At 55.6% G+C, this 57,671-nt stretch carries 43 protein-coding genes and 1 tRNA gene (1 of these 44 running past the window's edge); 8 read left to right on the top strand and 36 right to left on the bottom strand.

Features of this window, described 5'->3' with window-relative positions; translation table 11 throughout:
• Positions 1-712 carry the start of an FAD-dependent oxidoreductase gene (locus EDC14_RS21075; protein ID WP_207930769.1) on the bottom strand. 1,070 nt of this gene lie to the left of the window's left edge, so only the first 712 of its 1,782 coding nucleotides appear in the window; the start codon lies at positions 710-712; its stop codon lies off the left edge, out of view.
• 174 nt (positions 713-886) lie between these two features.
• Here EDC14_RS21075 and EDC14_RS21070 point away from each other — a divergent pair, with 174 nt between their 5' ends.
• Positions 887-1,780, top strand: coding sequence for an AraC family transcriptional regulator (locus EDC14_RS21070; RefSeq protein ID WP_165908196.1), 894 nt, complete (start codon positions 887-889; stop codon positions 1,778-1,780).
• Positions 1,781-1,868: 88 nt separating this feature from the next.
• On the opposite strand, the gene EDC14_RS21065 is transcribed toward EDC14_RS21070, so the two are convergent.
• The 8 genes from EDC14_RS21065 to uxuA all read right to left on the bottom strand — a co-directional run bounded on the left by EDC14_RS21065 (position 1,869) and on the right by uxuA (position 12,028).
• Positions 1,869-2,870 (bottom strand): ABC transporter substrate-binding protein, encoded by a 1,002-nt coding sequence (locus EDC14_RS21065; RefSeq protein ID WP_243663057.1) that lies wholly within the window; start codon positions 2,868-2,870, stop codon positions 1,869-1,871.
• 756 nt (positions 2,871-3,626) lie between these two features.
• Positions 3,627-5,444: a glycoside hydrolase family 36 protein gene (locus EDC14_RS21060; RefSeq protein ID WP_132016292.1), complete on the bottom strand. Its 1,818-nt coding sequence runs from the start codon at positions 5,442-5,444 to the stop codon at positions 3,627-3,629.
• Positions 5,445-5,450: 6 nt separating this feature from the next.
• Positions 5,451-6,278, bottom strand: coding sequence for a carbohydrate ABC transporter permease (locus EDC14_RS21055; protein WP_132016291.1), 828 nt, complete (start codon positions 6,276-6,278; stop codon positions 5,451-5,453).
• A complete protein-coding gene (locus tag EDC14_RS21050; protein ID WP_132016290.1) occupies positions 6,275-7,156 on the bottom strand; it encodes a carbohydrate ABC transporter permease in 882 nt (293 codons plus the stop codon). The genes EDC14_RS21055 and EDC14_RS21050 overlap by 4 nt, the downstream gene beginning before the upstream one ends.
• A 123-nt stretch (positions 7,157-7,279) precedes the next feature.
• The gene (locus EDC14_RS21045) at positions 7,280-8,560 is read right to left on the bottom strand and encodes an ABC transporter substrate-binding protein (protein ID WP_165908195.1); all 1,281 of its coding nucleotides are present in this window, start codon (positions 8,558-8,560) and stop codon (positions 7,280-7,282) included.
• Between the two features lie 91 nt (positions 8,561-8,651).
• Positions 8,652-9,659, bottom strand: a complete 1,008-nt coding sequence (locus EDC14_RS21040; protein WP_165908194.1) for a LacI family DNA-binding transcriptional regulator — start codon at positions 9,657-9,659, stop codon at positions 8,652-8,654.
• 311 nt (positions 9,660-9,970) lie between these two features.
• Positions 9,971-10,849 carry a helix-turn-helix transcriptional regulator gene (locus EDC14_RS21035; protein ID WP_132016287.1) on the bottom strand — a complete coding sequence of 293 codons (879 nt, stop codon included), beginning with the start codon at positions 10,847-10,849 and terminating at the stop codon, positions 9,971-9,973.
• Between the two features lie 105 nt (positions 10,850-10,954).
• Positions 10,955-12,028, bottom strand: coding sequence for a mannonate dehydratase (uxuA, locus tag EDC14_RS21030; RefSeq protein ID WP_132016286.1), 1,074 nt, complete (start codon positions 12,026-12,028; stop codon positions 10,955-10,957).
• Between the two features lie 390 nt (positions 12,029-12,418).
• Between uxuA and EDC14_RS21025 the strand changes: the two genes are divergently transcribed.
• On the top strand, positions 12,419-12,610 hold the full coding sequence (locus tag EDC14_RS21025) for a hypothetical protein (RefSeq protein ID WP_132016285.1): 192 nt from the start codon (positions 12,419-12,421) through the stop codon (positions 12,608-12,610).
• 338 nt (positions 12,611-12,948) lie between these two features.
• On the opposite strand, the gene hcp is transcribed toward EDC14_RS21025, so the two are convergent.
• The 11 genes from hcp to EDC14_RS20970 all read right to left on the bottom strand — a co-directional run bounded on the left by hcp (position 12,949) and on the right by EDC14_RS20970 (position 32,800).
• Entirely contained in the window at positions 12,949-14,610 is a 1,662-nt protein-coding gene (hcp, locus tag EDC14_RS21020) for a hydroxylamine reductase (protein WP_132016284.1), read from the bottom strand.
• A 263-nt stretch (positions 14,611-14,873) separates the two neighbouring features.
• On the bottom strand, positions 14,874-15,647 hold the full coding sequence (locus tag EDC14_RS21015; RefSeq protein ID WP_132016283.1) for an energy-coupling factor ABC transporter ATP-binding protein: 774 nt from the start codon (positions 15,645-15,647) through the stop codon (positions 14,874-14,876).
• Positions 15,644-16,456: a cobalt ECF transporter T component CbiQ gene (gene cbiQ / locus EDC14_RS21010; protein ID WP_132016282.1), complete on the bottom strand. Its 813-nt coding sequence runs from the start codon at positions 16,454-16,456 to the stop codon at positions 15,644-15,646. The genes EDC14_RS21015 and cbiQ overlap by 4 nt, the downstream gene beginning before the upstream one ends.
• A 163-nt stretch (positions 16,457-16,619) precedes the next feature.
• Positions 16,620-17,654 carry an energy-coupling factor ABC transporter permease gene (locus EDC14_RS21005; RefSeq protein ID WP_132016281.1) on the bottom strand — a complete coding sequence of 345 codons (1,035 nt, stop codon included), beginning with the start codon at positions 17,652-17,654 and terminating at the stop codon, positions 16,620-16,622.
• A gap of 138 nt (positions 17,655-17,792) precedes the next feature.
• Positions 17,793-22,175 carry a DEAD/DEAH box helicase gene (locus EDC14_RS21000; protein ID WP_165908193.1) on the bottom strand — a complete coding sequence of 1,461 codons (4,383 nt, stop codon included), beginning with the start codon at positions 22,173-22,175 and terminating at the stop codon, positions 17,793-17,795.
• Positions 22,176-22,211: 36 nt separating this feature from the next.
• Positions 22,212-22,940: an AAA family ATPase gene (locus EDC14_RS20995; RefSeq protein ID WP_132016279.1), complete on the bottom strand. Its 729-nt coding sequence runs from the start codon at positions 22,938-22,940 to the stop codon at positions 22,212-22,214.
• Positions 22,941-22,987: 47 nt separating this feature from the next.
• The gene (locus tag EDC14_RS20990; RefSeq protein ID WP_132016278.1) at positions 22,988-24,367 is read right to left on the bottom strand and encodes a TIGR02679 family protein; all 1,380 of its coding nucleotides are present in this window, start codon (positions 24,365-24,367) and stop codon (positions 22,988-22,990) included.
• Positions 24,364-28,590, bottom strand: a complete 4,227-nt coding sequence (locus tag EDC14_RS20985; RefSeq protein WP_132016277.1) for a TIGR02680 family protein — start codon at positions 28,588-28,590, stop codon at positions 24,364-24,366. The genes EDC14_RS20990 and EDC14_RS20985 overlap by 4 nt, the downstream gene beginning before the upstream one ends.
• A gap of 122 nt (positions 28,591-28,712) precedes the next feature.
• Positions 28,713-29,888, bottom strand: coding sequence for a TIGR02678 family protein (locus tag EDC14_RS20980; protein WP_165908192.1), 1,176 nt, complete (start codon positions 29,886-29,888; stop codon positions 28,713-28,715).
• Positions 29,881-31,401: a TIGR02677 family protein gene (locus EDC14_RS20975; RefSeq protein WP_132016275.1), complete on the bottom strand. Its 1,521-nt coding sequence runs from the start codon at positions 31,399-31,401 to the stop codon at positions 29,881-29,883. Before EDC14_RS20975 ends, EDC14_RS20980 begins: the two co-directional genes overlap by 8 nt.
• Positions 31,402-31,570: 169 nt before the next feature.
• Positions 31,571-32,800: an alpha/beta hydrolase family protein gene (locus EDC14_RS20970; RefSeq protein WP_132016274.1), complete on the bottom strand. Its 1,230-nt coding sequence runs from the start codon at positions 32,798-32,800 to the stop codon at positions 31,571-31,573.
• A gap of 394 nt (positions 32,801-33,194) precedes the next feature.
• Here EDC14_RS20970 and EDC14_RS20965 point away from each other — a divergent pair, with 394 nt between their 5' ends.
• Positions 33,195-33,998 carry an alpha/beta hydrolase gene (locus tag EDC14_RS20965; RefSeq protein WP_132016273.1) on the top strand — a complete coding sequence of 268 codons (804 nt, stop codon included), beginning with the start codon at positions 33,195-33,197 and terminating at the stop codon, positions 33,996-33,998.
• 30 nt (positions 33,999-34,028) lie between these two features.
• Here the strand turns inward: EDC14_RS20965 and EDC14_RS20960 are convergent, their stop codons facing one another.
• Entirely contained in the window at positions 34,029-34,640 is a 612-nt protein-coding gene (locus EDC14_RS20960) for a GNAT family N-acetyltransferase (RefSeq protein ID WP_132016272.1), read from the bottom strand.
• Positions 34,641-35,058: 418 nt separating this feature from the next.
• On the opposite strand from EDC14_RS20960, the gene EDC14_RS20955 reads away from it, so the two are divergent.
• Positions 35,059-35,334: an HU family DNA-binding protein gene (locus tag EDC14_RS20955; RefSeq protein WP_132016271.1), complete on the top strand. Its 276-nt coding sequence runs from the start codon at positions 35,059-35,061 to the stop codon at positions 35,332-35,334.
• Between the two features lie 416 nt (positions 35,335-35,750).
• Here EDC14_RS20955 and EDC14_RS20950 read toward each other — a convergent pair whose 3' ends face one another.
• The 5 genes from EDC14_RS20950 to EDC14_RS20930 form a co-directional block, all read right to left on the bottom strand.
• On the bottom strand, positions 35,751-36,209 hold the full coding sequence (locus tag EDC14_RS20950) for a hypothetical protein (RefSeq protein ID WP_132016270.1): 459 nt from the start codon (positions 36,207-36,209) through the stop codon (positions 35,751-35,753).
• A gap of 116 nt (positions 36,210-36,325) precedes the next feature.
• Entirely contained in the window at positions 36,326-36,826 is a 501-nt protein-coding gene (locus tag EDC14_RS20945; protein ID WP_132016269.1) for a GNAT family N-acetyltransferase, read from the bottom strand.
• Positions 36,827-37,074: 248 nt separating this feature from the next.
• Positions 37,075-38,895: a biotin/lipoyl-containing protein gene (locus EDC14_RS20940; RefSeq protein ID WP_132016268.1), complete on the bottom strand. Its 1,821-nt coding sequence runs from the start codon at positions 38,893-38,895 to the stop codon at positions 37,075-37,077.
• A 118-nt stretch (positions 38,896-39,013) separates the two neighbouring features.
• Positions 39,014-39,238: a hypothetical protein gene (locus EDC14_RS20935; RefSeq protein ID WP_132016267.1), complete on the bottom strand. Its 225-nt coding sequence runs from the start codon at positions 39,236-39,238 to the stop codon at positions 39,014-39,016.
• A gap of 14 nt (positions 39,239-39,252) precedes the next feature.
• Complete coding sequence (locus EDC14_RS20930) at positions 39,253-40,491, bottom strand: sodium ion-translocating decarboxylase subunit beta (RefSeq protein WP_132016266.1); 1,239 nt, start codon at positions 40,489-40,491, stop codon at positions 39,253-39,255.
• A gap of 1,652 nt (positions 40,492-42,143) precedes the next feature.
• Here EDC14_RS20930 and EDC14_RS20925 point away from each other — a divergent pair.
• Both EDC14_RS20925 and EDC14_RS20920 read left to right on the top strand, forming a co-directional pair.
• The gene (locus EDC14_RS20925; RefSeq protein ID WP_132016265.1) at positions 42,144-43,064 is read left to right on the top strand and encodes a PadR family transcriptional regulator; all 921 of its coding nucleotides are present in this window, start codon (positions 42,144-42,146) and stop codon (positions 43,062-43,064) included.
• A gap of 16 nt (positions 43,065-43,080) precedes the next feature.
• Positions 43,081-43,935 (top strand): alpha/beta fold hydrolase, encoded by an 855-nt coding sequence (locus EDC14_RS20920; protein ID WP_132016264.1) that lies wholly within the window; start codon positions 43,081-43,083, stop codon positions 43,933-43,935.
• A 380-nt stretch (positions 43,936-44,315) separates the two neighbouring features.
• Here EDC14_RS20920 and EDC14_RS20915 read toward each other — a convergent pair.
• The 10 genes from EDC14_RS20915 to EDC14_RS20870 all read right to left on the bottom strand — a co-directional run bounded on the left by EDC14_RS20915 (position 44,316) and on the right by EDC14_RS20870 (position 55,341).
• Positions 44,316-44,391: transfer RNA gene (locus EDC14_RS20915), tRNA-Ala, on the bottom strand.
• Between the two features lie 109 nt (positions 44,392-44,500).
• Positions 44,501-45,508 (bottom strand): galactose/methyl galactoside ABC transporter permease MglC, encoded by a 1,008-nt coding sequence (gene mglC / locus EDC14_RS20910; protein WP_132016263.1) that lies wholly within the window; start codon positions 45,506-45,508, stop codon positions 44,501-44,503.
• 35 nt (positions 45,509-45,543) lie between these two features.
• Positions 45,544-47,055: a sugar ABC transporter ATP-binding protein gene (locus tag EDC14_RS20905; protein WP_132016262.1), complete on the bottom strand. Its 1,512-nt coding sequence runs from the start codon at positions 47,053-47,055 to the stop codon at positions 45,544-45,546.
• 94 nt (positions 47,056-47,149) lie between these two features.
• Positions 47,150-48,121: a galactose ABC transporter substrate-binding protein gene (locus tag EDC14_RS20900; protein ID WP_132016301.1), complete on the bottom strand. Its 972-nt coding sequence runs from the start codon at positions 48,119-48,121 to the stop codon at positions 47,150-47,152.
• 709 nt (positions 48,122-48,830) lie between these two features.
• Complete coding sequence (pfkA, locus tag EDC14_RS20895) at positions 48,831-49,811, bottom strand: 6-phosphofructokinase (protein ID WP_132016261.1); 981 nt, start codon at positions 49,809-49,811, stop codon at positions 48,831-48,833.
• Positions 49,812-50,036: 225 nt separating this feature from the next.
• Positions 50,037-51,209, bottom strand: a complete 1,173-nt coding sequence (locus tag EDC14_RS20890) for a galactokinase (protein WP_132016260.1) — start codon at positions 51,207-51,209, stop codon at positions 50,037-50,039.
• 111 nt (positions 51,210-51,320) lie between these two features.
• On the bottom strand, positions 51,321-52,322 hold the full coding sequence (gene galT / locus EDC14_RS20885; RefSeq protein ID WP_132016259.1) for a galactose-1-phosphate uridylyltransferase: 1,002 nt from the start codon (positions 52,320-52,322) through the stop codon (positions 51,321-51,323).
• A 186-nt stretch (positions 52,323-52,508) separates the two neighbouring features.
• Entirely contained in the window at positions 52,509-53,270 is a 762-nt protein-coding gene (locus tag EDC14_RS20880) for a DeoR/GlpR family DNA-binding transcription regulator (RefSeq protein WP_243663056.1), read from the bottom strand.
• Between the two features lie 601 nt (positions 53,271-53,871).
• Complete coding sequence (locus EDC14_RS20875; RefSeq protein ID WP_132016257.1) at positions 53,872-54,957, bottom strand: ParM/StbA family protein; 1,086 nt, start codon at positions 54,955-54,957, stop codon at positions 53,872-53,874.
• Between the two features lie 171 nt (positions 54,958-55,128).
• Positions 55,129-55,341, bottom strand: coding sequence for an alpha/beta-type small acid-soluble spore protein (locus tag EDC14_RS20870; RefSeq protein WP_132016256.1), 213 nt, complete (start codon positions 55,339-55,341; stop codon positions 55,129-55,131).
• A 143-nt stretch (positions 55,342-55,484) separates the two neighbouring features.
• Between EDC14_RS20870 and EDC14_RS20865 the strand changes: the two genes are divergently transcribed.
• The gene (locus EDC14_RS20865; protein ID WP_132016255.1) at positions 55,485-56,216 is read left to right on the top strand and encodes an LOG family protein; all 732 of its coding nucleotides are present in this window, start codon (positions 55,485-55,487) and stop codon (positions 56,214-56,216) included.
• Positions 56,217-56,299: 83 nt separating this feature from the next.
• Positions 56,300-57,511: an ATP-binding protein gene (locus EDC14_RS20860; protein WP_132016254.1), complete on the top strand. Its 1,212-nt coding sequence runs from the start codon at positions 56,300-56,302 to the stop codon at positions 57,509-57,511.
• Positions 57,512-57,671 lie beyond the last annotated feature (160 nt).

The following is a 57,671-nucleotide window of genomic DNA, read 5'->3' as shown; positions in this document are numbered from 1 at the left end:
TCCACCAGTAACCGGAGTCCACCTCGTAATGCTCCATGGCCGAGGCGTAAGCGCTATGGCCGCGGAAGGCCAGATCGGCCTCGCCGAAAGAATGGGCCCAAAACGGCTTCTCGAAGGGGACCGGCGCTCCGGTGTCGACCGCCTGGAACAACAGGGTATTCCCCATGGTTTTCCGGTCCGCCCGCTCCGGCGCGTACTGCTCGCCGAACTCGTCCCGGCTCTCCCGGCCGACCCGGCATGCGGCGCCGGCCTGATAAGCCAGGGTCCCGTCGCCGGTACAGTCCACGAAGATCGCCGCCGTGAAGCGGAATTGTTTCTCCGTGGTCAACTGCAGCGCCTCCACCGCCCGGATCCGCCCCGCCGCCACTTCGACCCCGGTCATCTGGGTGTTGAGGTAAAGGTCGAGCCCTTCCTGGAAGCGGACCTTCTCCCAGAGCACCGTGTCGAAGATGGAGAAGGAATGGCCCGGGTTGCGCCGCCGGTTCTCCAGCAAAATCTCCTCCAAAATGCCGGTCTCCCGGGCGTCGGGCCGGGTGCCGTGACAGTTGGCGCCGACGATGTGCATCCGGATCTCGGAACTGGCGTTGCCGCCCAGCACCGGCCGGTTATGGATCAACGCCGTCCGCGCGCCGTGCCGGGCGCTGGCAATGGCCGCGCAGACTCCGGCCATGCCGCCGCCGACCACCACCACTTGATACTCTCGATCGATCATCGCACTCACCTTCCGGTTTTAAATTCCTTACTCCTAATTGTAGGCCAGACGGGCGGCGGCCGCCTTAAAACTTCTGCCCATTCCTTGGAATCTTCTGCACAGTTGCCAGAAGGTCGGTTTCATTTTATAATGGAGGGGTCAAGCCAAATCCGCTGCGAGGAGCATCCGCTGCCCATGGCAAACCACGCCGCGCTCGCCAATTTCCTGGCCCATATCACGCAGACCTACGGCTGGCAGATCTGCGTCAATGACTTCGTCGGCTTCATTCCGGTGGATCCGGCGCTGGACCAGGCCCTGCGGCCCTATATGGCCCATATCAATCCTTATTGTCTGTATATCAAGTCGGAACGCTGCCTGTTCGGCCGCTGCCTCACGCTCAAAAAGAAGCTTGCTGAAAAATCCATCCGGATGCCCGGCGGCTTCTTTGGCTTCTGCCACGCCGGAGTGGGCGAGTACATCTACCCGATCACCGCCGACGGCGATCTGATCGGCGTCATCGACGCCGGCGCCTTTCCGGCCGAACCCCGGACCGCCGAGTATCTAGTGGCGCGGGCTTGTCGCCATTCCGACCTGGACCCGGTCCGGGCCCGCCAGCTCTATGGCGCTTCCCTGCTCGCCGAACGCCCGGACGAACGGCTCGTCGCCACGCTGCTGGAATTCGTCGCCGCCTATCTGGGCAATACCTACCGTTCGCTGCGGCTGACCCACCCCGGCCTCAAGTTCGGCAAGAAGCGCTACAACTCCAGCGCCGACTCCATCCTGGCCCTGCTGCTCGACTACCTCCACCGCAACTTCCAGGAGCCGCTCGCCGTGCCGGAGATCGCCCGGATCTGCCATTGCAGCGAATCCTATATCAATCATCTCTTCAAGAAACGGCTCGGCGTCAACATCCGGATGTATCTCAACAAGCTCCGCATCGAACGCGGCAAGGACGATCTGGTGGGCAGCGCCGATTCCATCGCCGAGATCGCGCTGCGCGTCGGCTACAACGATCCCAGCTACTTCTCGAAGCTCTTCACCCAACTGGTGGGGATCAGCCCGCTCGAGTACAGGAAGAGATTCTCCTGAAGCCCCTGCACCGCAACCTTGATCGACAAAACGGCCGCGTCTAATCACGCGGCCGTTTTGCCAATCCGGGTATTCGGAAATTCCTCGCCTATTTCTGATACACTTCATTCAACCATTTTTCCACCAGCCGGTCCTTGTTCTTGCCGCCCCATTCGTCATCCTGATCGACCACTTTGATCTTGGTCAAGGGGATCGCTCCTTGGCGCAGCGGCACTTTGGCGAAGACCAGCAGGAAATTCTGGGCCATGATCTTGCCGGCTTCCTCGCCGAGCAGCCAATCATAGAGCTTTTTGGCGGTCTCGAACTGCGGGCCGTTCTTGATCATCGAGATCGAGGCGACTTCAAACCCTGTGCCTTCCTTGGGGAAACCGATCTTGATCGGATAGCCGCTGGCGATCAGACGCAGCTGATCGTCGCAATACCCCAGGGCGATCGCCGTCTCGCCCAAGGCCGCGTTTTTGCCGGGCGCGGCTCCGGAGCGGGTGTATTGGGAGACGTTTTGATTCAATTTTTTCAGATATGCGAAGGCCTTGGCCTCGTCGCCCTGATGGAGGGCGATCAATGTGGTGATCACGTTGTAGGCCGTCCCCGAAGTCTGCGGATTGGCCATCTGAATCTGGCCCTTGTAGGCCGGCTTCAACAAGCTGGCCCAGGAGTTGGGGGCGCGCAGTTTCTTTTCGGCCAGCTTTTGGGTGTTATAGACGAAACAGAGCGGATTGTTGTAGATGCCGCACCAGTAGCCGTCCTTGTCCTTATATTGCCGGGCGATCTTGGCGGCCTTGGGCGAAAAATAGGGAGCGGTCAGCCCGTCCTTCTTGGCCGCGATATGGTCCAGGCCGACCCCGCCGACCCAGATGCTGGCTTGGGGATTATTACGCTCGGCCGCGATCCGGGCCTGGGCTTCGCCGGTGGAAAGCCGCACCCAGTCCACTTGGATCCCGGTCGACTTGGTAAAGGCGGCCATCAACTGCCGGCCCAGCTCCTCGTCGGTGGAAACGTAGGCGGTAATCTTTTCGGCCGCCATGGCGCTAAACGAACCGATCAGGACCAAGAGGAGCAAGGGGATGAAGAGCAACCTGCATTTTTTCAAAATCTTTACACCTCCGTCATTTTGGGCGCAACCGTTTTCGCGCCGCCCGGAACTCCGAAAAGGTTGCGCTTTTTCCGTCAACCGGGCGGTAATTTGATCGTAGCCCGCCCATCCTCCCGGTTCAATCGGACAATCCTGCACTTTTGTGGAAAATTATGAACTGTTCCGCTCCCCAAAACCTCTCCCGAGCCAGCCGAGGAGCTTCCGCCGTCGCCCCGGCCCGCCCTTCATCCCTTCCCGATCCGACTCGATTCATGGCAACGCCTTCACCCATCGCTGACGATCGATACCATCAAAGAGAAGCCTTTCCCAAAACCGTTCCGCCGTCTCTTTCCCCTGCCGCAACTTCTCCGGCGGTCGTCGCCGCTTTTGCTTCGGTTACGGATGCTTTTCATTCACTTGCCGAACATTGACGTTCGGTTACCGATGCTTTTCATTCAGTAACCGAATGCTTTCGTTTCGTAACTGTTGCTTTTATTTCGGTAACTGTTGCTTTTGTTTCGGTAACTGAATGTTTTCATTCAATTACGGATGCTTTTCATTCACTAACTAAAGAAGCTCATTCAGTTACCGAAACACTTCTTTCAGTAACCGAATAAGCGAAGTGGCCCATTGAAAACGCTTATTCCGCCGCCGCGCGAGCAGAATAAGACCGTGAGCAACAACCCACGGTCTTTGAAGTACGATTCCCGATTCCATTCCGGCCGTGCCAGGTCGGCGCGACGCGATAGCGCGGAAAGGTCGCAAACCTCGCGGTCAGGCTGGCCCCTCGGGGGTTAATACCAGGAGTTTGCTGGCGTGCCGCTCCAGCGGAACGTCGAAACGGTCCGCGGTCCGGCCCAGATCGCGTTCCTCCCAATAATCGGCGATCCGGTATTCTCGGACCGGGATGCCCAGAACACTGAGGGCCACTTCCTTGACCACGGGAAGATCGCTGAAATTGAAGACGCCGAGGTAGATCCGGTCCGGCAACTGAGCGAGGTACAGCTCGGACAGGTCCTGCCGCAGGAAGTCCACGGGAAAAGCGGGCCGCGGCAAAGGTTTCCCCATCTTGGCGATGATCCGCTCCCGTTCCGGGGCGAGGGCCGCCAGATCGTCGCCGTAAAAGAGCATTCCGCCCGAGAGCTTGATCGCCGTGGCCAGGCTGAGCACCTCGTCGCCAGTCAGTTCGGTGCGGCTATCCCGGACCAGTAGGCAGTCGGGATCGTTGATCCACCACTTACCATGATAAAAGCTGCGGTTCAAGATGTTGCGCAGCGCGTTGGCGACCGCCGGCGACGCCTGATCCGGATCGGACCAGCGCGGCGCGACATCCGGGCCGATTCGCATCCCGTCGAACAGGCCGATGCTGGGGCCGGTGGGCGCGCCGCACCCCAGGAGATACTTGCCCGGTCCGACCGCCCGGCGGATCAGGGTCAAGGCGTTGCGATAACCTTCCACCGCGGTCATCCGGTCCGAGGCCCGCTTTCCCTTGACCATGCCGGCGAAGACGAAATCCAGCTTGAAATAGTCCATGCCCCAATCCCGGGCCATGGTCGCGAACACCCGGACCAAATAATCCAGGACCTCGGGCCGGGAGAGGTCCAGGCCGTAAATCCGCTGATTCCAGCCATATAATACCACTTCATTCCGGCCCTGCTCATCCCGGACGACCCAATCCGGGTGCTCCCGGCAGAGCGCCGAGCGCTCGCTCACAATGAAAGGGGCCAGCCAGATGCCGGGCTTGAACCCGGCGGCCCTGGTATCGCGGACCAGGCCCCGCAGGTCGTTGCCGAACTTGTCGTTCACCGCCAGCCAGTCGCCGATGGCCTGCTGGTAGCCGTCGTCCAGCAGCACGACTTCCACCGGATAGGCCTTGTCGCGCAGTACCGCCAGATTGCGGTAGATGTCCTCGCCGCGGACCGCGGTGAAGAACTCATACCAACTGCACCAGCCCACCGGAATGCTCCGGTCGAAGCCGGCCTTCATCCGCTCCGCCGCCAATCCGGCGTAGCGCTCCACCACCGTTTCTTCGGGCTCGCGCCCCCGGTAGAGATAGAGCGTCTCGCCGGCGAGCGCCGCGCCGGCCGGGATGGCGATATCGTCGCAGTCCAATTCGATCAGGAGCTGCCGGCCGGCCGGATCGCAACCGATCTTGGTAATGAAACGGTGAAAAGTCAGCGCGCCCGCCAGCCAGACCGCTCCGTCGTCATAGCGGAGGGCCGCCCAATGATAAGCGGGCTGAACCGGATCGGACCCCGCCGCCAGATAGCCGTGTTTATGAAAATAGAGCCGTTCCGGATCCAGTCCTTGTTCGGTCATGGCCGCGGCAGCCGATGGGCTGAAGCGATTTGAGTCCGTTTCCGTCCCGGCGAAGCTCCGGCAGATGCTCCAAGACTGGAACCCTTCCTTGAAGATCCGGAAATCCCGGCCGGCGGGCAGATCGAGCCGTGCCACGATCTTGGTCAGGATGCTGTCGGTCGAAGCATGGACCGTGTAATGAAAGATCGCGGCGTTTTCCGTCTCCCCTTCGATGCTGGTTGCTATTGCGCCGCGACCTTGTTTAAAAAAAGCTTGAACCTTGAGATTCTCCATGATGTGTTACCCTTTCATCCCTGTGGTGGTGATTCCTTGCACGAAGAAGCGCTGGAACATCAGGAAGATGGCCAGGACCGGCAGCACCGACAGGAGCGCCACCGCCATCAGCAGGTTCCATTCGACGTAGAACTGGCCGATCAGATTGCTCATCCCCAATTGGACGGTGAACATCTCTTTCTTGCTCAGGATGATCAGCGGCCAGATGAAATCGTTCCAGCGCCACATGAAGGTGAAGGTCGCCAGGACTCCGATGAGCGGCCGGCAATTGGGCAGGATGATCCCGGTGAAGATCCGGAATTCGCTCTGGCCGTCGATCCGCGCCGCCTCGATCAGCTCGTCGGGGATGTCGTCCATGAACTGTTTGCTCAAGAATAACCCGAAGGCCTCGGCAGCCCGGGGGATGATCAGTCCCAGATAACTGTTGAGCCAGCCCAGGGCGGAGATGATGATGAAATTGGGCACCATGATCACCTGAAAGGGCACCATCATGGTGGCCACGATCATCAGCAGCAGTACCTTGCGGCCTTTGAAACGGTATTTGGCAAAGGTGTACCCGGCCAGCAAATTGATGAAGACGGTCAGGATGACCGAAAGCCCGGCGACAATGGCGCTATTCATGAAGTACCGGCCAAAGGGCGCGACAGTGAAGACCTTGGCGAAATTGGACCACTCCGGATAGTGCGGCACGAAGACCGGCGGCCGGAGAAACAGTTCCCGGGCTCCTTTGAGCGCGGTCGATCCCATCCAGAAGAACGGGAATAAGGTGACGAGCGCGGCCAGCCACAAAAGGACCGCGATCCAGAAGTTTTTTGAATGTTTGTTGCTGTTCATTTGGACCGATCCTCTCTTAAATGAAACATGGTCAAAGAGAATATCAACAAAAACAGGATCACCGCCGCGGCCGTGGCATAACCCATCTCGCCGACGCTGAAGGCTTGCTGGTAGATGTAATGAACCATCACGGTGGTGGAGAAACCCGGCCCGCCGCCGGTCATCACGTATAACAGGTCAAAAGCCATGAAGCCGTAAATCACGCAGATAACCAGCAAGAAGGTGGTGGTGGAGCCGAGCAGCGGCCAGGTAATGTATTTGAACTGGGAAAGCTTCCCGGCGCCGTCGATCTCGGCAGCTTCGTAATATTCCCTGGGGATGCCTTGCAGTCCGGCCAGGTAAATCACCATGCAGTACCCGCTGCGAATCCAAAGAGTGGCCACGATCACCGACGGCATGGCCAAAGCATTGCTGGTCAACCAGGGCTGCGGCTGCATCCCAACCAAGGTCAGGAGATAGTTGATGATCCCGTACTCGGTGCTGAAGATCCACTGCCAGATCAGACCCGCCGTCACCAGCGAAGTCACGGCCGGTGCGAAGAAGGAGCCCCGCAAGATTCCTTTGCAGGGGATCCGCCGGTTGAGCAGAATGGCGCCGAGCAGACCCAGAAACATGCTGGCCGGCACGGTGGTAACCGTATAATAGAGCGTATTCCACATGCTGATCCAGAACTCGCGTTCTCCCAACAGCCGGACGAAGTTGGCCAATCCCACCCATTGCGGCGAACCGATCAGGCTCCACTGGGTCAGGCTGATATAAAAGGCATAGCCGATGGGAATGAACATAAACGTAAGAAACAGAATCAAATTGGGAGCCAGAAACAGATACGGGGTAAAGTTGAACCGGGTCCGCGCTGTTCTGGCGGATTGCGTCGACATCGGGCGATCGCCTCCAAGTACAGTCATTCAATTCTTGATCGGATCAAACGTTGGAGCGTCCGGGGCTCCGTTTGCAACAGAAGGTCTGCGACTCCTTCCCGCAGACCTTCCGTAAGTTCCGCTTCAGTTCTTCTCCTTGAGGATCCTTTCGATCTGGCTTTGCATCGTTTTCAAGGCTTCCTTCTCATCCTTGCCTTGCGTGAAGACCAGATCCAGCTCATCGGCAAGCACCTTATTGATCTTGGTCATGCTCGGCTGGCTGATGGTCTTGGCCATGTGATTGGGGATGGTTTTGGCCTGGTTGACGAAGAGCCGCATCAGATCAGGCTTGATGGCATAGTTCATCTTATCGCCGGAGAGGCTGTTCCGGACCGGCAGGAACATTCCTTTTTCCACGAATTCCTTCATGTTCTCCTCTTCCGCCATAAACTTGACGAATGCCAGAGCCTCTTTGGGGTGTTTGGATTTTTTCAGGACCGCCAAGGCGTTGCCGCCGAGGTCGGAGGCCATGGCCTTGCCGCGCGGCATATAAGTGACGCCATAGCTGTAATTGGTCATATTCTGTTCAAAGTAGGGAATCACCCAGTTGCCGGAGATCAGCATGCCGGTAACGCCGGTGGCGAAGAGCATGTTGAGGTTCTCGGTTCCTTTGACGCTGGTTCCCGCCGGGACCAAACCTTCCTTGAAAAAGCTGGCGCTGGTCTTGAGCGCGTCCAACGCCTCCGGCGAGTTGATCACGCACTTTTTGAGATTCGGAGAAAGGACCGCGCCGCCTTTCTGGTACAAAAACGGCAGCCAGCGGTAGGCGTTACCATAGATCCAATTGACGGCGAAGCCGTATTGGGCCTTATTCTCCTTCTTTAGCCGCTTGGCGACGGCCAGGAACTCATCCCAGGTCCAAGCGTTCTCAAGCTTGTCGGGAGCTTTGATTCCCAATTGATCAAAGAACGTTTTATTGTAAAAAACCGCCAGCGTATCGGTGTGGTGCGGAATCGCATACACGGCGTTCCTGTAGGATACCGCGTTCCAGAGCGCCGGGTTAAAATCCTGATTGTAGTCCTTGCCCAGCTTGTTGGTAATGTTCAGCAACACGCCGTTGGAGGCGTATCTGCCGATCTGCTGGTATTGGATGCGGGTGATATCCGGCGCGTCATTGCCGGCGATCCGCGTCTCCAACTTGGTATAGTAGTCCTTGAAGGGTCCGCCTTGCTTATTAATGACGATGTTGGGGTACTTCTTCTGAAATTTTGCCACCAAGCTGTCAAACGCGGCATCTTCACCGCTGGCGCTGGCCCAATAGGCGAAATTGAGCGTCACCTGGGCCGGGGCCTTGCCCCAGACTTCGAGCGAGCCGGTCAAAGCCATGCAAAAGATGATGCCGAAAAACAAGATTTTTTTGAACACAACAACTCCTCCTCTTTTTTCTCTTTTTATCGCATCCGCCGAAGATTGCTCCGCCGGAATACCGATCGCCATGCCAACCTTCGCTTCCGGATCACTTCACCTCCTGGCATGACTCCCGTATGACCAGGCTGGTCTTTAGAACATGCCGCGACGGCACTTTCTTTCCTTCCAGGAGCTTGATGATGGTCTGGCCGGAGACTCTCCCCAAGTCGTAAATGTTCTGCGATACCGTGGTGATCCCGGGGATGAACAAGGAAGAGATCCCGATATTGTCGAATCCGAGCACCGAAAAGTCCTGTGGGACCTGGTACCCTTGGGACCGCAACGCTTTCATCGCCCCGATGGCCATCAGGTCATTGGCGCAGAAGATCGCACTGTAGTTTTTGAGCCGCTTCAGCTCTTTCCGCAACAAGCGATAGGTCCCCTCACTGGTAAAATCCCCTTCCAGGATCAGATAATCTTCGTCGGGGATCCGGTGGTGGGCCAAGGCTTTCATGAAGCCCGCCCGCTTGACATTGCTGGCATATCCGTCGAAGCCGCTGACGAATACCAGTTTGCGGTGACCCAGGCGCAGCAGGTAATCGGTTCCCTCATAGGCCCCCTGCTCCTCATCGTTGATCACAAAAACCAACTCATCACTGGAAAAATATTTGTTGACAATCACCGTGGGAATCTGGGCGTGAATCTCCCGGTAAAATTCCGGCGACACCGATTCGATGAACGGATCCATGATAATGATCCCATCCACCTGCCGGTTGAGAAAGTTTTGAATCACTTTCATCTCCTCGTCGCCGTCGCCTTGGGTATGCGATAAGATCAAGCTATAACCGATCCGTTTCAGCTGATCGGCGATTCCTTGCACGACTTCGGTAAAGAACATATTGGTGATGTACGGGACGGAGATCCCGATGGTATGGGTTTTCTTGCTGACCAGTCCCCGGGCGATGGCATTAGGCTGAAAATTCAGTTTGTCGACCGTCTCCAGCACCTTCTGCTTGGTCTGTTCATTGACCGGGTATGAATTATTCAACACCCGGGAAACCGTGGTAATTGAGACCCCGGCTGCTTTCGCCACATCCTTGATGCTGATCTTTTTCAATGTATCGATTGGAGGCACCCCCTAAGGTTAGAAGCCTATTTAATAAAGCGGCCAGATATTAAGATATATGGTTTACTCAATTAGAAAACGATTTCGCGAAAACGTTTTCTATCATTAAGATATCGCGCCGTAGAAAATTTGTCAATCGGTAACTTTTTATTAACCTCATTTTTTCAGTTGCTACCCGGCAAACAAAAAACCGCGAGTCCTAAACCCGCGGTCCGATTCGTATTCAATCTGGTAACATGAAAAACATTGCGGAAGCTTCATAATTCATTGGACAGGGTTTGTGCTCTCCCGCTCTTCCCGTTTCACTCCCGTTCCAGCCGGGAACCGGCGGCGAAATGGGACGGCGGGATCCCTTCCCGTTCCTTAAAACATTTGCTGAAATAGAACGCGTCGTTAAAGCCGGTTTTGGCAGCCACTTCCAGCACCGGGTGACCGTCGCGCAGCATTTCCTTGGCCTTGCCCAGGCGGATCTCGATCAAGTAGTCGATGGGCGAACGACCGGTGACTTTTTTAAAGATGTTCCCCAAGTACGACGGGCTGATCCGGACCAGCGCACTGAGATCGCGCAACGACAGGTTTTCCGCATAGTGTTCCATCATATGGCGGATGACCTGATCGACCTTCTGCACCTGGACAAAATTGGCCCCGTTGCCGGATTTCCAGAGCAGCAATAGGCTGATGATCTCGATAAATAGCGAGCGGCACTCCATAATCCGGTTGGGGCGGCCCGCCGTCCAGCTATTGGTCAACTCCTTAAACAGCGTCAACAGCTGATGATACACATAGCGGTCGTCGATCCGCTGGAAAGTTTCCAACGGCAACGGGGGCTCGGTCATTTCCCAATGACCAACCTTCCAGATCGGGCAAGTATAGAAAAAATCCACCGCGTAACACTTCATGAGGCGATCCGGGAAGGTATTGCCCCAACGGAACTCGCCAGCGCGAAAATAGATCAAATCGCCCGGAACCGCTTGGTATTCAATCCCCGAATCACGGCTGCCATAGACCGCCGCCCCATCATAAATCAAGATCAGGTTGTGGGGCGGGTGGCAGGCCGGAGCCAATTTCCATTGCGGCGTCGAACTGCGATCCACAATATGGGTAAAATGAGGAAAGATATTCTCCAACGGATTCCTGGGATGAACCTTTTCATCCGGACAATAACCATGAAAAATCTCCATCACGGATCACCCATCTGATCATCGGCTACGGTAACTCCGGGGCTTATAGGGATTTGCTTCATAATTTTTACAAAAAGCAAGCCTGCTATTCCGGCGAGCGACCGATTAGCGGGGAGACATCTTGGTAAGAGCTTCCCATAGGCCATTCAGATAGGTGACGCCGAGCGCCCGATCGTAGAGGCCATAACCCGGACGGGCTTTTTCACCCCAGATCATCCGGCCGTGATCCGGCCGGATATATCCTTGGAAACCGGTATCATACAGTGCTTTCATGATCGCGAACATATCCAGCGAGCCATCGCTCGACAGGTGGGAAACTTCATGGAAATTGCGATAGCCCTCGATCTTGATGTTCCGGACATGGGCGAAATGGATCCGGCCCATGGCGCTGAATTCGCGGATGATCTCCGGAACATTATTCTCCGGATTGGAACCCAGCGAACCGGTGCAAAGCGTCAAGCCGTTATACGGGCTGTCCACCAGCTTGACAAGGGTCATCAGATTCTCCCGGGAGTTGACGATCCGCGGCAATCCAAAGATAGGCCACGCCGGGTCGTCGGGATGGATCGCCATCTTCACGTCCGCTTCCTCACAGACCGGAATGACCGCTTCCAGGAAATATTTCAGGTTGGCGGTGAGCTTTTCCGCATCCACGCCGGCATACTTCTCAAACAACAGCTTCAACTCTTTGAGACGTTCGGGTTCCCAACCGGGCATCGAAAAGCCATTGGCGTTCCGTTCAATCTCTTCCATCATCTTCAGCGGATCTTTGGGAATCAGCCGTTCCTCATAGGAGAGAACCGTGGAGCCGTCCGCCAACGGTTTGGCCAGATCGGAACGGGTCCAGTCAAATACCGGCATGAAATTGTAGCAGATCACCTTGACGCCGGCTTTACCCAGATTGCGGATGGTCTGCCGGTAATTCTCGATGTATTGGTCCCGGGAAGCGACGCCGAGTTTGATATCGTCATGAATATTGACGCTTTCGATCACTTCCATCTCCAGACCCGCCTGATTAACCTGGCTCTTCAGAGCGTCGATCCGTTCCTGCGGCCAGACCTCGCCGACGGGAATGTCCTGTAACGCGCCGGCGATCCCCGAGACTCCCGGGATCTGACGGATCTGCCACAACGCGACGCTGTCATCTCCCTCGCCAAACCAACGTAAAATCATTTTCATGCTGCTCAATCCTTTTTTGTTTTAGAGTTTTTAGAATATATTACTGTGCTGAATCGCTAAATTTTTCACAAAAAGCGATAGCGCTTATACTTTAACATCTCCTCTGCTCCGTGAACATGGATTATCTTACGATATTTGTAGGATTTCATATTATATCTTTGTTAAATTTTGCAGCTTTTGCTGCAATTTCAGCCGAAATCCGGCAAAAAGATGGCATATTAAACGCATTGTGATAAACCCTGTCCGAAGACCAGGGTGAACAAAAAAGATCAGAAAAGCAAGTGATAAAGTCGTTTTTTAGTCCACTGAAAGGATGACTTCGAATCAAAGGACTTTATCACATGGCTTTTAACCTGCTTTGATGGGATGCATGATCCAAACGGAGGAACGATGCACGGTTTAGTCAACCAGGTATTCTCCATCAGCGACCAACCTTGGCTGCTGTTTTTGATCTTTTTTAGCGGAGGCGGCGCCATCCATTATGCTTTAGGATTGCGTTATGGCGAAGCGCTGATCTTCAACACCTCGTTAAAACGCTTGGTAACCCAGGCCCGCTTATCACAAAAGCCTTGTGTGGTTTGAAAAATATGGAATTTGGACGGTCTTCGTAGGAAAATTAGTTCCCGGTATAAGCTTCTGCTCCATTCTCAGCTGCGGGATGTTCCGGTTGCGGCCTTTCCAGTCACTAAGCGGCATTTTCGGCAGCAACCTGGTATTTTTTAGTTTGCTGGTAGCGCTGGGACGGTTATTCGGCCGGAACTGGGAACTATTTTTGACAGGATGGCGGCGTTTCAATCATTGAGTCCGGCTGGCAATCCTGCTCGTGATTGCCGGGAGCGCAGTTTGGCTCATCATCCAACGGGGTGGAATAAGGTCAAACACTGAAACAAGGACGGAATGGAGGATTGCCCTCCATTCCGTCAGGTACCGGCCGGAACTGTGCCCAGAATCTCCGCTAGATCCCGCTCCGGCGTGGTGATCGGCAAAAGGTTGAATTTCTCCTTCAAGACCTGATAGGCTGCTGGAGTGATAAACGCCGGCAAGCTGGGACCGATCCGGATGTTTTTGATCCCCAGGTGCAGCAAGGTCAGCAAAATACAGATTGCTTTCTGTTCGTACCAGGAAAGCACCAGCGACAGCGGCAGATCGTTGACATCCACCTGAAAGGCTTCGGCCAAAGCCACTGCGATTTTGATCGCCGAATAAGCATCGTTACACTGCCCGATATCGAGTAACCGGGGGATCCCTTCGATCGAACCGAAATCCAGTTTGTTGAAGCGGTACTTTCCGCAGGCCAAGGTGAGAATCACGCAATCTTTGGGTACCTGCATGGCAAACTGGGTATAGTAATCCCGGCCCGGCTTGGCTCCGTCGCAGCCTCCGACCAGGAAGAAATGGCGAATCGCCTTCCGCTTGACCATGTCGACGATCTTACCGGCGACTCCCAACACCGCGTTCCGGGCAAACCCCACCATAATCGTTTTTTCCGGTTCATCATGGTCGAAGCCAGGTTCGCGGAGCGCCGCTTGGATCACCGGCGCGAAATCGCGGTTTTGAATATGGGTCACTCCGGGCCAGGCAACCAAGCCGCTGGTGAAGATCCGGCCTTGATACGAGTTCTTGGGTTTCTGAATACAATTGGTAGTCATCAGGATCGCTCCGGGGAACTTCTCAAACTCTTCCCGCTGCGCTTGCCAGGCCCCGCCGTAATTTCCGACCAGATGCGGATATTGCTTGAGTTTGGGATAGCCGTGGGCCGGGATCATCTCGCCGTGGGTGTAAACATTAACGCCTTTCCCGGCGGTCTGCTTCAATAATTCCTCCAAATCCTTCAGATCGTGGCCGGAGATGAGGATCGCTTTTCCCTTGACCGGCGTGATCCGGACCGGCGTCGGAACCGGGTGGCCGAAAGCCGTGGTGTTGGCCTCATCCAGCATCTCCATGACCCGCAGATTGATCTCGCCAATCTTTAATGACCGGCCGAGCAGCTCGTCGACGCTGAACTTCTCCCGAGTCAGAAAATCCAAGGTTTCCTCGAAGAATGCGTAGACCTTATCGTCCTCCACCCCCAGGTCCTGGGCGTGCTCGGCATAAGCGGCCATTCCCTTCAAGCCGGTCACCGCCAGGCTCTTTAACCCGCTTAAATCATGGCCGTGCCGGTTCCGATCGTGTTCGATGGAGTAGCTTTCTCCTTGCTCGATCAGACCCGGCAGGTCGGCGGCGGGTTTCCATTCCGCCGGTCCCGTCGGCGACTCCGCTTGCCGGCCCGCTTGGGCGCAAGCCGTCTCATAAAGTTTTTTCGCCTTTTCCTTGAATTCGGCGGCTTTCATCAGCAGCCCCCGCAAACGTTCGGGATCGAAATTGACATTGGTTACCGTGGTAAATAAGGCTTTTAAGATAAATCGGTCGGTCTCCCGATCCACCGCGCCCAACTGCCGGGCGCGCCACTCATATTGGGCGATCCCCTGGGCGGCATGGAACAATAAATCTTGCAGCGCGGCAGTATCGTGGTCTTTGCCGCAAACTCCGGCCGCAGTGCAGCCGGTCCCTTGAGCAGCCTGCTCACATTGGTAGCAAAACATCAAGAACCCCTCCTCTGCTGATATTGTCTCTTTCGCAGCGATTTTTAGTCACAGCCCGGAGCAGGCGAAGTTTCGCTATATGTTTAAAAGCCATGTGATAAAGTCTTTCGAAACGGAAATCATCCTTTCAATGGACTAAAAAACGACTTTATCACTTGCTTTTCTGAGCTTTTGTGTTCACCCTGGCCTTCGGACAGGGTTTATCGCAACGCTTTTAAGTCCTTTGGAATAAGTGTATCGCAGTTGGAAAGTTGGCCGCTTGACTACCGTGCGGATCGGGCGGATTCATTGCAGCCGCAGACCGGACAGCCTTGCATGCGCAACGGCTTTTCCAGGTGGCCTTTTTTCATCACGTCGTCATTCTGGAAGATTTCCAGGCTGGGACCATCGGCGATTACCTTTCCCTCGCCCAGCACAATGGTACGTTCGCAGAGATCGAGCACCAGATCGAGGTCATGGGTGGCAATGATCTTGGTATGCTGAAAACCGGCCAACAGCCGGATGAGCCGGCGGCGCGCCAGGGGGTCCAGCGCGGCGCTGGGTTCGTCCATGACCAGGATATCAGGGGTCATCGCCAACACGCAGGCGATGGCCACTGCCCGTTTTTCCCCGCCGGAAAGCTTATACGGGGGACGATCCTTCAAATGCGCGGCTCCGACGGTTTGGAGCGCTTCTGCCACCCGCTCCCGGATTTCCGCTTGCGGCAATCCCATGTTCAGCGGGCCGAACGCCACGTCGTCAAAGACCGTCGGCATAAACAACTGATCGTCGGGATTTTGAAAGATCATGCCCACGGTGCGCCGGATCTGCTTTAGCGTTTGCCGGAGCACCGGCAGATCCCCCACCCGGACCGTTCCCGCGGTGGGCATGAGGATGCCGGTAAAATGGGATAACAAGGTCGACTTTCCCGCTCCGTTCGCGCCGACGATCCCCACCGATTCACCGTGAGTGATCCGGAACGATAGGCCGTGCAACGCTTGATGCCCATCGGGATAGGTATATTCCAGGTCTTTCACTTCCAATAAATGATGACTCATCTTCCGACTCCCATCATAAGCCTTCCCAACCATTCGGGGATGTTATAAAAACGGGCCGCGACGAAAAAAACGCTCCAGCCCAGCAAATATGCGATGTCATTGAATCCCAGCCGATATTCCCGGATGAACTGCAATTCTCCCGCAAAGCCCCGGCAGAGCATGGCCTGGTAGATCCGCTCGGCCCGGTCCATGGTGCGCAGTAGTAAATGGCCCACCAGCGAGCCCCAGGCACGGACCCCGATTCCCCGGTTTTCCAGAGTTCGCAAAGAATATGCCTGAATCATCGCGGCGGTTTCCTCGACCAAAACGGTTAAGTACCTGTAGACCAGAAGCAGTTGGGTCACGAAGGCCCGCGGGATCTTGCATTTTAATAACGCCGCACCCATTTCATTCAGGCCGGTGGTGGCGATCAGCTGCAGCGCCGCCAGTACCGTCAGCGCAAATTTGAAGAGAATCGCGCCAAAGGAGATCCAGCCCCCGGAGACCGTCAGCGGTCCCATGACCAGCCGTGGCGTTGGATCCAGCAGCGGGTTGAAAATCCCGATACCGATCACAAAGGGCGCCGCAATCAGCAATTGTTTGAAAAACAGGCGCGCTGGCAGGTCGGCCAGGCTGAACTGGACCAGCGGGTAAAAGAGCAAAGGCAGCATCGCGATGATCTCGTATTTCTCATAAGAGATGATCACGCCGAGGTAAACCAGAGTCGTAAGTATCTTAATCATCGGATGCAACCGGTGAATCGGGGTATCCTTGACCGACTGATCCTCTAGAAAGCGTAGATTGGCCCTGGCGTACTGTATGTTACTCATCCGCAACTCCGCTCAATAGTTTTGAACTGTCCGCCCATTCGATCTTTCACCGGGAAAGTCCGAACCAGCGAAGCGCAATTCGTTTTCTCATTGTGCGATACTTTCATCAAAAAAGCAAGCGGGGGTTTTTCGCCCCCGCCGCACCACTTTTTCGATCTCGCAGTTATGGCTGTTTTTTAAATCGGCTGAGTCCAAAGCCGATCAATCCGGCCAACGCCAGTGTGAACAAGGCGCCGACCAGCCCGGCCGCGGTGGTTCCGCCGTTGACCGCGGGCCAGGCCGGAGCCGCTGTTTCCGGCCGGGTTTCCGCCGCGGCCGGTTCTTTCCATCCGTAATCCGGGAATAGCGCCGTCTTTTCTTGAAGTTTGGCCAGGGATTCATGCAACCGTTCCCTGGTCGTCAGCTCTTCCCGGCCGGAAGCGCGGAACATCGACCATTCCAGGCCGTCCGGATGCGACGAGGCGAACCAGGACAAAATTCCGCCGGTCAAGACGGTGACGGCGATCAATCCGACGATTACTCTGCGAATGGAAACCCTCCCGATCGGGCGGGAGGAGGCCGCGTTTTCGATAATCTCGGGCCGGGCCTTCCAGACAAAAAGGATCACCGCGGCCGTGATCAATCCTTCGACAATGCCAATGGCCAGATGGATCGGCTGCATCAGCAGGACAAACGTCTGAAATGGCAGCTCGGAGATTCCCGAAGCCAGCGTCTCTAGGACCACGCTAAAAGCCCCCAGCTGCAGGCCGACGACAGCTGCGAGCATCGCTCCCCAGCAGATCCGGCCCTGCGATGGTTTGCTTCGGACCAGCCGTTTATAAAGGAGCGGATAGGTAATAAAACAGGTATAAAAGCCCATATTCAAGATGTTGCAGCCGAGCGCCAAGAGCCCGCCGTCTCCGAAGAACAAGGCCTGAATCGTCAGAATCGAGGCCATAGTCAGAAACCCGGCGTACGGCCCCAACAGAATAGCCAGCATCAATCCGCCGCCCAGATGCCCGCTGGATCCGGTTCCGGGTATCGTAAAGTTGATCATTTGCGCGGCAAAAACAAACGCTCCCAAGACTCCCATCAATGGCACTTTTCTCTCGTCCAGCTCCGTTTGGACTTTTTTGGCCGAATAAGCGATCAGGCCGGCCGTAACCGCCCATGCGGTTCCCCCGACCGCCGGTGAAATGAGCGCATCCGCCATATGCATATGTATTCACGCCCCTCCGCAATAGTAACACCACTTTTGAAAATGTAACACTATTGCATCGAAAAGTCAATATTCTCGAGGGAAAATTTGTTCATTCGGCCATTAACCGGATTATCCGGTAACACCGGGAACGGTCTTTCAGCGCCTGGACGGCCATAGGGTCAGCTCCCGGTAGCCGGTTTCGAAACCGAGTTCTTCGAGAGTTTCCCGGAGCGGCGTGAGCTGGAGCGGCTCGCCGTTGAAGTGGGTCCAGACGATCTTTTGGTCCGGGAAGACCCGGCAGAGCAGATCGACGAGCTTCCGAAAGGCCGCGACCAACTCGCCGGAGGATAACTCGGCCAGGGATTTCAGTTTCAGCTTCTTCCCGCCGGCCAGGAGCACCGGCTGTCCGGCGCGGACCACCAGATAATCGCCCATCAGCTTCGGCTCGGCGCCCGTCCCGGGCCACTCGGCGATATAGCGCAACGGATTGGCCGGATCCTCCCAGTGAATCGCCCAAAGGGAGGGGGCGCCTCCACCCTCCGGCTTCCGCAAAACCTCGACTGCCCGGGGCAGCGCATATTGGATGCCGCCGAGCCCGGCGACGAAATAGCCCCGCTTGATCCGGCCGATCTGTTCCCAGTGATCGAAGACGGGATACAACTCTCCCCAAGTGGCCGTCTCCGCTTCCAACAGCTCCCGGCTGACGATCCCGTAACGCTCCAAGACCCGCCGGGCCTCATCCTCCGGCTGGCGCGGCCCGGGCGGGGACAGTAACGACCAACGGCCCAGCCGGGCGATGACCGAAGGGGGAAGAATGCCGCGCACTCCCAGCCGTTCCTGCGGGCGGGTGGCCAACAGGTGGCGAACCGGTCCCAGCGTGTCGTTGGTGACCCAGCCGGCCCGGAGCAGTTCCTCCAATCCCTGCCAGGTGGCGACGGAGGAAAGCTTGGCCTGCTGCCAGAGCTGGGGCAAGGATAACGCGCCGCTATCGGCCAATATCCGGCGAATGGTTTGGGCGTTGGGACTAAGCGTTTCCGCTTCGTCAGCCCGTTCGGCCGCCACATCCGGATTGGCTTCCGGCGGAGCGGCGCTTTCAAAACACAGCCGGAGGTTGCCTTCGCTCCCCTTGGCCCGCCAGATCCATTGGCCGCTGGTGATCAACTGATCGAGCAGCGCCGGCTGATAATCCCGGACCCGGTTCGGCAAGACGCCGTTCTCCCAGACCGCGGCGGGAAGCCATAACCCGCTGAGTTGGTCCAGGGTCTCCGCCAAACCGTCGACGCCGGACCGCTCCGCGCCCACCCCCTGCCAGGCGGCGAGGAACGCGCCAAACTGCTCCGGCCGGGACGGCTCCACCTCGCGGCGGGCCCGGGCCAAGCTACGGCGGTGGATCTCCTGCAGGAGTCCGCTGTCGCACCACTCCTCCCCGGCTCCGCCCGGCAGAAACTCGCCCGATTCCACCAGCCCTTGGGCGGCCAGCGCCGCCAGCTCGGCGACGACTTCCGGCTCGGGGATGCCGTAACGGACCACCAGCGCCGTACCGGGGAACGGACCATGGGTCCGCACATAACGCTGGATCAAGCGCCGCCGGGCTTCGGTTTTAGCTGCCTTCTGCCCGGGGAAGGCCTGATCCGCCGGGGGAGTTTTCAATTCCGGAAATGCGCTATAGTAGGTCGCCAGTTCATTCCGGGAGACCAGCAATTCCTGGCCCTGGGGCGGCCGCAAGGTTACAGCCCGCCCTTCCGCCTGCAAGGCGTCGAGCAACGCCCATACCTGCGGGTGAGTTTGCGGGAACCAAGCCGGCAATTCCTCCCGGCGGAGATCGCCCAGCCGTGCCAGCCAATGTTCGACCGCAGCCGGCGACAGGTCCCGCGCCAGCAGGTCGCGCCCGCCGGCCCGCTCAGCCACGGTCTCGACGATATCACGATCCAGCAGTTCCCGGAAGCCCCCTTCCCCCACGATCGCCTTGAGCGCTTCCCGGCCCAGGCCGAACAGGTTGAGCTTCAGCTCGCTCTTGGGGGCTTCCCCTTCATACATAAAGCTAGCCACGAAGTTCAGCAGGTGCCCGGCGGCGAAGGGCGACGGCGCCTGATGCCGCCGGCGTTGAACGGTGATGTTCTCCTGGCGCACCGCGGTCAGAAATTCCCGCAGCGCGTCCAGCTCCAGATAATCCTGGAGCACCGAACGATAAGTCTCGATCACCAGCGGAAAATCGGGATACTTGGCCACCACCTGCAGCAGATTGCCGGCTTTCAGCCGGGTCAGCCAGAAAGGCGTCCGTTTCCGGCCATAGCCGGTCCTGGGCATCACCAGCGAAAACTGCGCGGCATGCCGGAAGGTGATCCCAAAAAGGGCGCTGCCGGAGATCATCCGGGCCACCCGCGCCTCCAGATCGTCCAGGGGCAACTGCTCCCACTCCAGCTCCGGCGGGGCACTCATTCCGGGCAAGTGAAACATGATCCCGGAATCGGCCGGAACGAACTCCACCAGGACCTCATGGATCCGCTCCCACTCGTCCTTGATTAGCAGGGCCAGGGCCAGATGAAGCTTCATGCCGAAGGGCGAATGGAGGAAGACCCGCCACTCGCCAGCCTCATCCGGAAACTCCTCGATCACGATCCGGCGGTCGGTCGGAAGGTAGCCTACTGCCCGCCGCTGATCGCGCAAGTACTGGCCCAGGTTGCGGGCCACCGCCGGATCCAGGCCGCATTCCGTCCCCAGCCAGTCATCGAGCTCCGGATCGTCCAGCCGCGCCTCCGCCTCGGCCAAGAAAGCGCCGATGCGCTTGCCAAGTTCGTAGGGGCGGCCGCCCATGTCCGCTTTCCAGAATGGGATAATCGCTTCGCCGCCTTTCTTGGAGTGGCTGACGATCACCCGGTCCTGGCGGATCTCCTCGATCTTCCAGACCGAGGTCCCCAGGACGAAACGCTCATGCAAGCGGCGTTCATAGACGAACTCCTCGTCCAATTCGCCGAGGCGGACAGCGGAGTCCTGCAGATAAACTCCGTAATAACCCCGGTCGGCGATGGTGCCGCCGCTGGAGTAAACGAGCCGTTTGCCGTAAGAATCGGCGCGGATCGTCCCCGCCGGGCGGTCCCAATACAGCCTGGGCCGGAGCTCCACATATTCGGTGGTTTCAAAGGTACCGGCCAGCATCGCCAGGACGTTCTCGAAATTCCGCCGGGAGAGGGTCTGAAAGTTATAGGCCCGCCGCGCCAATTGAAAAGCCTCTTCCACCGGCCAGTCCCGCTCGGCGGTCATGGCCACCAGTTGTTGGGCCAGGACGTCCAGGCAATCGCGGACCGCGTGCGCCGCTTCCACCCGGCCCGCTTTCATCTCGCGCAGAATGGCGGCGGATTCCAGAAGATCGGCCCGGGTCTTGGGAATGATCCGGCCCTTGCTGGGCATCCCCACGATATGACCGGCCCGGCCGACCCGTTGCAAGCCGCGGCCCACTTCCTTGGGGGATTCGATCTGGACCACCAGATCGATGAAGCCGACATCGATCCCCAGTTCCAGTGAGGCGGTGGCGACGATGCAGGCGATCTCCCCTTGTTTTAGCAGCTCCTCCACCATCAGCCGGACTTCCTTGGAGACGCTGCCATGATGGGTCCGGGCGATCTCGGCCTCGGCCAGCTGGTTGAGGTTGGCGGTGATCCGTTCGGCGGCGCGGCGGTTATTCACAAAGACCAGGGTGGTGCGATGGGCCCGGATCAGCTCCAGCAGCTGCCGGTAGAGCGGCGGCCAGATGGACTGTTCGGGCAACTCGCGCAGGTCCGGGACTGGCAGCAGGATCTGGAGATCGAGCTTCTTCCGCTGGCCGCCGTCGACGATGGCCACCGGACGCGGCTGGGGCGTCCCCGTCTCCGGCCGGTATTCATTCCCCGCCAGGTACGCGGCCACTTGATCCAACGGCCGCATGGTGGCGGAGAGGCCGATCCGTTGCAAGGGCCGCTCCGCGCCGGCCAACTGCTCCAACCGCTCCAGGGACAAAGCCAGGTGAGCGCCGCGTTTAGTGGGGAACAAGGTATGGATCTCATCGACGATCACGAAGCGGACCGTCCGTAAGATCTGCCGGGCCTGCGAGGATAAGAGCAAAAAGAGCGATTCCGGGGTGGTGATCAGGATCTGGGGCGGCCGGCGCAGCATCCGTCCGCGCTCGGCGCTGGGAGTGTCGCCGGTGCGGACCGCCGTCCGCAACTCAGGCAGGTCGTAGCCCATCTCCCGGCCCAAAGCGGCAATGCCTTGCAAAGGGAGTTCCAAATTGCGGTGGATATCGTTATTCAGGGCCTTCAAGGGCGATATGTATAGGACCCGGACCCCGCCGTTTTGGCCGGAGGCCCCCTCCCGGTACAGCCAGTCCAGACACTTCAGGAACGCCGCCAGCGTCTTGCCGGAGCCGGTCGGCGCGAGCATCAGCACGTTTTGGCCGGCGCCGATTAACGGCCAGCCCTGGGCCTGGGGCAGCGTGGGTTCGCCGTAGGTCTGACCAAACCAGCGGGCAACGACGGGATGAAAATCGTTTAAACTGGGATGCATCGCAAACACCTCGAAAAACTTGCCTACCGGCATTTTTCAGTCCAGCAGGATGTCCAGCATCTTTTGGGGATGATTGATGAAGGACCGCATGATCTGATAATGCTCGGTGTCCTGGTACCGGACGACCTCAAAGCCTTCTTTGATCTGATAAATCCACGCGTCGGGATAAGCCATCAAAATGGGCGAATGCGTGGCGATGATCAACTGCGAATCTTCCTTCACCAACTCATGCATCCGGGTGAGCAGCGACATCTGGCGCGACGGCGACAGTGCCGCCTCGGGTTCATCCAATAGATACAGGCCGTGGCCGCCGAACCGGTTTAAAAACAGGGCCAGAAACGATTCGCCGTGTGATTGCTCATGCAGCGAACCGCCGCCATAGAATTCCTGGACATTCAACTCATCGATCTGCGTGGCCACGTTATAAAAGCTTTCGGCCCGCAAAAAGAAGCTGTCCCGGGGCCTTTTGGCCCCCTTGACCAGCCGGATATACTGGTTGAGCTCCGAATGAGTCGCTTTCGATGAAAAATTAAAGTTTCGCGAACCGCCCTCGGCGTTCAAACCGTAAGCGACGGCGATAGCTTCGAGAAGGGTCGATTTTCCGGCGCCGTTCTCGCCGATAATGAAGGTCACCTTGGGATGAAATGGTAAAACCCGCAAATGCTGAAGCGCAGGCAAGCAAAACGGGTATTCCTCGAAGGACGGCACTTCTTCCCGCTTCAATTCCAAACTCCGGATGTATGGGTCCGTGGTCGTTATTTTCATTTTATAACCATTATTCCGATGTAGTACTGGGATGCATAGGTAGCATCTCACTTGCTGGCGGAAAGCGGGCGCTTGATATCTTGCGCCAAGAGTTCCAAGATTCCTTCTTGATAAGCAGCGGACCGTTTTTCCGCAATCACGCCGGCCAAATGGCTCAACTCCGGAGTCCTGATGGAGGCGAGTTTTTGGAGGCGCGCTTCATCCAGCGGCGCGGCTGGACACGCTAGCCAATAATCGGCTTCCGTCATATGCCAAAGGCGCACCCGATCCGGATAACGCAGCAAAAGCTTCTCCGCCATCTGCAAACCTTCCGGATCAAAGTCGCCGGAGTAATGGAAGACCGCGCCGCTCCGCGCCAGACGATCCAGCAGCGCCCAGGAGGCTAATTTGAATTGCCCGTGCAAACAGATGAGCAATGGCTGAAAAGAAGCGCCTTCGTCCAGCAGCGCCGAAAACACGCCGGAGTTTTCCACGATAAAAACATCATACCGGCTGCGCTCCGGCAGGAATTCGCTCGGTCCGGCGCACGGGCCCAAAGCGGTTACCCGGGCAATCTCGCGCAACGGCACGTTCAAAGGCGCCTGCGCCTCGGACGCCATCCGCCAGTATGAAATCTCTTGCCCATTCCCCGCATAAGCGGCAAAACCGAAACAGGTCGCAAAGTTCAGCAGATCGTCGCGGAGCAGTTTAAAATGGTATAACAGCTCATTGCGTTCTTCCACGGCCGAAAGCGCACTGGCCTCCCCAATATTTCCCCCCGCCCGGACCCGGAGGAAACGCAGGCCTTCTAAGAACAGCTTCCCGGCGCCACGGTCCATATCCAGCCCATGGGGATCACCGCAAATATTCCGAGCAAAGACCGGTAAACGTTGGTACCTTTCGGGTAAATTGGTGAGCGCGCGTAAAGCCGCGGCCATATTTCGGGCAAAATCGCGATCCGTGACGAGAGCCCGTTGCACCAGCCGCGTATCCGGTTCCTTATCCAATGCCGCCTGTAGCCATGCCTGGCAGGTTGGAGCCGGGAACTCCGCCAGCAGTTGACGAAGTTCCATTTGCCGCGCTTGTTCGGCGCAGTCGCGCCGCTCCTGGCGGGTGACCAATTCGCCGCCGCGCCATGCGGCCAACAGCGCCACAGGATCCAATCCGTCAAACCGGGTCTCGGCCAAAAGTCGCCCAAATTGGCCGGCGGGAAAACGCAACTGCTTTCCGGGCAGCGGCCGCCGGAAGAAAGCCTCCAGCGTCGTCTGTTCTTCATGGCTTAAATCTTCCAGCGCGACAACGCCGCCCAGTCTGCCAAGTTTGCAATATTTTTCCGCCAATCCGTCGAGCAGCCTCTTAAAACCCGGATGGGAGCGGAAATAGGCCACCGCTTGCGGTAAAAGTTCCTCCGGCGGTTCGCTCATGATCTCCACTTCCCACTCGCTCACGGTTCAGCCGCGGCGGCGACCAACTCTTCCGGAACGGCCTCGGGCATCAGAGACCGGACCCGCCCGTTCCAATGATAGCGGACCACCGTGACATAGGGAGCGTTTTTCGGACGAATCAATTCGCATACCGACAATGACGGCACCACGTCATAATCGCCCCACAACGCCTGCGAATTCAGGATATAGTTGAAGCCCAACTGCTCAACCAGGGCGAAGGTGTCGCGGATATTGTTCTCATCCACGCCGGCGAAAGCCTCATCCAAGGTGATGATATACGGTGCGTCCGGCCGCGCTTCCTGATAGCGCGAGTATGCCGCGGAAAACAACGGGATATACATGGCCATCGCCTTTTCGCCGCCGCTGAACTTGAAAAACATCTTGTCTGTCAGCTCACGCCAGGCAATCCCGGACTGTTCATATAAGAGCTTAAATTGAAACCAGAGTCGATAGTCCAGCACCTCCCGGACTGCCCGCTGAAAGGTGAGCGCATTCTCCGCGCCGGTCATCCCCTCGCTCGCCCGTTTGGCGCGTTCAATACGGCTCTGAAAATGCCGCACGATCTTCTGGAGGTCATCTTCGCGCAATAATGCCGGATCAGCGTGCAAAAGCCGGACCAGATCCTGAATGTCCAACTCTTCCTCCTGCTCCGCCAGCCGGGCTTTCCATTCCAGTTTAAACCGTAAGCCGCTGGAATTGTCGCGCTGTCCCATCAGTTCATTCATATCCGCCACCCATTGCTGAGCGGCCTGGATGCGGCGACTGATAATCCGCCCGATGCTGTTCATGATCACTTCTTCATACAGTTCTTTGTCTTTATCGGAGAGAATCGATTTTTGCTCGGTAATCTGCGTCTCCAATACTTTTTGCATCTGGTATGGATTCTGCCTTCGACCGTCGTAATCCAAGGTAATGATCTGGCGTTGCGCTTTTTCCTGCAATTTTTCCAATTCGCTGACCATACTGTCATCAGGCTCAGCCTCTTCCGGCAGTTGAGGCGGCTCCCCGAATTGTCCTATAACCGGTTCCAGCTGCATCCGATACTCCATGAGCACGTTATTTTCGATATGAAACCGTTCGATCAGCCGTTCGGTCACCGCCAGCCGATCCAATTTATCCTGTTTGAGCAGTTTCTCTTGTTGTTGCAGAATATCATTCAGCTCCGGTAACGGCTGATCGCCGGGATAAACCAGTCCCAGACGCAGCTCATCAGCGCAGACTTGTTGCCAGCATTGGCTGAGCCGTTCATAAAAACCGATCTTCGCCAAAGCTTGCGACATCCTGGTTCCATCCGTTTTCATTCCCGTCTCGAGCCTGGCTATAGTCTGGGAAAGCTCTCTGCTTTCCCGCGGAATCTCTTCCAGCCGCTTGGCGACCTTATGCGCCCGTTCCCACAGTTCATCCGCTCCCATTTCCTGCAAACGGCTGACGATTTGGTCAATCTCCAGTCGCAAGCCGGCGATCCGATCGTCCAGGACCAACAGTTCCCCTTTCAATCCGTCCACGTCCGCGGCGAGTTCCATCAACCGTTCGCGGCACTGGCCGGCATTGATGTCATGATTCTGATAATCGCGCCAGGCCAATTCCAGTTCATGCAAGTGATGCTGATATTCTCCCATGGCCTGCCGCGCCGTCTGATAGTCGGCTTCGTGGAGCGGTAATTTCAAGCCGGCGCCGAGCGTTTGGAGCTGCCCGCGCAAGGCCTGCAACTCGGCGGCAACCGCCCGCAAGCGGGCATCAACCTGTTCAACCCGTTGTTCCTGCCGGCCGATCTCCGCCAGCACCGCCTGTTTGGCATGGTAGATTTCCCGAATCTCTCTTTCAGCCAGGAACTCCTCCATGGCCCGGCCTGCCTGCGCCAGATGTTTTCGCAGCTCGGTGCAGACGGCATAAAGATTTTCCTGCTCCTCTCCCAATTCAGCCAGCTGTTGTTCGAGGCGGGCCATTTGCTCCCGGCGGTATTCCTGGCGCGCCTGGCTACCGATGTATAGCGCCGCTTGGCGGCGCGGCGCGCGTCCGCTCAAAATCGCGCTGTGATAAACGCCGTCCGCGGCGACCAAGACCGGACAGTCCGCCCCGCCCGGCGCTGTTTCCGTCCAGGCCGCCTTTTCCTCCACCAGAACGCTCCGGAGCGCCGCATCGATATCCGCCGCAGTCACCCCTTGGCCGTCCGGCGTGGGATAAAGATAATCCGCCAATGTCGCCGCCATGATCTGCGGATTGGGATGAATCAGCGCGCCATAGGTGTCGCCAGCCGGAATGCGCTTTAACTGGTCTCCGGGAACAATCAGCGCGTCGAGCAGCCCCATCTCGGTCAGAGCGGCCTCGATGCGCTCCCGCAGTTCCGGCGGGACCTGCGGCTGAAATTCCACAGCCGCATACAATGGCAGATAGGGAATGCCCCGTTCTGTAAGCAGACTGCGCGTCGCCTGATTATCCGCCAGGCGGTCCGGCTCCGGGTCCGGCTTGCGCTGCCACTCGGCAAGTTCTCCGTTCAAAGCGCGCTCCCGCTCTTCCAACTGTTTGATTTTGGCGTTAGCCAGACCCAACTCCTGGTTGATTGCGGTAATCCGCCTGCCATAAGCCGTTTCGACCGGGGCTTTCACATCACTCCAAGCGCGCCCCTCGTACAACCCTTGGAACGCCTGGGCCACTTGGCGCAATTCCTCCTGTTCCATGGGAAGCGCTTCGGAATGTTGCTGCCGCCACTGATAAAAATCCGCCAACAGCTGGTCGCGGCATTCAACGAAGCGCTGTTCCAACCGGCGGTGCTCAGCGCGGTATCCGTCAAGCAAGCGGCGTTCTTCGCCCAATTCCTGCTCGATCCGTTCGCGCAGTTGACGCTTTTCGGCCTGCAGCCGCAGCGCCGCCAGTACCGCTTCCAGCTTTTCCAGATGCCGCTTGACGTTTTGCCGCCATGCCGTAAAAGAAAAGGCCGGATTGTGCTCGGAAAAGGCGCGCGCCAACACGGCATGCTCGTCAAAGCCGGCTTCAACGGCGGCGTCGGCCAATTCCTGCAAAAGCTCATTCGCCCGGGTCCGGCCTTCGGCAACCCCCTGTTCATACTTGCGCGCCAGTTGCCGTTCTTCGTTTTCCCGGCGTTCTTTGGCCGCCAGCTGGCCAGCCTTATCCCGCCGGGCAGTTAGGACCTGCTCCAACTGCCGTTCCCGTTCCTGTTTCTGTTGTTCCGCCCGAAATACGTCGTGCTGTTCCAGCTCTACCTTTTCCCGCTGCAACACGTTCAATTCCTGCTCCAGTTCGCTCTGGCGCCGTTGTTCGGCGGCCAAACGCAAACGTTGATCTTCCAGCGCGCGGCTTAAATCTCCGGTCTCGCGCTCCAGCCGCGCCAGGCGTTGCTTGGTCTTTTGCGCCAATTCCGCCTTTTCGAATAGTACATACCGGTTGTATTGATCATACTGGCGGCATAAACGTCCCAAGGCCTGGTTGTCCCGTTCCAACTGTTCAATTTGGAGCTTGGTCCGTTCCATGCTTTCAATCGTCTCCGATAACGGGCGCAGTTCCTCATCGGATAGCGACGGCAGGGACTCGTTGAGAATCTCATAAATGACGCTGGGTTTAAAATCCTTGGACAATTTCGGGCTGCGCAACTGGATGAGCAATTTCATCAGTTCCTGATATTGCTCAATCGTCTCAAAGCCGAAGATATAGCGGTTGACCAGTTCCATATATTCCTTTTGGGAACGGACCACCTGACCGCCGCTGTCGACGGACCGCTCCAGCTCGGCGCGGGTCAGTGGGATCCGTTGTTCGGAACCGTCTTCGGGATTGATCTCCGGTTTATAAAGGAACAGATCGATCTTGATCCGCCGGTTGTCCGTGATCACAAACCCCCAAAAGTCCAGGCCGCCGTTCCGCCGCGCCTGCAGTCCAATGCCGGTCGTCAGGTATTGCTCGGTATGCTCCCGCTTATACTCAAGATATAAGTAACCCGTCCGCTCGTCGCGGCCCACGAGCTCCTTTTCACCCAGCAAGTAGTCCTCGATCCGCCGCGACCTTGAACCAAAGCTGTCCAAGCGGTCGGGGCTTTTGACGCCGTCCAGCAGCACCGTGATTAGACTCTGCATGGTGACTGATTTCCCCGAACCGTTACTCCCCCGGAGCAACAACCGGCCAGCGGCGAAATCAAATTCCTCGTCGTCATAATACCAGTAATTCAAAAAACCGGCGCGGTTTAACCGCCACTTATTATTTACAGGATTATCCATTAAACTTTCGTTTCACATCCTTAAATCTTTAAAAGTTGGAAACGGGAGACGGAAAACAAAGCAGCCTATGAAGCACAATGAATTTTCCCGTCTCTCCCATCTCGCATCCCGCTTCTCACTTCTCATTTCTCACTGTAGTTGTCCGGATAACGCCCCTCCAGACGCCAAAACGGTGGCCGCAACTCAATCAGCTTGGTCTCGGGATCGGCCACGGCCATCTTCCAAGCGATCAGTTCTTCGGTCAGAGCCGCCGCTAATTTACTTAACCCCAGTTCCCGGTATTCCTTGGTCCAACCGGATCCGTACCGGTTGCGGCATTGGTCAACCATCCGCTCCAACTCCACCGGAGTATAGACGCCGCGCCAGTCCGGAGCGGCCTGCCGTTCATCCCGGCACCACCGGGCAAAATGGAGGATGACGGCATGGATCCCGTTTTGATGGAACGGAAAGACCTGCTTGCACCAATTGATCCTTTCCGGGCTGGTGAGCATCGCGCAATCCTTATACAATTCGAATTGAAGGCCGGTACGGCTTTCCAGCTCATCCCGGAGGCGTTTATGCATGGAGCGCAAGTAGATAAAGTCCTCGGGCCGGCCATCGGCGGCGTTATAAGCGGGCGTCAACAACAATTGACGGTATACCCGAACGCGACGCCCCGTTCCGGTGGCCGCCTCCTCATCGAAATGTTCGGCGGATTGCAGATCCTGCAGGCTCTGATACTGGTGCAGATCCTTGGGATAGGAACGCAAGAAATAGCGGGCCATCAGCGTCGCTTCATAAAGCGCCTCGCTGTCGCGGCGCATGGCAAACTGCTCGCCGTCGCCATCCACCAAACGTACCAGTCCGGCCTCAGCCGCGAATCGCAACGCCCGGACCAACGAACGCCGGTGCTCGTAATTTTCCCAGTTTAACCGTTCACCCGCCTCTACTTCATGGGGGTATAAAGCCAGGATGCTTTCACACAAGTCGCTTAAGAGGAACTGTTCATCCACGCTTTTCTCCTCCAGGAAAGCCAGGATGCAACAGAGCAAGGCGTAGTCGCGCGGCTGCTGAAAATCGGAGATTCCCATCCATGGCTCCGGCTCGGAGGGGATCTTTTCCAACTTATAAAACTGCGGGTTTTGAATCAACCGCCAGCCGCATTTCTCAAATAAATAGGGGCGCAAGATCGGTTCATACTGACGGATCAGATGATACTGCTCCGGCTGTTCCTCACGGAAAATCCAATAATGCTCCAAAAGGAGCGTCAATGCCTCCTGTGCGCCATCGTCAAATGCTAAACCGTTCTCTTCAGCCACCGGCTTCACCCGCCTTCATCGGAAGAACCGCCCGCTTATCGTCAATGAACTCCAGGATAAAATTGGGCATCTCCAAGGCGCCGTCCGAGCATTGCAAGACAATACGCCGCCCGCTTCCATCTTCAATCAGCCGGATCTTCCGGCCGGTCTCCGTCTGGATAAAACGCTCCCGGCTCTGCATACAGCGGGCGATCCAGCCCAGTAAGGTTTTCCGCACATAAGTGTCGATTTCGCCCAGATCTGCCAAGTTGATCCGGTTGTCAACAATCAACCTATCGATCAACGCCTCGTTCCGGCGCTGCCGGATTAGATATTCACGCAACGCTTCCTGTTTCACAATGCTGCGATCGATGACCGCGCCGGGACGGCTCTTCTCGCGATAACCGGCTATCCGCGGCAATAAGGTGACGATGGTCGGAGGTTCTTCCCAGACTTGCCGGTCCAGATCGTCGCTGGTCCGCTGTCCGCCATACAAGTGGCGCGTTTGCGCCAGGCCGAACAACAGCGCCGCCAGTTGATGGGCTTCGCGGATATCGTCCAAACGTCCGAACCACCCGGCCAGATGCAAATAGTCATGCCGCCGGCTGCGAAACGCCTGACTGCGTTCGCCCAACCGCTGGGCAAAACGGGCGATCCGGCGGATGGTCTCCGTGGTTTCATTTTGCAGCGAGGACAGCTCGCTGGGATGATTCGACCGTCCCAAAAACCACTCCGCCAAGCTTTGATACTTGTCCAGATAGCTTTCTACCCATTCTTCGCGGCTCGGTTGAGCATCCAGACGCGGGATGCTCAACTGGTAATCCGCCAGACGCTCGGCGATGCGGCGCAGCCGTTCCGGCGGGGCCTTTTTTAGAAGCGCTTCGATCTTGAACGAAGTCCGCTGCATGCTTAGGACAAAATTCTGCAAATATTGGGTAAAGGCATTTTTATACGCGACAAACGCTTCGGTCATCATCTGTTCTTCCACTTTATCGCTTTTCAAATGCGCCAGATAATCCGAAGCATTCTGCACCATCTTCCGGAAATAACCGTACAAGTCTTCCCAACTCTGGTTCAGTTCCCCGCCAGCGGCGGCGATCCCCTGTTCGAGGAACCGGGTCAACGCCATCAGCAACCGTTCAAACAGCGTGGCTTCCAACGAGCCGCCGAAACTTTCGCCCAGTTGTTGCAGTTTAACGATCATCCGTTCGATCTCAATGGTATAAGGGGTGCATTGGTAACGGAATTTCTTGCGTTTAAAATCGTCAATCGTCTGCACCCGTCCGGTTTCCTGGCGCGGAATCAGGTTCTTCCATTCCACCAGTTGTTTCAGGTCCTGTTGCAACTGTTCTTCACTATAGTCGCTAAAAAACGGACTTGCCTTCAGGTGCTGATAAATCTCTTCCGGATAGACATAATGATGCAGCCGTTCATGCTGCGCAAAGCAATAATGTAAGATCGCCCGGTAGCGCCAAGTATTTTCCCGGTTCAGATACGTCGCTTCAACGATGGGCCGTAAATCCTGTTCGTTCATGACCGTCCTTTCTTTTTCGAGCGCGCGGGCAACCCGCTCGATAAATAGATACAATGTTGAGATGACCGGAAATATCAACTTAACGACGTTTTTCCGTCATGCATCCGCTGTCCGCGCATTCTTTTTTAAAATTCGGTACTTGTCATCACTTTCCTCTATGTACAGGCGATTAGTTTTTCGCCGCTTTCCGGAACAGCTTCAGCCATACCGAACTCGTCAGGAAACAGACCGGCGCGGCCTTGCCGTGCTCCGAACCGGGAAGCGGCAGTGAAAAGGTGGGCACCACCGGGATCATCCTTTTTCTCCGCATAAAGCTGGCGCTGGCGATCCGGGAGTTGGCATAGGGCACCCGGTCGTCATCGGGACTGTGATACAGGTACATCGGCATCTCCGGCGTCCAGTGATAGAGGTCGTTCTCCCGCAAGGCCCGGCAGGCTGCACTGCGCTCATTCTCCAGCTGGGCGATGAAGGCCGGCGCGAGAATCTCCCGTGGCACCGGCGGCATATATTTTTGGACTTCGTCCACCGGATGATACCCATCCACCAGGTCAAACAAGAATTGATACTCCGGCTTCAAGGCCCTCGCCCCGGTGAAGATGCCGTCACCGTAGGCATCGCCGTAGCAGGCATGCAGGCCGCGGATGGTCATGGGCAGGTAATAGCCGTCCCCATAGGCTGCCTTTTGCAACATCAGCTCGCGCATGGTTCCGGAAAGATCGTAGGCCCCGGCCAGCGGAGCGGCGGCAAGGACCCGGAGCGGGCCGGCATATTTCCGGTTGGACTGAAGCTCCCGGGCCACCGCCATCGTCGCGTAACCGCCCTCGGAATAGCCGGTCAGAAACAGACGAGGGTTCGGAAAACCGCTCGAGGCGCAGATCTGATTCTTCACCGCGACCAGCAGATCGGCGACCGAGACAGCCAACGGTTTGGCATTCATGTAGGGATGGTCGCCCGGATCCACGCCCAACCCCGGGTAATCGGCGATGACCACCGTATACCCATCCATGGCGTACGCCGCGGCAATCAAAACCTCAAGGTAATCCAAGGGCCGGCTCAGATCGAAGGTCGACGGCGCGAGCCGCTTCTCCAGCACCGTCCCGTGCTGGAATCCCAGCAAGGTGTCGGGAACCGGCCGGTTGAGCCCATCCAGCGGCACAATGACCAGGCCCGAAAGGATCGCCTCCGCCCCCCGGGCATTTTGGGAGGCGTATCGTACCTTCCAAAATGCCACTTTGGGATAGAGAATCGTTTTCAGCGTCTGTCCCAGGAACCATTTTAGGATATCCGTCACAAATAAGCGACTCAAAAAGTTTCCCCATTGCCCGGAAAGCCCGAACTCCAGAAGCTGCTCCCGGTCGATTTGCGCCACAGCTTCCCGATGGAACGTCGGCCCGTTCATGATACCATCCCCTTCTCGCGTCACCGGAACCTCTCAGAAACCATGGAATAAAGTCTTTCGAGCCGGAAATTGTCTTGTAAAACGATTGAAACCGACTTTATCCCTTGCTTCTCCGAGCTTTTGTGTTCACCCTGGCCTTCGGACAGGGTTTATCACAACGCTTTTAGCTCCTCATCCCGGTCAAAACCGGATGCGGCAAATCTTTGGTTCGACATATATATATGAAAAAAGCACCGCTTCGGCTTACTATGGTCCGTTGCCTTTTGGAAACTTCCGCGCAGGGCCGCTGGAACGGGAAACGGCTGAATTGATCCGCCGGGATTTGACAGCGGTTCGCCGCCGAAGTATGATGGAGATATATTGGTGACGCGTGATTCAAGGGGGTTGAAATGACATGGCTTTGATTCATTGTGATTTTTTCTCGGAAGTCCTCGACATTTCCACCGCGATGTACGTGATCCTGCCACAGCCGACGCAAGGCCAGATCGGCCTGAAGGGCCGTTCCTTCGGTACAAAGCATCCCGTACTCTATCTGCTGCACGGCCTCTCCGATGATCACACCATCTGGCTGCGGCGGACCTCCATCGAGCGTTATGTGGCGCCGCTGGGATTGGCGGTCGTAATGCCGGCGGTCAACCGCAGTTTTTACACGGATATGGAGCGGGGTTACCGGTACTGGACTTTTATCAGCCAGGAGCTCCCCGAGATTGCCCGGTCGTTCTTCCCGCTATCCGGCGAGCGGGAGGAGAATTTCGTCGCCGGGCTGTCGATGGGCGGTTACGGCGCGTTCAAACTGGCATTGCGGCATCCGGAAAAGTTCGCCGCCGCAGCCAGTCTCTCAGGCGCGCTGGACATCGTCAGCCGAGTCCGGGACGAAGCCCGCCAACCGGAATTTGAAAACATCTTCGGCGATCCGCAAAAACTGATCGGGAGCGACAACGACCTCTTCCATCTGGCGCAAAAAGTGGCCAAGTCCACGGGTCCGAAACCTTTGCTCTACCAATGCTGCGGCACGGAGGATTTTTTGTATCCGGATAACATCCGCTTCCGCGATTTCTTCCGCCGGCTGCCGTTGGCGCTGACCTATGAAGAGGAGCCCGGCACCCATGAGTGGGGCTATTGGGACCGCAAGATCCAGCGCGTCCTGGAATGGCTGCCGCTCCGGAAAGACTCCCAACCGGTAACAGGGCATCCCTGACGGACGGCCGATCGCAAAGCGGACGGCGGCTCATCCCGGACCGCCTCCGCCCTCCGTAGGACCGCTCGAATGATCGGTTGCCCCGGGAATCGCCCCGCTCGTCCCCGACCACTCTTCCGCCAGAATGGCATAGATGACGTCATCTTCCCAATAATCACCGTTCCAGACGCTTTTCCGAAAATGCCCTTCCCGGCGCAGGCCGAGGCTTTCCGCCAAGGCCAGGGAAGCGGCGTTCTCCGGGTCGACCGAAGCGATGATGCGGTGCTTCCGCATCACCCGGAATAAGTACCCGATCACCTCCCGGACCGCCTCGCCGGCCAATCCTTGCCGCTGGTGCGGCGGGGCGATGGTGTATCCGATCTCCACTTGGAGCCCCTCCGGCTCCAGAAAATGCAAACCCGCATCCCCCACCAGCTCCAGGGAATCCCTGTCATAGATGCCGAGTTGAAACCATGTTCCCGGCCGGTCGAACTCCACGGTATTCCGGCGGATAAAGTCCACGGCTTCCGCCCGCAGCCGCGGCTTCCAGCCTTTATAGCGATAGACTTCGGGATCCGAACGGTAAGCGAATAGCCGATCCGCATCCTTTTCCTCCAGGGCCTTCAGGATAAGGCGCTTTGTCCTTAGAATGGGCGCTGCCATTGAATTCCCCCTTGCTTCAGTTTGATAGGACGATGGAAACGGGACTGGGATTCCCGCATTGGAATGAAATCCGTTCAAGCCTAGGATCTGCCCCGGTCCCTAAATCCACCCCATTACCATCATAACGCCAGCCGTCACTCAAATCTAACATAAGAACCATTTTTCCCTAATTATTAGAGCAACCCTCAAAGCTGCCCCATCTCATTTTTCTTGACCTGATCCGCTCACGGAGCGGGTTTCCAACCATCCGCGGCCTGCGGAATGCCTGGAGCGTCAAGCTTTCTTTAGAAAGCCGGGATGCCTCACATAAAAATTTATCGGCTCCAGGCTAAAAAAAAGGAAATCCAGGGAGGATTTTCAGACATGAATACGGAAATAATTAGGGTTACAAATATTCATATGGAGGAGATCGTAACAGATGACCAAGACCGAACTAATCGACAAAGTGGCTGAAGAAAGCGGCTTAACCAAAAAAGACTCCGGCAAGGTGATCGATGCCGTTTTTGATGCAATGACCCAGGCATTGGCGAGCGGAGAAAAAGTTCAACTGGTCGGCTTCGGCAGTTTTGAAGTCCGCAAACGGGAAGCCCGCAAAGGCCGCAATCCCCAAACCGGCGCCGAGATCGAAATCGCCGCGCAAAACGCTCCGGTGTTCACGGCCGGCAAAGCCTTGAAAGACGCCGTGGACAAATAATCCAAAAACCGCTATCCCAAAGCAGGCTGCCCCATCGGGCAACCTGCTTTATTTATTTCGGCACCGCCAATAATTCTCCGCCATCGACCTTTGGTCCCGGGCCGGCCTCTCCGTCCGCGGGACGTCTCTCGCCTCCCGAACGCCTATCAAAAGCTCCGGCAGATCCGCTTCGGGCTTCGGACGGCCTTCCGAATGTTCCGGCAGGACGGCCATGCCCGCCGGAAGGTCCGCCGGCGTCCGCGGCAAATCATCCGAAGACCTCGGCGGAATTGCCGAAAGCTTTGGACGAATTGCCAGAGGCTCCGGAAGGCAATCCGAGTGGCGGAGACGAAGGATACGAACGTTCTTCCGCTCCCTTTCAGGCCGGATTGACTTGAAAACGCTGCGGGACTGCATCTTCCATCCGCCGCAGCCCTTCAGACCTCCGCCTCGCCCCAGCTCCGATTGAACCATTGATAGCTCCAGCCTAGCATGATGCCATAAACGGAGGAAACTATCCAGTTGACAACCACCGTCTTCAGCGGGATCACCGTTAAGCCGGGAGTTTGGAATAGACTGGTGACAACGTGCGCCGCAAACCAGACTCCGATGCCAAAGAACCAGCTCTTCAAGATAATATTCTTGGCGGAGATCGTTTGGAGCAAATAGGCGAAGACCACCCCTCCGGCAACCCCGAACCCCCACTGGGCAAAAGTTGCAAAGACCGCTTCCATAGGGCCCGTCGGCCGGTGACCGTAAAGTAAAATTGCGGCAAAATCGGCAAAGCGCAGGGTCGTCCATTTCAACCAGTAAAATGGGTATCCCACGACTGTGGTAGTCAAAGCTCCGCTGAGACCCGCGACAAAACCCTGAATAAAACGATCCGTTCGCTCCATGCCACCCGCTCCCTTGACTTTCCAGCGATTATCGCCGGCTATAGTATCTGCGGCGCCGGCCGGTTTATTCCGAACCGGAGCGGGAGGGTCGGCCCACCGTCATCAAAATCGATGCATTACGAAATGATCTTCTGATACGCCACTACATCCAACAATTGCCCGAATTTGCGCCCCACTTCCCGGTAATGAGCGCAGCGGCTGAAACCGTTCCGCTCGAACAGCTGGATGCTCGCTGCGTTCTGGCCGCAGATCGTGGCGACCAGCACGTGAAAGTTCCGCTCCCTGGCGGCTTTCTCGATAAAAGCTATCGCCTGGCCGCCGATTCCCTGGCCGGTGAAGTCCGGATGCAGATAGATCGTCACCTCGGCGGTGCCGTCGTAAGCTTCTCTCTTCTTGTGCTGGGTCAACAACACATAGCCGCAGATCACACCGGAGGCCGCTCTGATCGCATAGGTCTGATACTTGGGGCTGTCAAAAAAGACCACCTCGCGCATTTCCGCCAGAGATAACGCATGGGCGTGAAAGGTCGCGGTGGTGTTTTGGACGTAATGCGTGTAGATGGCCAACACTTCCGGCAATGATTCCTCGCGGAGTTCTTCAAATGTCACGGCTGACATAACCCAAAACCTCCATTCCAAGCTGATTGGCGGCAATCAAGCAACGATCGCCTGATGCTGCATTCGGCATCGCGCTCGAAACCCCTGCCGTTTTTGTAAAAGTTCACCAAAAAGACGCCGTTCCCTGTCGAAGCGCCGGGGGCGCCAATGCAAGCAGACCCGGGCTGACGCTTCATCCCGGGTCTGTGTCAAGGTATACGCGTAAAGAAGATCTCCGGAAGGCATCCCCGCCGCCCGGGTTAAAAACCTCAGCCGCGCTTGGCGACAGTCGCCACGACGGTGCCGGCCGCAATCTGTTGGCCCGGAGATACTTGAATGGAGACAACCTGGCCCGTTACCGGCGAACTCAACGCGTTCTCCATCTTCATGGATTCGATGACCACCACGGTCTCGTTCTCATTAACGGAGTCGCCCGCTTTCTTCTCGACCCGCAAAACCAGTCCGGGAAGGGCGGAAGTGATCGGCTGGGCATCGCCCAAGCTTACTGTGGGCGCCGGAGCGGTCTCTTGGCTTCCGGCGCCGACCTCAAAGTTATAGGTCTTCCCATTCACGATCGCCTTGGAATCTTCCAATTTCACGTTATAGGATTTGCCATCCAGCTTGATGAGATAGGAATTCGGCTTTTGAGCCGCCCCTTCCGCAGTGGCGGCCGCGGCCACTTCCTGCTTGGCCGCCTTCCGCACGCCGATGGTGCCATTGCCCTTTAAGAAGGCAACGCCCTTCTCCGCGCAGCTGGCGATGATGAAGATATTCTCGTCGGTCACCGGCAGCCCTTCATCCTCCAGAACTTTCTTAGAGGCCGCCACGCCCTTCTTGGGATTGCGGTCATTGATCACCAAGGGGCTTTCGGTCGTCGGCTCCAGTTTGAGCTGTTCCTGGGCGATGGCGATAACTTCGGGATCGGGGGCCACCGGGGTCTTGCCGAAATACCCCAAAACCATCTTGCCGTACCCTTGCGCGATCTTTTTCCACGGCCCGAACATCACGTTATTGAAAGCCTGTTGGAAATAGAACTGGGAAACCGGGGTCACCGAGGTGCCAAAACCGCCCTTGGCCACCGCCTCGCCCATGGCGGCGATGACCTCCGGATACTTATCCAGCAATTGATTGTCGCGCAACATCTGCGTGTTGGCGGTCAGCGCGCCGCCGGGCATCGGGAAGAAGGGAATGATCGGCTCCACTTTGGTAGCTTCCGGAGGCAGGAAATAATCCTTCATGGCCGCCTTGAAGCTCTCCTCGAGTTTCATGATCTTAAAGATGTCGATGTCCAGATCGTACTCGGTGCCGCGCAGCACGTGCCACATGGTGATCAGATCCGGCTGACAGGTCCCGCCGGAAACCGGCGCCAACGAAAGATCGAGTTGGTCGACACCGGCATCGATGGCCGCCCGGTAGGCAACCGTACCCGAACCCGCGGTCTCATGGGAATGGAACACCAGTTTCACCTGGTCCCCCAGGAGCTTTTTGGCCTGTTGGATCGTATCGAAGACTTTCTGGGGCCGGCTGGTTCCGGAAGCGTCTTTAAAACACACCGAATCATAGGGAATCCCCGCGTCCAAAATCTTTTTCAGAGTGTTGATGTAGAACTCCGGGGTATGAGCCCCTTCGCAATTGGGAGGCAGCTCCATCATGGTGACCGTGACTTCGTGGTTGAGGCCGGCTTCCTTGATGCATTTTCCCGAGTAAATCAGGTTGTTGACGTCATTCAGGGCATCGAAATTGCGAATCGTGGTCATGCCGTGTTTCTTAAAGAGTTGGGCATGGAGCTTGATAATGTCGCCGGGTTGAGAATCCAGCGCCACCACATTGATGCCGCGCGAAAGGGTCTGCAGGTTGGCTTTGGGCCCCGCCGCCTTCCGGAAAGCGTCCATTACGGCAAAAGCGTCTTCATTGCAATAAAAATAAGGCGATTGGAACATTGCGCCGCCGCCGGCTTCCAAATGCTCGATACCCGCTTGGGCGGCTTCTTCCACCACCGGCAAATAGTCCTTGGAAAATACCCGCGCTCCGTAGACGGATTGAAAACCGTCACGAAACGCCGTTAGCATAAAACTAATCTTCTTTTTCATCTGATTTTCCCTCTCTTGACGAAGATTACGATTTTATTGGCTTTATTGGCCTTGCTATTCTCATCGACAGCCTTTGCCCCGTTCACGGAACGAAGGGAAGAATGCCGTGTCCTTTCCATCAATAGTTCTTCGCGATAGCAATCACGGCAGCGATCGCCGCATCGTCGGAGGATGATGCTTGCGCAACCGGAGCATCGCTTATAGCAACTGAATTCTGGCTCGCTGCGGTTTTTTGGGATAGATGGGAGAGAATCGCCCCCATGACTTGAATAATCCCGGCGACCAGAAACGAGATGAAAATGGCAATGACATAGGTGGTGATAGCAATCGTTGATGCGCTCATGGCTCACACTCTCCTTACTTGATCAATGTGCAAAAGATGCCGGCGATAATGGCCGTCGTGATCACGCCACTGATATTGGCGCCCAAGGCATAGGGCATGACCATCGCCTGCGGATTGTCATGATGGACGATCTTCTGGGCTACCTTGGCGGTCGTCGGAACACAGGAGACGCCGGCGATGCCGATGACCGGGTTCACCTTGCCTTTGGAGAAGAACCAGGCCAAATAACCGCCGATTAAGCCGCCAATTCCCGAAAGCAGCAGCGACAGGATTCCCAGCAATAACAAGGGCAGGACTTTGGGATCCAGGATGGTATTCGCTTCGCAAAGCACGCCCAGCATCAATCCTAAAAACATGGTGGAGATATAGAGAATGGGGCCACTCAAAAGTTCCTGGAAGGGTTTGATACCGGATTCACGAATGACCACGCCAAAAAAGAGCGAGAAGATCAGCGGCGCCGCCACCGGGAAGAGCAGGCACAACACGACGCAGCAAACGGCGGCGAAAGCCATCTTCTGCCCTTCGGTGAAGTTCTTGTTTTTCGGTGGATCCATCGGAATCGCGCGCAGCTTTTTGGGGACCAACGACCTAATGAGATACGGATATCCGCCATAGGTCAGACCCAGATACAAATAGGCCACCACGGCGATGGGAACGAACAGTTCCGGAGCAAGCTTGAGCGAAGTGAAAAGCACCATCGGACCGTCCGCCCCGCCGACCATGGAAATGGCCGCGGACTGCTTCACGCTGTATCCGAAGAATCGGGCAATCGGCAACGTGAAAATGGTTCCAAACTCCGCCCATAAGGCTAAAAACATGGAAAGGAATGGTCGCGCCATCAGGAACCCGACATCCAGGAGCGAGCCGATTCCCATGAACACAAAACAGGCAATCAAGCCATTCGAGAATGTAAATGTATAAATCGGTTGCAGCCAATCGATCCCTAAAATATACATTAAATCACCGGCGCTGGCGACCTTGCTCAAACCGGCTCCAGCTTGGGCTTCCACGAACAAGGTTCCCAACCCGCCATGCAAACCTAACGGATCGAAGAACAAAACGGACGCATTGATGGTAGCCATTCCCAAGCCCATCGGTATCATCAACAACGGTTCCAAAATTCCCTTCCGTCCCAGATACATCAATAAAAGTCCCAGCAAAATGAGTCCGATCCGTGCCAGATTGGCAGACAAAGGCGACGCTGCAAACGTTTGGATCCCCTGAAATACATTGAGGATTGAATCGATATTCATGACCTCTGTTCTCCTAAATTTGAAAATTTGATGTGATACAACCTCTACAATACCTGCTATAAGAAGATGAAGAAAATTTGATTATTTCCCCGCCTCCGCATCAAGCGGAGATGGAAAAACAATCAAATTTTCTCCATCGAAGCCATGAAAAGGTTTTTACTCCGGAGTCACCTATTCAATATATGAGTATCTGAACGTCTTCAAATCAAGCCCGAAAATTTTCTTTGTGAAATAAGATGAAGGAACTGCTATAATGCACTTTGAAAGATATCCTTTGCGAATTTTGGTTCATCTTATTTTCGAAAACGTTCAATATCGAAAAACAGTTTCATTTGTTAACAATATGTAACTATGCGGCATTCTGTTCACTATTTTAAAAAATCAATATATTGTGCAATCCAATCAAAGAAGGCACAATATATAGTGTATGCTGAATTTTTGTTATGTAATAAAACCAAAACGAAAGATTACATTTTTATTAAAATTGATGTTCGGCTGATAATTATCCTTTCTGCCCCAATTTAGTTTACTGCTCAAGGTAAAGTCATGTCAAGTTCAATTTATTACATATAAACAAATGTTAACAATCCGCTACGATTCGTTTTTTAACAGGGGTTTTTCTCCATGTAAGATTTCAAAAAAATTATCATCTCACAATACGGCGCCGCCAATTTTGGGCCCTATTTCTTCATGCCCGCTTCGCCCCCAAGATATCTGTCATTTAGCGACCGGCCGGCTGTGCCGGATATTTTTCTTTGACTGCCCATAATATAAGGGAGTTCAACGGTGAAAAAATTAAAAACGCAGGCCTTGACCTTCGAATGAAGCGGTCAAACCTGCGTATTATAGAATTGAGTTAATTTCAAAACTAGAAAGTCAATAAAATCGAGAATTATCGGGGAGAAAAATAGATTTCACCCCTGAATGTCGAATTAGATGGTATGGAGTCATCAACCCAACAGGAGGAATGAAATCCATCAATTTTCTGCTCGCTCATCCTTCCCCGCCCCTCCGTCCCCCATCCCGGCCCCGCTAATATATCAGTTCATCCTCCCTCATGTCAGGTATGGTCTTTGGTCCAACTAGGATATTCTTCATCCTTGTTAGGATGAAAGCCATCCTTGTAAGGGATGCTTCGATCCTTTTAAAGGATCTTTCGATCCTTGTAAGGGATGCCATGATCCGTGTAAGGGATGGTCTTCATCCTTGTAAGGGATCCCATGATCCTTTCAGAGGATCCTGTGATCCTTTCTTCCCGAAGGTTCATCCTAGCATCCCGGAACCTTCGGGAACCATCCCCAAGGCTTCGGGATAAAGGACCAATCTTTCGGGATGCTTCCCCAAACCTCCGGGAAAGAAGACCAATCCTTGGGGAAGCATCGACGAATCTTCGGGAAGTTTCCCCGAGGTTTCGGGAAGCTTCCATGAATGTCATCCTATTTCGGATCGAGCCGATCCATGAAACTAGCACACCTATCCAGCTGAAGCCGGATGTGCGGAATTGGTACAGGGACGTATCACCCGACGTCGCCGAAGCGGACGCAAATACCCGCTGATGGAACAAAAGTGGTTCAAATAACTTTCATTTTCATTTGACAGACATCTTATCATATGTTACTATTAACATATGATAAAAACAGAAGGAGAAATTCATGTCAATCAACTATGCAATCTTAGGAATTCTAAGCTATAAATCTTTAACCGGATATGATTTAAAAAAAATTATTCAAAATTCGCCTTTCATGTATTGGTCCGGCAATAATAATCAAATCTATAAATCATTGTTGGAACTACTTGACGAAGGATTTGTTACCAGTGAAGTTCATCATCAGGAAAGCTCCCCCTCAAAAAAGATATACACCATTACCAACGAAGGGTTGGCCGAGTTGAAAGAGTGGGTTATTTCCACTCCTGAACCTACGGAATTTAAGAAAACATTTCTGATTCAACTTGCTTGGGCGGACCTTCTAAGTACCGACGAACTTGAAACTATATTATCCGGATATGAAAATCAGGTCAAAATGCAATTATTAATACAAAGGGAAAATATGCGCAGAGGAAAATTCTCACCTAATCGAACTGCGCGGGAAATGAGTTTGTGGAATTTGATTCACGATAATTTAATCTCCTCCTACGAAAATGAATTGAACTGGATTCAAAAAGTTCGCCGGGAACTTTGTAGCCATAATGGAAAGGAGACAGACAAAATGCAATTCAAAGTTATAGAAAAGACTAACGGAAGATATATTGAATATATTTCCGCCGAAACACCGCTTTGCACGGAGCAGGATGCGCTGGATTTGATTGCGATATGCAGTGAAAATGATACCAATCACTTGATAATCCACGCTGAAGCGCTTTCAGACGATTTCTTCAAACTTAAAACAGGGGTAGCGGGACAGATGCTCCAAAAATTCATCAACTTTCAAGTTAAAACTGCAGCTATTATCGCAAATGAACAATTAATCCATGGAAAGTTCAAGGAAATGCTAGCGGAGTCCAACAAAGGAAACAGCTTTAGGGTTTTTAGCAGTATTACCGATGCGGAGAATTGGCTCCTGAACCCAAAATAAGATGGAGGATAGGGCAATGAAAACTAAACTTGCTTTTAAGTCCCAAGAAGGAAAAACTGCTATTTTAAAATCATATGATTCATTACTTGAAAATTGGCCTTTGCCAAATGAAAAATTTTACGTTAAAACACGTTATGGGAGCACTTTTATAATCGCCACAGGTGAAAAAGATGCTCCGCCGCTGATCCTACTTCACGGTAGCGCATTCAACTCCATGATGTGGATAGAAGATTCACGTGAATATTCCCGTAACTATCGGGTATATGCGATAGATATACCCGGGGAACCGGGTAGAAGTGACGAAACTCAACTATCTTTCAGCGGTCCTGCTTTGGTAGAATGGCTTCTAGATGTTTTCAGTGCGTTAAAGTTGGAAAAAGCAAGTCTCCTCGGCATTTCATTGGGTGCGTGGCTGTCAACTAAGTTTTCCGTGTGTTATCCGGAAAAAGTAGATAAACTGGTATTACTATGTCCGGCAGGTATCGGACCGCAAAGAATTTCTTTCCTTTTTAAAGCGCTGTTTTATATGCTCTTCGGCGAAAAGGGAATGGCTGAATTATACAAAAAAATAAACGGAAATCAGCCCCTACCTGAAGTTGTCTTAAAATATCAGAAACTCCTCGGGAAAAACTTTAACTTTCGCCGCGAGGTCATTCCTTTATTTTCCGACCTTGAATTAAAGCAATTATCGATGCCTGTTATCCTGTTTGTGGGCGAAAAAGATATCATGCTTCATTCCGCGGTGACCGCCAAACGTTTGGGGGATTTACTTCCGCATGCTAAAATCAACGTTCTGCCGGGAGCCGGACATACCCTGATTAATCTTACGGATAGGATAAGTGCTTTCTTGGCATCAAACGCCCAAGCCTAAAGCTTGTTAAGGTAAAGGCCAAAAGAAAATAGGCCAAAAAAACCGCGAGAAAATCGCGGTCGACTGCCCTTCTGTATTACCTTATTACCTTTGTAATATGTTTTTTCGTCCCTGTTCTCCTGTGATGGCTGTTTAGATGGTTCCAAAAGCCTCTTGAGCGCCATTTCCGTAAAAAGCCGGTATCTTGTCTTTAACTCGCTATGAATCGAGTCCTTCGGGGATAATTGGTTACAGCCAGACTCATTTCACAATAACCACTATCTGTTTCTGCAAATTCCCACACTTATTATTTTATTACTGCGTCATAGATAATTGTCGTGAAATTGTCGTATCTGGGCAAACAAAAAAGCCCTGCATTTCTGCAGAGCCTTGTTATCATTTGGTGGACCTGAGGGGAATCGAACCCCTGACCTCTTGAATGCCATTCAAGCGCTCTCCCAACTGAGCTACAAGCCCGTGTCCGTCGCAGTAACATATAATAATTTATCACACCGGACGCTGACTGTCAATAGTAAATATATGAAAAAATCCAGCGAAAATTTCTCTGGGCTGCTCGAATCCCTCCTCACTTCTTACTCAAATACTTGCGGATATCGACGGCCACGGCGCTGACAATGATCAGACCCTTGATAATCAGCTGCCAGTAGGGATTGAGCCCGATGAAAGTCAGGCCGTAATTGATGACGCCGAAGATCAGCACGCCGGCCACGATCCCCGGGACCGTGCCGATACCGCCGGTAGTCGAGACCCCGCCCACCACGCAGGCGGCGATGGCGTCCAGCTCGTAGCCGTTGCCGTAGTTGTTGGTGGCGCCGCCGGTGCGGGCCGCCTCTAACACCCCGGCCAGACCGTAGAGGGCGCCGGCGATGGTATACATCCAGACGGTAGTCCGGCCGACATTGATGCCGGAGACCTTGGCGGCGTTGACATTGCCGCCGATGGCGTAGGTGTTCTTGCCGAAGCGGGTCTTATTCAACAGCACCCACATGATCAGGGTCACCACCACCGCGATGATCACGATGTAGGGAATGGAATAGGGTCCGCTGCCGATGGCGCCCGAGCCCAGGTTGGTGAAGTCGGCCCGCAGGCCGCCGATGGGCTGGGACTGGTTGGGCGGCATGTCGAAGTAGATGGAGTTGGCGCCGTAGATGATGACCATCGTGCCCAGGGTGGCGATGAACGGCGCCACGCCGAAACGGGCGATGATGAAGCCGTTGATGAAGCCGAAGATCGTGCAGGCCAGGATCGCGATCAGGATCGGAACCAGCAGCGGCAGCTGCGGCAGTCCCGGAAAGAAGAGCCGCAGGTAGTCCGGGGCTTGCAGCATCGAGGCGGAGATGACCGCCGCCAGGCCCACCATCCGGCCGGCCGAGAGGTCGGCGCCGGCGGTCAGGATGGCGAAGACCGCGCCGAGGGCGATGATCATCCGGGTCGAGGATTGCAACAGGATGTCCCGCAGACAGGTGATGGAGATGAAGCGCGGGTCGATGAAGGCCATGATGATCACCAGGGCCAAGAGTACGAAGTAGATGGCATTTTGATAGATGAAGCCGAAGATCTTTTTGAAATCCATTGCTCTCGAATCCTCCTTCGATTGGTACTGCGGGATTAGGCCATGAACCGGGTGGCCAGCCGCATGATCTCTTCCTGGGTGGCGCTCCGGCCGTCGACGATGCCGGAGAGCCGGCCTTCGCACATGACCATGATCCGGTCGGACATGCCGAGCAGTTCGGGCATTTCGGAGGAGATCATGATGATGCTCTTGCCTTGCTGGGCCAAGTCGGCGATGATGGTGTAGATCTCGTATTTGGCGCCGACGTCGATGCCCCGGGTCGGTTCGTCAAGCAGCAGGATCTCGGGCTCGGTCAGGAGCCACCGGGCGAATAATACTTTTTGCTGATTCCCGCCGGAGAGGTCTTTGATCAGGGTCCTCAGGGACGGGGTTTTGATGCGCAACAGGTTGATACTGTCCGCGGCGTCCTCCCGACGGGTTTTGTCGTCTAACAGCCCGAATTTGATATATTTGCCGAGATTGGCGATGAGGGTGTTCTCCAGCACCGACAGCACCGGGAAAATGCCGGTGACCCGGCGTTCCTCGGTGAGCAAGGCGATCTTGTGTTTGATGGCTTGGACCGGCGATTTGAGCCGCAGGGGCTGGCCGTTCAGGGTGATCTGGCCGGAGACGATGGCTCTCAGGCCGAACAAGGCTTCGATGAGTTCGGTGCGCTGGGCGCCGACCAGTCCGCCGATACCCAGGATCTCGCCTTTGCGGAGTTCGAAGCTAATGTCCCGGAATGATTTGACCTGGGGCGAGCGGAGCTGCCGGACTCCCAGGACGACGTCGCCGGGGACGTTGTGGCGCTCGGGAAAGCGGTGGGTCAGGTCCCGGCCGACCATCCGCGAGATGATGAGATCGGTGGTCAGTTCGGCGGCGACCCAGGTGCCGACGGTTTTGCCGTCGCGCATGATGGTGACTTCGTCGGCGATCCGGAGAATCTCTTCGATCTTATGGGAGATATATATGATCGCAACACCGCGCTGCTTGAGGTCGTGGATGATTCGAAACAGGTGTTCCACTTCGTTTTCGGTTAAGGAGGAGGTGGGTTCGTCCATGATGATCACTTTGGCGTCGTAGGAGACGGCCTTGGCGATCTCGATGGATTGGACTTTGGAGACGGAGAGGTTGCCGACGATGGTGCCGGGGTTGATCTCCATGTCCAGGCTGTGGAGGAGTTCCTGGGTGTCCCGGTACATTTTTTTGTGGTCGACGAGCCGGATGGGGCCGTAGTTTTTCATGGGGAACCGTCCCAGCCACATGTTCTCCATGACGCTGCGGTAGGGCACGGGATGCAGTTCCTGATGGATCATGGAGATGCCGTGGCTCAGGGCGATTTTGGGGTTTTCGATCTCGACCGGCCGGTCGTTTAGGATGATCTGGCCGGCGTCGGGCCGGTAGAGTCCGAATAAGCATTTCATCAGGGTGGATTTGCCGGCGCCGTTCTCGCCCATCAGAGCATGCACGGTGCCGGCCCGCACTTTCAGGCTGACTTCGTCCAGCGCTTTGACGCCGGGGAATTCTTTGGAGATCTGGTTCATTTCGAGGATCGGTTGGTCACTCATTGATTCGCCCCCCTACGGGTCCGGTTGTTGATAGTAGAAAGCAAGGGGGCGAATGCCCCCTCGCGTTGGGATTGAGGTTTCGAACCGGACGTGGTTATTTCGCGTCTTCCATATTTTCTTTGGTGATCTTTTGGTACGGGACCCAGACGTATTTGCCGCCGGTGATGGCGTAGCCGGTGTTGGCTTTGGTCGGCACTTTCTTTTGAGCCAGGACGTAGGCCAGGTTGAAGGTGGCTTTGCCTTGGTTTTTGGCGTCGTTGAGGACGGTGCCGAGCAGGGTCCCTTCTTCCAATGCTTTTAAGGCCGGGGCGGTGGCGTCGACGCCGACGACGGGCATGTATTTGCTGCCTTTGAAGTATCCGGCGGCTTTCAGGGCTTCGATGGCGCCGAGGGCCATGTCGTCGTTGTTGGCCAGCACGGCTTCAATTTTGTCGCCATTGGCCGCTAGGAAGGCGGCCATCTTTTCCTGGCCTTTGACCCGGTCCCACATGGCGGTGTCTTCGGCGACTTTCTGGACTTTAATGCCGGCGTCTTCGATGGCTTTGACGGAGTATTTGGTCCGCAGTTCGGCGTCTTGGTGGCCGGGTTCGCCTTTGAGCATGACGTACTGCATGACGCCGTCTTTATTCCGGTCGGCCTCGGGATGGGCTTTCCAGTAGTCGACCAGGAGTTGTCCGGACATGGTGCCGGATTGTTCGGCTTTGGCGCCGACGTAGTAGACTTTGTTCCATTTTTTCATGTCTTCGGGCAACGGTTCCCGGTTGAAGAAGACGACCGGGGTATTGGCCCGTTTGGCTTTGTCGATGATGACGCCGGCGGCGGTCCGGTCGACCGGGTTGATCGCCAGGGCGTTGACGCGTTTGGTGATGAAGAGGTCGATCTTGTCGTTCTGGGTCGGCTGCGAGTTCTGGCTGTCGACCATGTCGACTTTGGCTTTCTTTTCGGCTGCGCCAAGGATGGCGTTGCGCACTCCGGTCATGAAGGTGTCGTCGAACTTATAGATCGCGCACCCGATCGTGAGGTTGCTCGCCGCGCTGCCGATGGCTCCCGCCACTAACAATACCATGACTGCTACCAGCGTGTAGATGATTGCTCGTTTCAATTTTTTAGCCTCCCTTGTTATTCGATATGAACCCCATACATAACCAACTTCGGTTCGATCGCCCCCCTTCGGTCCTCAAACTCAGAGCTCTCTATTAAACTAATCATGCAGCACTCTATCAATTCGTCTCAATCCAAAAATAAAAAGCTGACATTCATTCCGGCTCAAAAAATTTTCATGGGAACTGGCCACCCATTTGAAAGCCCTGGGCATTTCAAATTTTTGCGATGGACGATATTCCATTCCTCTTCTCAACTCAGCCGCTAGAAAACCAACCGTAACACCCTACTCAGAAAATGCCTAAGAACAACGGAAATCTCCAGTTCCAATCATCGATGAGAAACCAGAACTTTCAGTAATTCGCTATTTCTCAGTTGTGTGGAGTGATTTACTGCGCCGGTCCAACCAGGGACTTGCCTCTGATTCGACAGACGCGGCACCAAGTTGAGATTGAAAATTTTTCTGAACCGCCGCGCCGGACCGTGATTCCTGAATCACGGGTTCGGAAAAACGAGGAACCTTCCTCGCTTTCAAAACTCCGTGAACAGGTTGACGTTCGGAGCAGCCAATGAATATCAGCTTAAAAACTTATGTTGCATCCGAAGACTTTATGCAACATCAGCTGTTAGGTCCTCTAAAAGCCGCATCTCTAAAAAAGCCCGATTTGCTAAGTCTAGGAGAGAATGCGGATCAAATCCAGCCACTGCGGATCGACCTGTTTCCGTTCCCCGATCGCCGCGTCCATATCGAATGCTTCGATCTTATCGTTGACGATTCCAACCATCTTCTCCGTCTCGCCCGCCAGGATCAGTTCGACCGCCTTGGCCCCCATCAGCGTAGCGATCTTACGGTCAAAGAAAGTCGGCGTACCGCCCCGTTGGATATGACCGAGGACGGTAATCCGCGTTTCGCAGCCGGTATGCTGGGCCACAAAACGGCCGACTTTGAAGGCGCTCGATTGATCGGCGTCGACCGGATCGCCGTAAAACCCTTCCGCCACCAGGACGATGCTATGGGTCTTCCCCTCATGTAAGCTTCGGCTGATCTTCGCGCACAATGCATTCAGGTCGGCGGGGATTTCGGGAACCAGCACCGATTCGGCCCCACCGGTCAAACCGGCCGCAGCGGCGATAAAGCCGGAGAGTTTGCCCATCACTTCCACGATATAGACCCGGTTATGGGAGGAGGCGGTGTCCCGGATCTTATTCACCGCGTCCAACACGGTATTCACCGCCGTATCAAAACCAATCGTATAGTCGGTGCAGCCGATGTCATTATCGATGGTTCCCGGGAGTCCGACCGTTTGAAAGCCCATCTTGTTCAGGTCCTGAGCGCCGCGGAACGAACCGTCGCCGCCAATGATCACCAAAGCGTTCAAGCCCATCTTCAGCAATTGTTCCTTCGCCAACGCCTGGCCTTCGGCGGTTTTAAACGCCGGGCAACGGGCCGATTGCAAGATCGTGCCGCCGCGTTGCAAAATATCACCGACCGCCCGCGAATCGAGCGGGATAATCTCGCCCGACAACAGACCACTGTAACCGCGTTTAATACCAAAGACTTCACAACCATGATACAGCGCCGTCCGGACTACCGCCCGGATCGCGGCGTTCATTCCCGGCGAATCGCCGCCGCTCGTTAGAACCCCAATCTTCATCGTTTTTCATCACCTAACCTTCTAAAAGAGCTGTGATAAACCCGGCTAAAAGCCGGAAGAGTCACAGCGATTGCATGAAGCAAATGATAAAGTCTTTTTTAAACCTTTTTGCAAGCTGATTTCCGATTCAAAAGACTTTATCACATGGCTTCTAAGTTGCGCTCAATGTTGCTTACGGATTGGTTCGTTATCGAAAGGGATAACCCCGCGGTCCTATTCAAAAGGCTACTCGATAATCTGAGCGCCGTCCGCCGCCTTGCTGATAAAGATCCGAGCATCGATCCCGGTCTTTTCACGGTATAATCGGCAAATCCGTTCCGTAAAACGGTCCACCGCTTCCTCGGCCACCAAATTCACGGTGCAGCCGCCAAAGCCGCCGCCGGTGATTCGCGCTCCCAGGACTCCCGGAACCTGGCGGGCCAGCTCCACCAGCAGATCGATCTCCGAGCAGCTGACTTCGTACAAGTCCCGCAATGAATCGTGGGATTCATTCATCATCTGGCCGAAGCGGACCAAATCTCCATGATTCAACGCCTGAATGCTCTCCAGCACCCTGGCGTCCTCGGAGATCACGTGGCGACAACGGCGGTAAACCACCGGATCCAGTTCGTTTTGGCAAGCGACAAGCTGTTCGGGGCGGGCGTCGCGCAAGGCTTTAATTTCCGGAAAATGAGCGGCCAGAACCCGCACCCCCGCCTCGCACTCCTGGCGGCGGCGGTTGTATTCGGATTCGACCAAGGAATGCTTGACGCCGCTGTGGCAGACCACGATGCGGTACGCTCCCAATTCCAGCGGAATCTGCCGGTATTCCAACGACCGGCAATCCAGGAAAAGCGCGTGATCCTGCTCCCCCATCATCGAAATGAATTGATCCATAATGCCGCAGTTCATTCCCACAAACTCATTCTCGGCCCGCTGACAGAGTTTGGCCAGGGCGGGACGCTCGATCCCAAAGCCGGTCATCCGCTGCACGACGATGGCCGTCGCCACCTCCAAGGCAGCCGACGAGCTTAAGCCCGACCCCAAGGGAACGTCTCCGGCAAAGGCCAGTTCCATTCCTGGCAATTCCGCTCCGCTCTGCTGCAACAGCTTCAGAACGCCGCGCAGATAATTGCTCCAGCCGAAATGCTCATCGAAAACGATCGGCTCGGCCAGCGAAAACTCCACTTTCTCCCGGAGATCGACCGCCAAAAGCCGGACGGTCCGGTCGGCGCGCCGCCGCCCCGCGACCACGATCTCAAAATCGAGGGCCATCGGGAAGACGAAACCATCATTATAATCGGTGTGCTCTCCGATGAGATTCACCCGCCCCGGCGCCCGGCCCAGAATCAGCGGCTCCCCCGGCCCGAAGGTTCGTACCAATTGTTCGGCTACTGTCTTGCGCAGCTTTTGATTCATCTCTGACACCCTTTATCTCAGATATACTCGGAATCCTGTCGGACCGACATGCCCAGCCGGTTCCGGGCCATCCTGCGGGCCGCCGAGGCAGGCGATCCGCTACGGCCACGTTCACTTCAGATCCAAAATCTCCGCCACGCTTTGCGGCCCGATAGCCCGGAGTTCGGCTGCTTTCTCCTCGGCCAGCGTATCATTGATGTAGCTGCCGGCGCCGGACTCCACTCCCGCCAAATACTTCAGCTTGGTGGCGGTCCGATGGGGCGGATAAAACTCAAAATGCAGGTGATAATCGGGATAGCTCCCGCCATCGGTGGGGGCCTGGTGAATCACCATGATATACGGGAACGAAAAGTCGAAGAGCTTATCGTACTTCAGCAACAACGCTTTCAGGATCAAGGCCAGATCGCGGCGGTCGTCCGCCTGCAATTCGGCGAACGAAGCCAGGTGCCGTTTCGGAGCCAGGTACACCTCATAGGGGTACCGCGCGAAGAACGGGATGAAAGCCACAAACTTCTCGCTCTCCAGGACAATCCGCCGGCCGTCGGAGAGTTCGTCCGCGACGGTGTCGCAGAAAAGGCATTTCCCGGTCTTTTGATAATATTTCCCGGAGGCGGCCAGTTCTTTTTCGATCTTCGGCGGGATATACGGAAAAGCATAAATCTGGCCATGGGGATGGTGCAGGGTTACGCCCACCGGTTCGCCTTTATTCTCAAAGATCAAGACATATTGGACATAATCCTTGGCCCCCAGGTCGGTATAGCGATCCTGCCAAACCCGGATCAGATTCTCAATTTTGGGCCAAGGCATCGTCGCCAAAGAACTCCGGTGCTCCTGAGAGTAGACAACCACTTCACAGATGCCCCGGGCCGGCGCGACCGGAGAAAACGGCGTCGGAGCCACGCTGGGTTCCGGGGGGTTCTGCTGCAGGGACGGGAATTTATTTTCAAAGACCACGATATCGAATTCGGACTGGGGAATCTCGGTTGGAAATCCACCCGGCTGGGTGGGACAAAGCGGACAATAATCGGCCGGCGGCATGAAAGTACGTTCCTGACGGTGGGTCGCCGTAATGACCCATTCCTCCAGAAAGGGGTGCCAACGTAGTTCGGACATTCAGTCATTGCTCCTTTGCTGCGGGTGCCGCGTTGGGTCCCGGTTTTGCTTCGCCTCCGCCGCCCGGAATGGGGGCGAAATCATAAAGCACCATATACCGCCCATCCGGCAGAGTAATGGTTTTTTTGACGAAATCGGCTTGCGCTTGCTCCAATCTATTCACCTCATTATTTATGGAACGCCGGCTTACACCAGCTGAACCTCCAGACCGCGTTCGCGAAGGCGGGCTACCTCCTCGGCATTGGCGGAGCGATCGGTGATCAGCCGGTCCGCCTCCAGCAGGTCGGCCACCTTGGCCCGGGCCACATTCCCGATCTTGCTGGAGTCCGCCAAGACGATCCGGCGGCGGGCTTTGCGAAAAAATAGCGACTTCAGTTCGGCTTCGGCCAGATTGACATTGGTATATCCATAATCGGCCGCCACGCCGCTCACTCCGATAAAGGCCAGATCGGCGTTGATCTTCTCCAGAATCAACTCCGCGTAAGGGTTGACCAGCGAATGCTGTTTGGCGCGGAGCGTTCCGCCCGTGACCACTGTAGTGATGTCGGGGTTATCCTCCAGGATGAGAGCGATATTCACCGCGTTGGTGACCACGGTCAAATCACGGTGCTTCTTGAGCAACCGCGCCACCTCGGTGGTGGTGGTTCCCACATCGAGGATGACGGTGTCGCCGGAGCTTACTTCCTTCACAGCGGCGGCCGCAATCCGTTCCTTTTCGGTCTTGAAAGAGGTCTCCTCGATCTGAAAAGGCCGCTCGAATCCGGTCTTGGCATTTAAAATGGCCCCGCCGTGCGTCCGCCGGAGTAAACCGCGGCGTTCCAAAAGGTCCAGATCCTGGCGGACCGTGACCATCGAAACACCGAGTTCTTGTGCCAGAGCTCCGACCAGGCAGCGGCCCTGCTTACTTAGGATATCCAAAATCTTGGACTGGCGTTCTTCCGGAAACATCATTGTTCCTCCAATTCCATTTTACGTTTGCTTTCGTTTGTTGTCAATTGATTTCATTTGCCGATGTTTAATTTTTTTTGAAGGCGATTTGCAGGGATTTTGTACGCCGGCAAATTTGAACCGCGCTATCGCCCGCTCGCCTCTGAAATTGTTCCGGTGAATCGAGCCCCCCGGAGGTTGCGTCCCCGCCTGTTATCCCGGAACCCGGGCTATTCCCCCGGTGGGCCCGGTGATCGTCCCTTCCCTGTTTTCCGGAGACTTCGAAGGGTTTGCCGGACTCTCCGGAAAACCGTCGGAAAACCTCGGAAGGATTGCCGGAAGCTTCGGAGCACCGTCCGGAGGATTTGGCCGGCCGTCTGAAAGCTTAGGAAGGACTGCCCGAACCTTCGGACGGATCGCCGAAGCCTTCAGACGGCGGTCCCAAGTCCCCGGACGGTTGGATGGAGCCACGGGAGGCTTTCCAGGTCTCTGGGATAGGCTTCCGGTCGTTACCGGACCCCGGCGGGCCAGAAAAAATGCCTTTCCGTTTCCGAAAAGGCACAGTGAATCCTATTGAATCTGATCCGATCAACTCTCCCCGGCTGAATGCCGGGGTAAGAACCTATCCTTCGTCAAAAGCCGTCTTCAGAGCCGCCGCCGAAAAACGCGAGGCATTCTCACTGCCGCCGTGGGACGGATTCTCGGTATAGCCGAACAGTTTATGGCCCAGTTTCAAGTAACCGTGGACATTGGCGGTCTGGGAATTCTCCACCAGAGTGGCGATCTTCAATTCCGGGAGCAGATATTCGGCCAGTGCGCTTCCGCCGCCGCCGGAGATGAGGATGCCATCCAGCATCCGTTTGTCCCAAATGGAGTTCATCTCGGTGAGGATCTTGGCGGTCAGTTGCTCGTAGGCTTCTTGCTTCACCTGCTCCAGCGAGTAAAACTCGCCGTCCACCTTGATCCGGGCTTTTTGAACGACTTCCTCAAGGTCGTAGTCTTCCTTGTAGATCCGAAATTTATTATGCAGTGACTCGGAGATGATGGCGTAGACTTTGGACATGGCCGTCGTATTGGTGTGGCCGAGCTTATCGATATACTCCAGCTTATCCACCCAGGCAAAATCGGTCGTCCGGAAGCCGATATCGATAATGCCCACTTTCGAACGGGCCAGATCCTTATCGCGAATAACCCCGCGTTCGTCGAAGATCTTGTCAAAGAGCGTACCCAAAGGCTGCGGTATGATCTTCACATTATTGACGACGATCACCTTTTCCTGAGCGACCCCGTCAATATTCAGATGGACGGTATGTCTCCCCTTGATCAGGTCGGCCAGGATCTCTTTGTTGGCGAGATAATACCCCGGGGGCAAGCCGGTCACTACGTTGAACTCTTCGCTTTTGCCCTGAACGTAGAGGGCCAAAGCGGTTAAGAGCAGAATCTTGGTGTTTTTCTCCTGCGCATGATTGTCACTCATGGAACGGCTGCGAATCTCACTCTGCCGAATCGCCAGCTCACCGACGAAGTATCGCTTTCCGTCAATCACTACCGCCAGATTCACAATGGGATCGACATAGGTAGTCAATTCCGACCGGTAGGTCAACTCCTGGCCGGCCCCGACTACGCTCGGAAATATGAAGTCTCTCTCGCCGTCAGTGGCTTTGACAAACCCGAACCCCAGATCAATGCCGATGTTTCTCACGAGCATATTCAGCCTCCTTGTCCACGCTTTACCTTATCTACATTTTCGGGATCTTTTTTCCAATCCTTTAGCGTTATTTCGAAACTGAAAAGCATTTTAGCTCGAATTCAATAAAAATACAAAAAAAATGCAATCGCCCTCGCGATTGCCGATTCAAACGATCGATTTATTTCCTTTTTATTCGCTTCCCGATTCTTTGGCGATCTCCTGTTCCCCCTTTTCCACTAGCTTTTTGACCATATTGCCCCCGATCTTGCCGGCTTCCCGGACGGTCAGCTCATCGCCTCCCGTGGCCAGATCGTCATCCAGGCCCAACTCTTTGGCGGTCTCCCACTTCAATTTCTCTTTGCCGCCCGTTGCGGGTGCAGTTGGTTTTTGGTTTTTCGGCACTCGATCTCCTCCTTTCTCGGCAGCTTCGACGGCGGCTTGCGCGTCTCTGCCACTCCCCCATCAATCTGCGCAATTGCTTTCTGATTTATACCGGGTTTAACTCTAGTTCCGGCCGGTTACAATAACCAACGGGGTGATTTTTCATGATTCAACTTCAGCAACCGAAAGGCTGGCTCGACAACGAGGACAAAGAACTGCTCCAATCTCCCTGTCCGCCCAAAGCCGATTTTACCCAGGAAGATCCCTGGCGGATCTTGCGGATCCAGGGCGAGATGGTAGAGGGCTTCGATGCCCTTTCCAAGATCGGACCGGCCACCGCCATCTTCGGGTCGGCCCGCTTCGCTGAGTCCCACCGGTATTACCAGGCGACCGTTACCATCGCTGAAAAACTGGCGACCGCCGGCATTGCGGTCATCTCCGGCGGCGGCCCCGGGATCATGGAAGCCGCCAATTGGGGTGCTTACCGAGCGCAGGGTACTTCGGTGGGGTGCGGCATTCAACTGCCCCGGGAACCCATCCCCAATCCCTACCAGACCATCGCCTTGAAGTTCCGCTATTTCTTCGTGCGCAAGCTGATGTTCATCAAATACGCGGTCGCCTTTGTGATCATCCCCGGCGGCTTTGGGACTATGGATGAACTCTTCGAAGCGTTGACTCTGGTTCAAACCGACAAGATCGATCATTTCCCGATTATCCTGTACAGCTCGGAGTATTGGAACGGCCTCATCGCTTGGATCCGGGACCGGATGCTCAGCGAGGGCTGCATTGACCGGGCCGATCTCGCTCTGCTGCGAGTCGTCGACGATCCGCTTCAAGCAGCACAAATCATCATCGACAACAGCCGCGAGCACGGCTTCCTGAAAGCGCCCTGCTGACGCCGGGCCATTGCCATAAAAAATGCTGTTGGGAGGCAGGTTTTTGATCCGGGACCGCGAATTTAAACCCCGGGTGATGAAAATTGCTAACCGATGTCGAACCGATTCAAGAGTCCCTCCAAAAGCTGATCCTACTCCGAAGCCTTAATGCCGATCCTTTACTGAAAGAGCTCACTCAATCCGCCGCCGGCACCTTCCTGAACGGCTGGTACGGCACGCTGCTTGAGCAATATCCGGACTCCCCTAACCCATGGGCTGAGTACCTGTGGACCGCGGTTAAGAAGAATGAGAACTTTTTTTCGCTGGCGGCTGAAAGACAGCAGGCCGTTTCCCTGCCAGCTGCCATTCAAAGCGCGTTCCTGTCCGACTTACAGATCCTGGCCGGACTGCTGCGCTGGCAACCGGGAAAGCTGGTTGGCCTGCCGGCCGGCGAAACCTTGCCTCCGGATCCGGGATTCCAAGCATTGATGGACGGCGATTGTTCCGCTTGCCTCCATTGGCTTGGCGCGTGGTATGCCCGGAACGGCGCCGGCATATTCAGCAGCTACGCTTCATTCGCCTGGAACTCGAAAACGAAAAAGCTGCGGCCGGTCAGCCACCCGGATCCGATCACTTTGGACGGGTTGATCGGATATCAAAGCCACAAACAGGCGCTACTGCAGAACACTAAGCAATTCTTGAAAGGTCTTCCTGCCAATAATGTGCTGCTCTATGGCGACCGGGGAACCGGCAAATCCTCGCTGGTGAAGGCCCTGGGGAATCATCTGGCCGGCGAAGGCCTGCGGATGGTCGAAGTCAACAAGGACGATCTGGGAGACTTCCCGGAGTTGGTGCAACCGCTGAGCAAACGGGGATTGAAGTTTATCATTTTCGTCGACGATCTTTCCTTTGAATCTTCAGAGTCCCAGTATAAGCATTTGAAGGCCGTTCTCGAGGGCGGACTGGCCAGCCGGCCCCAGAATCTTTTGATCTACGCCACCTCTAACCGGCGGCACCTGATCCGGGAAACCCTGGCCGAACGGGACGAGGATCTCCATTTCAACGATGCGGTTCAGGAAAAGCTATCCCTGGCCGATCGCTTCGGGCTGACCATTACTTTCTCCAGCCCCGACCAAGCCGAGTATCTGGCGATCGTCCAAGGCCTTGCCGCCCAGCGCGGGATCCGGTTGGAGGCCGCCGAACTGAATCAGCGGGCTATTCAATGGGAGCGTTTTCAGAACGGCCGCTCCGGCCGGACCGCCAAACAATTCATCGACCACCTCCAAGGAGAGCTGGAGCTATATAAGTTGAATTAAATTCCGATTTCATTTCATTTGCATTCGGCTTTAGGAATGCAACTTTGTTAAGAAATTTATTTCATCCTATCCCGGCGAAGCCGGAACCAAAAAGGTTTTGGGAGATCAATAGAGAGATAAAGCAAGCCCAAAAGCGACCTCTCCCCGGTCCCCTCCCCGG

Origin of the sequence: Hydrogenispora ethanolica (genome assembly GCF_004340685.1) — a bacterium.
Taxonomy (GTDB): domain Bacteria; phylum Bacillota; class UBA4882; order UBA8346; family UBA8346; genus Hydrogenispora; species Hydrogenispora ethanolica.
This window is presented reverse-complemented; position numbering and strand designations above follow the sequence as displayed.

Coding starts and splice junctions, on each gene's coding strand:
- EDC14_RS21070 (WP_165908196.1), top strand. CDS start 887: ATGGCAAACCACGCCGCGCTCGCCAATTTCCTGGCCCATATCACGCAG.
- EDC14_RS21060 (WP_132016292.1), bottom strand. CDS start 5,444: ATGGAGAATCTCAAGGTTCAAGCTTTTTTTAAACAAGGTCGCGGCGCA.
- EDC14_RS21055 (WP_132016291.1), bottom strand. CDS start 6,278: ATGAACAGCAACAAACATTCAAAAAACTTCTGGATCGCGGTCCTTTTG.
- EDC14_RS21050 (WP_132016290.1), bottom strand. CDS start 7,156: ATGTCGACGCAATCCGCCAGAACAGCGCGGACCCGGTTCAACTTTACC.
- EDC14_RS21035 (WP_132016287.1), bottom strand. CDS start 10,849: ATGGAGATTTTTCATGGTTATTGTCCGGATGAAAAGGTTCATCCCAGG.
- uxuA (WP_132016286.1), bottom strand. CDS start 12,028: ATGAAAATGATTTTACGTTGGTTTGGCGAGGGAGATGACAGCGTCGCG.
- EDC14_RS21025 (WP_132016285.1), top strand. CDS start 12,419: ATGCACGGTTTAGTCAACCAGGTATTCTCCATCAGCGACCAACCTTGG.
- hcp (WP_132016284.1), bottom strand. CDS start 14,610: ATGTTTTGCTACCAATGTGAGCAGGCTGCTCAAGGGACCGGCTGCACT.
- EDC14_RS21015 (WP_132016283.1), bottom strand. CDS start 15,647: ATGAGTCATCATTTATTGGAAGTGAAAGACCTGGAATATACCTATCCC.
- cbiQ (WP_132016282.1), bottom strand. CDS start 16,456: ATGAGTAACATACAGTACGCCAGGGCCAATCTACGCTTTCTAGAGGAT.
- EDC14_RS21005 (WP_132016281.1), bottom strand. CDS start 17,654: ATGCATATGGCGGATGCGCTCATTTCACCGGCGGTCGGGGGAACCGCA.
- EDC14_RS21000 (WP_165908193.1), bottom strand. CDS start 22,175: ATGCATCCCAGTTTAAACGATTTTCATCCCGTCGTTGCCCGCTGGTTT.
- EDC14_RS20995 (WP_132016279.1), bottom strand. CDS start 22,940: ATGAAAATAACGACCACGGACCCATACATCCGGAGTTTGGAATTGAAG.
- EDC14_RS20985 (WP_132016277.1), bottom strand. CDS start 28,590: ATGGATAATCCTGTAAATAATAAGTGGCGGTTAAACCGCGCCGGTTTT.
- EDC14_RS20975 (WP_132016275.1), bottom strand. CDS start 31,401: ATGAACGAACAGGATTTACGGCCCATCGTTGAAGCGACGTATCTGAAC.
- EDC14_RS20970 (WP_132016274.1), bottom strand. CDS start 32,800: ATGAACGGGCCGACGTTCCATCGGGAAGCTGTGGCGCAAATCGACCGG.
- EDC14_RS20965 (WP_132016273.1), top strand. CDS start 33,195: ATGGCTTTGATTCATTGTGATTTTTTCTCGGAAGTCCTCGACATTTCC.
- EDC14_RS20960 (WP_132016272.1), bottom strand. CDS start 34,640: ATGGCAGCGCCCATTCTAAGGACAAAGCGCCTTATCCTGAAGGCCCTG.
- EDC14_RS20955 (WP_132016271.1), top strand. CDS start 35,059: ATGACCAAGACCGAACTAATCGACAAAGTGGCTGAAGAAAGCGGCTTA.
- EDC14_RS20950 (WP_132016270.1), bottom strand. CDS start 36,209: ATGGAGCGAACGGATCGTTTTATTCAGGGTTTTGTCGCGGGTCTCAGC.
- EDC14_RS20945 (WP_132016269.1), bottom strand. CDS start 36,826: ATGTCAGCCGTGACATTTGAAGAACTCCGCGAGGAATCATTGCCGGAA.
- EDC14_RS20940 (WP_132016268.1), bottom strand. CDS start 38,895: ATGAAAAAGAAGATTAGTTTTATGCTAACGGCGTTTCGTGACGGTTTT.
- EDC14_RS20935 (WP_132016267.1), bottom strand. CDS start 39,238: ATGAGCGCATCAACGATTGCTATCACCACCTATGTCATTGCCATTTTC.
- EDC14_RS20930 (WP_132016266.1), bottom strand. CDS start 40,491: ATGAATATCGATTCAATCCTCAATGTATTTCAGGGGATCCAAACGTTT.
- EDC14_RS20925 (WP_132016265.1), top strand. CDS start 42,144: ATGTCAATCAACTATGCAATCTTAGGAATTCTAAGCTATAAATCTTTA.
- EDC14_RS20920 (WP_132016264.1), top strand. CDS start 43,081: ATGAAAACTAAACTTGCTTTTAAGTCCCAAGAAGGAAAAACTGCTATT.
- mglC (WP_132016263.1), bottom strand. CDS start 45,508: ATGGATTTCAAAAAGATCTTCGGCTTCATCTATCAAAATGCCATCTAC.
- EDC14_RS20905 (WP_132016262.1), bottom strand. CDS start 47,055: ATGAGTGACCAACCGATCCTCGAAATGAACCAGATCTCCAAAGAATTC.
- EDC14_RS20900 (WP_132016301.1), bottom strand. CDS start 48,121: ATGGTATTGTTAGTGGCGGGAGCCATCGGCAGCGCGGCGAGCAACCTC.
- pfkA (WP_132016261.1), bottom strand. CDS start 49,811: ATGAAGATTGGGGTTCTAACGAGCGGCGGCGATTCGCCGGGAATGAAC.
- EDC14_RS20890 (WP_132016260.1), bottom strand. CDS start 51,209: ATGAATCAAAAGCTGCGCAAGACAGTAGCCGAACAATTGGTACGAACC.
- galT (WP_132016259.1), bottom strand. CDS start 52,322: ATGTCCGAACTACGTTGGCACCCCTTTCTGGAGGAATGGGTCATTACG.
- EDC14_RS20880 (WP_243663056.1), bottom strand. CDS start 53,270: ATGTTTCCGGAAGAACGCCAGTCCAAGATTTTGGATATCCTAAGTAAG.
- EDC14_RS20875 (WP_132016257.1), bottom strand. CDS start 54,957: ATGCTCGTGAGAAACATCGGCATTGATCTGGGGTTCGGGTTTGTCAAA.
- EDC14_RS20865 (WP_132016255.1), top strand. CDS start 55,485: ATGATTCAACTTCAGCAACCGAAAGGCTGGCTCGACAACGAGGACAAA.